This window comes from Kribbella sp. NPDC058245, assembly GCF_042882005.1.
GTDB lineage: Bacteria > Actinomycetota > Actinomycetes > Propionibacteriales > Kribbellaceae > Kribbella.
Genome location: NZ_JBHVWY010000001.1, coordinates 326,550 through 382,379, shown reverse-complemented (window position 1 = coordinate 382,379; position 55,830 = coordinate 326,550). Strand labels below are relative to the sequence as shown.

Sequence of the window (55,830 nt, the reverse complement as noted above, 5' to 3'; positions counted from 1 at the left end):
CCGCGAGCTGCTGACCTGGAATGTGCAGGAGTGGGCCAACATCAATCCGGGCTCGATCTACACCGGGCTGCGGACGCTGGCCAAGCACGATTTCCTCCAGGAGATCGAGGAAGGTCCACACCATCGGCCGGGGCGGACGTCGTACAAACTGACGCCGGAGGGCGAGGCGGAGTTCTTCTCGCTCCTGCGGCAGCATCTGTGGACTGTGGACGGCTTCCACCCGGATCGCATGCAGGCCGCCCTGAGCTTTCTGTGGACGCTGCAGCGCGACGAGGTGCTGACCGCGCTGGAGGCACGGATCGCGCAGCTCGACGCGCAACTGAAGGCGGTCCCGTTCAACGAGCGCGAGATCCTGGCGGATTCCGGTACGCCGAACCAGGTCGTCGAGATGCTCCGGATCGGCGCGTCCCGCAACCGGGGCGAGCTCGAGTGGACCCGGGAGTTCCGCGAACGCATCGTCGGCGGTGCCTACTCCTTCGCCGGCGAACCCCCGGACTGGTACCCGGACCCCACCCTCCTCACCCACTGGCGCGACCGCCCCACCCCGTAGCGTCCGAAAACACGCCGACCACGGCCGCCCCACCCCCTCCTGACCCCACCCCATTTGCCTGGCTAGCCACCCACATCAGGGGTTCTGCACCGTGGTTAAGGGTGCAGAACCCCCTATCTGCGTGCCTAGCCAGCGAAATGGGGTCAGGCCGAAGGGTGGGTATTCAACTTTGACTAATCAAGATTGAGTGCGCAGACTGAGGTCATGATGATCGAAGCTCGCGGACTCGTCCGCACGTTCAAGACCCGGCGGGGACCGGTCGAGGCGGTACAGGGGGTGGACCTGGCGGTCGCCGACGGCGAGATCGTAGGTTTCCTCGGGCCCAACGGGGCCGGCAAGACGACGACGATGCGGATGCTCGCGACGCTGATCCAGCCGACCAGCGGCTCCGCGACCGTGGCCGGGTGTGACCTGGCGAAGGACCCGGTCGGCGTACGGCGCCGGATCGGCTACGTGCCGCAGGGCGGGTCCACGCTGCCCGAGGCGATCGCCGGTGACGAGGTCGTCGACCACGCCCGGCTGTACGGCGTACCGAAGGCTGAGGCTGCTACTCGCGGTCAGGCGCTGTTCGAGGAGCTGGACCTGCCGGGGCTGTGGCGGCGGCAGTGCAAGACGCTGTCCGGTGGTCAGCGGCGGCGGCTCGACATCGTGATGGGGCTGATCCACGACCCCAAGCTGATCTTCCTGGACGAGCCGACGACCGGACTCGATCCGCAGGCCCGCGCCAACCTGTGGGAGCACATCCGCGGGCTGCGCGACCGGGGCGCGACGATCTTCCTCACCACGCACTACCTGGACGAGGCGGACGCGCTCTGCGACCGGATCCTGGTCATCGACCACGGCAAGATCGTCGGCTCGGGCCGTCCGGAGGAGCTGAAGCAGCAGGTCTCCGGTGACGGCGTCCGGCTCGATCTGGCCGACGCTGCCCAGGCACCTGCGGTCGCCAAGATCGTCGCGGAGCTGGACGGCGCAGTGGCGATCGAGACCGACGGAGTGACGGTGAACTTCCGCGTCCCGCGTGGCGGCTCGGTGCTGCCCGGACTGCTGCGGTCGATCGACGCACAGGGCATCGAACTGGAGGGGGTCGAGGTGCACCGGCCAACGCTGGACGACGTGTTCCTCACGATGACCGGACGGTCACTGCGCGACGAGGGGGCGGCAGCATGACGGTACTGCGGGAGACGTGGATCGTATTCAACCGGGCGATGCGGCTGTCGCTCCGGAACCCGATGTGGTCGATCCTGATGCTCAGCCAGCCGCTGATGTACCTGTTCCTGTTCGGCCCGCTCCTGAAGCCGATCACCGCGCAGATCAGCCAGGGCGCGACCACCAACGCCTACCAGGTCTTCATCCCCGGTCTGATCGTTCAGCTCGGCATGTTCGGCGCCATGTTCGTCGGCTTCGGTCTGATCGCCGAGTACCGCGCCGGCGTGATCGAGGCCGACCGGGTCACTCCGGCATCCCGGATAGCCCTGATGGCAGGCCGGGTACTGCGGGACGTCGTCGTACTGGTTGTGCAGTCGGTGTTGTTGCTCGTGGCAGCACTACCGCTCGGGCTGCGTGCACCCTGGAAGGGCGTGCTGCTGTCACTGGTGATCGTGGCGCTGCTCGGCGCGACCTTCGCCTCGCTGTCGTACTCGGTGGCGCTCATCACCAAGAGCGAGGACGCACTGGCTCCGCTGCTCAACGGGATCGCCATGCCGTTGCTGCTGCTGTCCGGCATCCTGCTGCCGATGCAGATCGGCCCCACCTGGCTGCAGCGGCTCTCCGACATCAGTCCGCTGAAGCACGTGGTCAACGGCGTCCGCGCAATGTTCCGAGGCGAGATCGCCAGCAGTGCAGCACTCTGGGGCCTGTTCTGGGTCGTGCTGCTGACAGTCGTCGGACTGGCCGTCGGTGCTCGTACCTTCAGGAAAGAATCCGCTTAGCTTTTTGTTCATCAGGGCGTCGCACGGGCGGAGTAACGTCCGCCTGTGCGCTCGCCGGTGGTTCGTGGAGTGGTCGGCTCTGTCGTTGTCGCCGTGACCAGTCTGGTGACCTCGACGGTGCCTCCGTCGTCGTGGGTGGCGACGTTCCCGATCACTGGTGACCTGCGCACCACACTGGCCGGGCGGATGATCGCACTGGCCTTCATGGTGGCCGGGCTCGGTCTGATGGCGTGGGCGTGGCTGGAGATCGGCCGCAACGTCATGGCCGGCCAACGACCCCGGCTGGTGCGAGTGGCGACGTACTGGAGTCTGCCGCTGTTGCTGATCCCGCCACTGTTCAGCCGGGACGCGTGGAGCTATGCGGCCCAGGGTGCACTGGTCGCCAAGGGGTTCGACCCCTATGCGGTCGGACCGGCTGCACTGTCCGGCCACATCGTGGAGGCGGTCGATCCGCGATGGATGGAGACGCCAGCGCCGTACGGGCCCTTGCCGCTCGCGTACGGCGGTCTGATGGCGCACCTGACCATGGACCCGTATGTCCTGATGCTCGCGCATCGTCTGCTGGCCGTGATCGGCATCGCGCTGATCGCCTGGACCGTACCGCGGCTCGCTACTGCTTGCCGGGTCGATCCGGTGTTCGCCACCTGGCTGGTGGTCGCCAACCCGATGCTGCTCATGCATGGGATCGGCGCGGCCCACAATGACATCCTGATGCTCGGTCTGGCCTGCGCTGCCTTCGCACTCGCCCTGACTGGCCACTGGGGTACGGCGGCTGTCGTGGCTGGCATCTCTGCCGCTGTGAAGCTCCCTGGTGGGCTGGTGGTGATAGCCATCGCCGCAGTGATGAGTCCAATGGGCGGGCGGCTCTCCCGGTTCGCCAGTCTCGCTCTGGCGGGAGCGGTCTCCGTACTGTCGCTGGTGACGGTCGGTGCGCTCACCGGTGTCGGATCCGGCTGGCTGAACGCGCTCGACGTACCAGGGCTGGTGCGGTCGCCGTTCTCGATCGCCAACCTGGTCGGCGATGCCGCTCACGGCATCCTCGGGCTGTTCGGTCAGGACACTGCGGCAGAGCAGTCGCTAGAGGTAGTGAAACTCGCCGGCATGCTCATCGCGATCACTCTGATCGCCGTACTGAGTCTGCGGTCGTCGATCCACCATGCGGCCCGTGCGGTCGGCATTGCGCTGCTGGCGATCGTCCTACTCGGTCCGACCGCCCATGACTGGTACTTCCTGTGGTGCCTGCCGTTCCTGGCCGTGGCGCGACCCGGTCGGCGGCTGGTCACCACCATCACGGCAGTCAGCCTGATCTTCACGATCGCTGCGCCACTGAACTCCTCACTGCGCGGTGCGACGATTCCGATCCTCACCACGACCGCACTGGTGATCGCGGCCGTCGCTCCGCTGCTCAACCGGCTGCGGACTCTCCACCCAGTGCGCGCAAGGCCTCAACGAGCTCCTCAGCCAACGGTCGGTGCGTAGACCGCGGTACGCGGGCCTCCACCACGTCGATACCGGCCACAGTCGCCGCCAGCGCAGCCTGCAGGTCCGCTGCGTTCTCCACCAACTGGTACGGCGTTCTGGTCGCCGCGCAGAGTGCACCGAGGTCGGTGTTGTGCGGCGTACCGAAGACGCGCTCGAAGTGCGACGCGTGGGTCGGGTCGCCCTGCTCCAGCGTGGAGAAGATCCCGCCACCGTTGTCGTTGACCACCACGATCCGCAGGTCGGGCCGCGCCTCGTCCGGGCCGATGACCAGCCCGTTGGAATCGTGCAGGAAGGCGAGGTCACCAATCAGCGCGTACGTCGGTCCTGCGTTCGCGAGCGCGGCGCCGACAGCGGTGGAGATCGTGCCGTCGATACCGGCCAGACCGCGGTTGGCGATGGTGCGGATCGGGACGATCGGAGCCAGGTCGAGATCGCGGACCGCGTTCGAGGAGGCGACGACGAGCATGCCGTCGGCACCAGCCGCGGCACCGACCAGCGCAGCGACACCCGGTCCGGTGAGGCTGTCCGCGAGCAGCTTGTCGATCGCCGGGCGAGCCGTCTGGTCGGCGTGCTGCCAGCGCTCCAGCCAGTCCGTGGTGTCCGGCCCAGCGACCTCGAGCCCGGTGACCACGGCCGCAGCCCGGCGAGCCGGGTCCGGCCACAGACCGGTCGGCGCAACCACGATCACCTCGACGTCAGCCCGGGCCAGCAGCTTCGAGATCGGCCGGGACAGCGTCGGGTGCCCGAACACGATCACCCGCTCGATCTCAGTCGTGAGATCGCTTGCCTGGAGCAACAACCGGTACGCCGAGATGACGGCGGGCCCGGTCCTGGCCCGGCTGGACGGCTCCGCGAACAGGGGCCACCGACCGCCCTCCGCCGCCAGCCGCGCGGCCTGTGAGGCACCGTCGCCTGCGACGACGACAGTCTTCGGTCCGGGCGCGACAGTCGAGGGCTGACCAGCTGCAGCATGTATGGCGGTCCACGGGCCGGTGCTGCGACCGCCCAACGGCTCCGGCCAGTCCTCACCGGCAGTCGGTACCAGGGGCTCGGCCAGCGGGCAGTTGAGCTGCACCGGCCCTGGGTCTGCCGACCGGGCACCAGTCGCGTTGGCCACGGCGCGTGCGACCTGTGAGCGCCAGTAGGCGACCTGACCGACCTCTCGGACCGGAGTGCCCAGCTCGTGGAACAGGCGCACGGCTGAGCCAAACACCTTGAGCTGATCGGTGGTCTGGTTCGCACCGGCACCACGTAGCGCGGGCGGTCGGTCTGCGCTCAGCACGATCAACGGCAGCCCGCTGTGTGAGGCCTCCAGGACAGCCGGGTGCAGGTTGGCGACCGCCGTACCGGACGTTGTCAGCACGGGCACCGGCAGACCGGTTCCCCGGATCAGTCCGATGGCCAGGAAGCCCGCCGTACGCTCGTCGATCCGGACGTGCAGCCGCAGCCGGCCGGCGCGGTCTGCCTCAGCGAAGGCGAGTGCCAGTGGGGCGCTGCGCGAGCCCGGGGAGACCACGGCCTCCCGGACGCCGCAGCGGATCAGCTCGTCGACCACCACGGTGGCGAACGCAGTGGACGGGTTCATCCGGCACTCCTCTGTTGCACTCTGGACAGGCGCTGTTCCCACACTGCAGTCCGCTCCGCATCAGCCCGGTTGGCTTCAAGCTGGTCCGGCTGTACCCGCTCGACCGGCAGGAAACCGTCCACCGGCAGCAGGGGCTCGCTGACGACCTCGCTGGTGAACATGGAGACGGTGGCGAGACCGCATGCATACGGCAGCTCTGGAAGAGCCGCTGCGAGTGCGACGCCGGCGGCGATACCGACTGAGGTCTCCAGTGCGGAGGAGACGACGACTGGGAGACCGATCTGTTCCGCGATCTCCAGGCAGGCGCGGACCCCGCCGATCGGCTGCACCTTGAGCACTGCGATGTCAGCCGCTTCGAGCTTCTTGACCAGCAAGGGGTCCTCGGCCCGGCGGATCGACTCGTCCGCTGCGATCAGAACGTCGGTACGACGTCGCACCGCGGCCAGATCCTCGACCGCGGCACACGGCTGCTCGACGTACTCGAGATCGAAGCGGGCAAGCTCTTTCAAGCTGTGCAGTGCCTGATCGACAGACCAGAGGCCGTTGGCGTCGATGCGCACCTGACCGTCGCCGATCGCGTCACGGACGGCCTCTATCCGCGCTATGTCGTCAGCCAGCGTCTGGCCGGGTTCTGCGACCTTCACCTTGGCTGTGCGACAGCCCGATGCTCTGACGATCGCTGCGGCCTTCTCCGGACCGACTGCGGGGACAGTGCAGTTCACCGGTACGACGTCGCGCAGTGGCGCCGGCCAACCGTCGTACGCGGCCTCATGTGCGGCGCGCAGCCAGGAGACCGAGGTGGCGTCGTCGTAGTCGAGGAACGGGCTCCACTCGGCCCAGCCGGCAGGGCCTTCGAAGAGCATGCCTTCGCGGACGGTGATCCCACGGAACTTGTTCTTGAGCCCGATCGAGTAGGTAATCACAGCAGCGCCTGCCGATCGACCTTGCCGGAGGCAAGCATCGGCAGCGCGTCCAGCCGGTGCACGTCACGCGGTGCCCAGGTTCGGGGCAGCACCTCAGCCACGAAGTCCCGCAGCTCGTCCCGGCTCGGCTCCCCCACGACGTAGGCGATCACCCGGGTCCCCCACTCCGCATCGGGTACTCCGAGCACCACAGCATCTTTCACATCCGGGTGCTCGAGCAGGCGAGCCTGCACTGTCGGCAGGGTGATGTTCACTCCCCCGGAGATCACCACGTCGTCGATGCGGCCGATGACTCGCAGCCGACCGTCGACGAGCTCACCGCGGTCCTGCGTGCGGAACCAACCGTTCTGCAGTACCTCTGCCGTCAGCTCAGGCCGCAGACGGTAGCCGGAGAACAGCGTGCTGCCCTTGATCAGGATGCGGCCGTCCTCGAGTGCTACCTCAGTGCCGGTTAGTGGTTGACCGGCGTACACGCAGCCGCTGCCGGTCTCAGTCATCCCGTACGCCGGAATCGCGGTGACGCCGGCTTCGACCGCCCGGGCCTTCAGCGGGGCCGGAGTGGCCGCACCACCGATGATGATCGCGTCGAACGCTCGCAGCGCGTCCACGTCAGTGTCGAGGTAGCGGGCCAGCTGGGTCGGCACCATCGCGGTATAGCGACGGGAGCCGGTCATGGTGGCGGTGGACTCACTGAAGCTGTCGCCGAGCAGCACTGGCGTCTGACCAGCCAGGACCGACCGGGTGAGGATCTGCAGACCGCCGACGAAGTAGGGCTTCATCGGGAGCAACCACTGGCCCGGTCCGCCGAGCCTCTCGTGGGTTGCCTCCGCTGACGCGACCAGCGCGGCCCGGGAGAGCAGGACACCCTTGGGCTCGCCGGACGACCCCGAGGTGGTCAGCACCACAGCGCAGTCGTCCTCCAACGGCTGGTCCGGTGCAGCAGCACGCCGTACTCGCTCCGCAGCGGCTGGATCGTCCGGAACCGGGGCAAATGGGGGCCCGCTGCCATCCAGTACGGCGGTCACGGCCGACAGCACGGCGTCCGCCGTACCGGGGACCAGATGGAGGGTAGCCATAACAGTCCGAGCGTACGGCTGAAAGAATCCCTGTCCATGGCCACCCCTGCGCAGTGGATCGAAGGCGCGCGACCCCGCACACTCCCCGCCGCCGTCGCCCCCGTCCTGGTCGGAACGGGCGCTGCGGCGTACCTGGACTCCTTCGTCTGGTGGAAGGCTCTGCTGGCCCTGGGCGTCGCCCTGGCCCTGCAGATCGGAGTCAACTACGCCAACGACTACAGCGACGGCATCCGCGGCACGGACGAGGTCCGGGTCGGGCCGCTGCGCCTGGTGGGCTCCAAGGTCGCCACTCCGGGACAGGTGAAGACCGCAGCGTTCACCTGCTTCGGTGTCGGCGCCGTACTGGGCATTGTGTTGTCCGCCACCTCCAGCTGGTGGCTGCTGGTCGCCGGTGCAGCCTCACTGCTCGGAGCGTGGTTCTACACCGGCGGCAAGCGCCCCTACGGGTACCGCGCACTGGGTGAGGTCAGCGTCTTCCTGTTCTTCGGACTGGTCGCAGTGCTCGGTACGACGTTCGTCCAGGCCGAGAAGCTGAGTTGGGTTGCAGTGGCCGGCGCAGTGTCGGTCGGCGCGATCGCCTGCGCCCTGCTGGTCGCCAACAACCTGCGCGACATCCCCACCGACACCGTCACCGGCAAGCGCACCCTGGCCGTCGTACTGGGCGCTGCGAACTCACGGAAGCTGTACGCCGGACTGATCGCGCTGGCGTTCGTCCTGGCCGCTGTCTCGGCGCTGGCGACCCCGTGGACGCTGGTCGCGTTCATCGCCGTACCGCTGGCGATCAAAGCGACCCGCACTGTGCTCAGCGACGCGGTCGGCCCGGCCCTCATCCCAGTGCTGCAGGGCACTGGTCTGACGGAGCTCGTCTACGCCGTCGGACTCACCATCGGGCTCTTCATCGCCTCGTAGTCCGGGAGCTCCAGCGCACCCTTGGCCTCGGCCAGCTCGTCGTTCGACATCGCACCACTGCGAAGGGCCGCGTTGCGAGCGTCGATCAGCTCCTGAGTCCCTGGGGTCAGCCCACTGCGCCCCTTCTCGACCAGAGCCTGGTTCTGCTCGACGAAGCCCCGGATGCGCCGCTCGAACGCCGCGAAAGCCTCGGCGTGATCAGCGTGCGTCGCCAGCTCACCAGCCAGGACGTACGCCCCGACCAGCGCGACACTCGACCCCTGCCCCGACATGAACGAGGTCGCGTACGCCGCGTCTCCGACCAGCGCGACCCTGCCCTTCGACCACGTTGGCATGTGGATCTGGCTGACCACGTCGAAGAACAGGTCATCCGCTTCCTGCATGGCGGTCACGAGCTGTGGCACGTACCAGTCCGTCTCCGGAAAGGTCGACGCCACCAGCTCCCGCTGCGCCTCCGGATCGCGGAAGGCGTCGTACGGCGGCTCCTCCAGCTGGAAGTTGAGGAACCCGTGCACGGGTTGGTCGGGGTTGTAGGCATACAGCACGGCCGCGCGACCGGGCTTGTTCCAGATCACGCCTTCGTGGCTGAGGCCGAAGGTGTTGGGCAGAGTGAAACCGGCGAAGGCGTAACCGATGTAGCGGTGGAACTGCTCCTCCGGGCCGAAGACCAACCTGCGGGTATTCGAGTGCAGGCCGTCGGCACCGATGACCAGATCGAAACTCTGCTCGTCACCACTGGCGAAGACCACGTCGACGCGGTCGCCACGGTCGTCCAGCTGGGCGATCGAGTCCCCGAAACGGAACTCCACCCGATCGCGGATCGGTCCGTAGAGCGCGTCGGTCAGGTCGCCCCGCCGTACCTCCAGGTCGACCCCCTCGGTGCTGCCGGTCAGCGTTTCCGGCTGGATCGTGGCGATCGGTCCACCGTCCGGCTCCACAAAGCTGATCGCCTGAGTTCCGACATGCGCCTTGGTCAGCTCGGGCAACAGCCCCATCCGGTCGACCACCTCCCGCGCCGTACCGCGAATGTCGATCGCGTAGCCGCCGCCCCGGACGGCGTCGTTCTTCTCCACCACGGTGACGTCGAAGCCGTAGCGGTCGAGCCAGTAGGCGAGGGCCGGGCCGGCGATGCTGGCACCGGAGATGAGCACGCTGCGAGTCATGATGCATCCTCCGAGAAAGATAGGTACTTTAGGTATCGATCTCCCTCAGCATATACATACCTAAGTTAGGTAATCAATGCCCGATGACGACGACCTGCTCGACGTACTCCCCCGGCTCGGCCAAATCGGCACCGCGCTCGGCCGCGGCCGTCTGGTCCAGGAGGCCACCGAAGCGACCGGCCTCAACCTGGACCGCCCGGCCATGACGATCCTGATGACGCTCGCCACCGCCGACGCCCCGATGCGCATCGGCGAGATCGCCGACCGCATGCAGGTCGTCGGCCCCCACGTCACCCGCCAGGTTCAGGCCCTCGAACAACGCGGCCTGGTCCAACGCGTCGCCGACCCCAACGACAAACGCGTCAGCCTGATCGAACCCACCCCCACCGGCGCCGAAGCCGCCCGCGCCTACACAGCCACCATCTTCGGCTGGTTCCGCGAAGTCATCGCCGACTGGCCCGACCAGGACCGCAAGAACCTGGGCCGTCTCCTCAACAAACTGGTCGACGACATCACCACCCGGCTGACATAAAGGACACCGCCTTCGGCGCGTTCTCGTGTGGTCCGCCCTCGGCGGTCGCGTGACCTGGTGCGGCGCGGGGAGTGGCCGCCTTTGCGGAGAGTTACTGCCACTAAATGGCAGCAGATGCACACAAAGCGCGGAGGTGGATCGAACCACGAACCTCGAGTTGTGATGGCCTTGGGGGTCCGCAAACCAGCCGACGACGTCACCGCCAAAGTGACCTGAGATCAGCCAGCCATCGACCGGAAGTGAGCAGCAAGCGAGGCGACGACCTCGCGCGCCGCATCACCATGCAGGCAAGCGGCATCCAGTACGTCGTAGATCTGGCGGTAGTACTGAATGTCCGACGGAGAGGTGATGTCGACTGCGCCGCTCTCCAGTTCGATCTGCACCAGGTGATCGTCGAAGATGGAGAACCCGTGAATCGGCGCGAGCGGCAGTCGCCGGTCAGCCGCAAGGATTCCCACCTCAACCGTTGGAAGCGTTGACAACTGGGCGATCCGGTCCATCTGTACGGCGAGGACATCCGGCTCGGCGACCAGCCGCCGGAGCGCATCCTCCAGAAGCACATAGGTAAAGCGCTGCGAACCGGTATAAAGCTTCTCCTGGCGACGCAGCCGAGCCTCCACGCCACCACTGACATCAGCCGTCGCGTCCGGGCCACCGGACAGCATCACTCGCGCATACTCCGCCGTCTGCAGCAATCCCGGCACGATGCTCGGATCCAGCCGCCGGATCACCGCCGACCGAGCCTCAAGCTCCGAGAGATCCTGCTGCCCGCCGGCGATGCCGCTGCGCTGGAGCGTTCGCCATCCGCTGACCGTGATCGTCAGCGACTCGATTCGGGCGATCAGCCGACCGGTCTCGCGTGAGTCAGCGCCCGCCGTCTCCGCGAACGCCCGCACCTCCGCGACGGTCGGCAACTGATGACCGTTCTCGATCTTCGACACCTTCGGCTGGGTCCGCCCAAGGCGGTCGGCAACGACTCCCCCGGTGAGACCAGCGCGCCGCCGGAGCGCGCGGAGCTCCTGCCCGAACGCCCGGCGCGCCTCCACCGGATCCGTCACCGCACCGCCCTGCGCCAGTTCCCCAACCACTTCCCGAACGGAACAGCCGAGGCCCACAGCTGGTTGCGCAGGGCAACATATCGGGCGACCGTCGCTGGCTCTTCAACGACGTCCGCACGGTCGAACCGCCCATCGGGGGCGTAGCGCATCAACGCCACAGCGGTGTCATCGAAGAGCCAGAAGTCGCCAGTCACCGACGCGTTTCCGGCGAGCTCCGATCCAGGTTCGAGGATCGCGATCTCACGGCCGGCGACCGCGTGATGCGGGTAGACCCAGTCGATGCTCAGACGCTGGTCGATCGTCAGCGGCCGTTCGACGAGGCGAACCAGCGTCGTACGGCGTCCCGACTCGACCAGTCCCTTGACGAACTCCACCCCCGGGATCGGCGACCCGAGGACGTAGGCGCCGGCCGCGTAGTCGGCCAAGCGCTCAGCATCCTGCCCGACGGCGTAGCCGGGCAGTGTCTCCAGCCGGAACGCCTCACCCCTGAACTCGTCGAACAGTTCGTCGAACCGCGCCACGTTCCTCCTGTCGTCAGAGTTCACCAAGCTGAGTGGCCAACGAACGTAGCAGTGCCTTCGGCACGGCAACCAACCCCTCACCCAACGGCGGCGTCAGCGGCGCATCCGGCACGAGATATCCCTGCACCAGAACGAGATCTCCATCGGTCACATGGACCGCAGGGCAGGTCTTCCCGTCGTTGCACTGACCATCCGACGGAACCAAAGTCTTGATCTTCATCCACACTCCCATCCGAGGCGAGTCTCGACCGTACCGCCAGAATATTCTCAACACAAGAATCTATTCTCTTGCCACAGGAATATTCTTCGAGTAAGAATATTCCTGTGCTGCCCGCCCTTGGATACGCCAACACCCAGTTCGCGTTCGAGCCCGCAGAGATGCGCCTCTCGCTGACCGAATATGCGCAACTGCGCGGACGGCGGTTGTGTGCCATCTACCTGGAAGAGCCGTCCGATCTGCCGGACACGTTCCGGAGACTCGTCGAGCATGCGGACCGACTGAGGATCCGGATGATCGTCGTACCGAGCCTTCATCACCTGGCGGCTCTCGGAGATCCGTCGGCAGTGAGGCGACACCTGGAGTACCTGATCGGTGGCGAGGTAGCCGTCGCCGCCGATCGTCCCCCGAACGACGGGGCCGACGTGCTGATCCCTGCATCCGCGTCGGCCCTGTCCTCCACCTCTGGGCTCGCCCCCGATGTGACCGGATCTCGACCACGGCTGTCACCACCATGACCACCCGCATCGCGTGCGCGGCAGCGCACAGGACCGGGCGGTGGCCCGGGAAGGTCTACTGGGGTTCGCGCCACTCACCAGTAGTGGCGAAGGTTTCGAGCGTGGCCAGGTAGGGGGTGATGTCGATGTTGCTGGTGCGGAGCCAGGCTTCGTCGTAGTAGGTGTTGCCGTAGCGCTCGCCGCTGTCACAGAGCAGGGTGACGACGCTTCCGCGGACTCCGGTACGGCGCATTTCGGCGGCCAGGCGGAGGGAGCCCCAGAGGTTGGTCCCGGTGGAGCCGCCGACGAGGCGGCCGGTGACCCGGGAGCAGAACTGCATGGCGGCGATCGAGGCGGCGTCGGGGATGGCGATCATCCGGTCGACGACGCCGAGGATGAAGGAGGGTTCGACGCGGGGGCGGCCGATGCCTTCGATGCGGGAGGGGCGGCCGGTGGCGAAGTCGTTGTCGCCGGACTCGAAGGCGGGGAAGAACGAGGAGTTCTCCGGGTCGACGACGGCGATCGAGGTGTCGTGGCGCTGGTAGCGGACGTAGCGGCCGATGGTGGCCGACGTACCGCCGGTGCCGGCGCCGACGACGATCCAGGTCGGGACCGGGTGCTGTTCGAGTGCGAGCTGGCTGAAGATCGACTCGGCGATGTTGTTGTTGCCGCGCCAGTCGGTGGCGCGCTCGGCGTAGGTGAACTGGTCCATGTAGTGGCCACCGGTCTCCTCGGCGAGCCGCTTGGCCTCGGCGTAGATCTGGCCGGAGCGCTCCACGAAGTGGCAGCGGCCGCCGTAGAACTCGATCAGCTCGATCTTCTCGGGGCTGGTCGACGCCGGCATCACCGCGACGAACGGGAGCCCGAGCAGCCGCGCGAAGTACGCCTCACTGACCGCGGTGGACCCGCTGGACGCCTCGATCACCGGCGTCCCCTCGCTGATCCACCCGTTGCACAGCGCATACAGGAACAGCGACCGCGCCAACCGGTGCTTGAGCGAACCGGTCGGGTGGACGGACTCGTCCTTCAGATACAGGTCCACACCGGTAACAGCCGGCATCGGGAACACATGCAGGTGCGTGTCCGCACTGCGGTTCGCATCCGCCTCGACGATACGAATCGCCTCGGACACCCAGGCGCGGGCCTTCTCGTCCCGACGATCCACCTCACGACACATACCGCTGTCACTCATGCGCAGCAGGTTAGGTGCTCCGTCAAGAAATGGGTATTCCGCGCCTGCCGGACATCAGCTATCGGCCCGCTCCGGGGGCTGATCGATGTTCTGCTCACGCTTGCGCTGCTCGGCCCGCAGCCGCTCGACCTCCTCGACCAGCTCGACCAACGCCTCCTGCTCGGGCTTCCCCTTGTACCGTCCGATCCCCAGGTTGAAGCAGTTCCGCTCGTACTCGACCGCGTCAGCCGTCTGCTGCAGGTAGAAGCTCCGTTCGCGGAACTTGAAGTACCCGGTGAACCCAGCCGCCAGGCCCACCGCGAACGTCGTACCGACACCGGCCCATCGCAGCGCCTCGTCAGCCAGCGAAAGACTCGTCACAGCGGTCGCAGCCAGCGAACCGACGATCACGGTCGACTGGAGGTAGTTGTTGATTCGGCGGTAGTACGCCGCGCTCCTGCGCAATGTCTCGAGCTCACCGCCGAGCTCGTCCCAGTACGCGTACTGGCGTGGCAGAGTCTGCCCGGCCAGCCCAGCCAGCAGATGGACCTTCTGCTCACGCGCCACAGCCAGTTCGAGCTCCAGGTCTTCCGGGAGCGGGGGAGCATTCCCATCCGACCGCCCGAACCCGTACGCGGCCAGCCCTATCACCATGGCCGCGATGGCCACTCCGAGCGGCCAACCGATGAGCCGCTTGTCAACGCCGAACTGCGGAGAGATCCCGAGTGCCAGTGCGGCAAAAGTTGCGAAGGGGAGTCCGACCAGCGCCAGCCGGACTCCGCGCCGAACTGCCCGAGCTTCACGCAGTTGTCGTTCGAGGGTCAGCAGAGTGCGGTTGAGCTCCAAGAGGTTGTCGACGCCGCTTGCCACCAGTTCTCCCTGTTCGACCGTCCACGCCGGCCCGTCAGACTAACCGGGCGCTGCGGTCACTGCGAGCCAGGGCACGGCGGCGTCGGAGCTGCCACCGCGCCCCGATCTCTGCTCAGCAGTCGCGGATTCGGCTGTACGTCGCCGGGCCGGGGTAGGCGACCCAGGTGCTGGTGCCGAACAGGGCGGCGACCACAACACCGTCCTTGATCTGTTCGTAGTGCAGGTGGGGTGCGGTGACGTTGCCCGTACCACCCACGTGGCCGATCTGCGTGGTGGCGGCGACCTGGTCGTTGACCGCGACCGCACGGTCCTGCAGGTGCGCGTAGAGGGTGTGCCAGCCGTCGCCGTGGGCGATCTCGATGTAGTTGCCATAGCCACCAGCGTCGTACGCCGAACGCACCACCGTGCCGGCGTCACTCGCCTTGACCGGCTTGCCGAGGTCGTCAGACCCGGAACCCCAGTTGAGGTCGACGGCGTAGTACGACGGGCTGTGACCGGTGCGGCTCGCGCCGGACCAGTTCTCGCCACACCGGAACGGCACTCGCAGCAGGGGTCGCGCGGTCGGCGACATCGTGACCGCGGCTCGGACGGCAGCAGCCTTCTCAGGCGTTACGGCGGCCGCTCGCTGAGCCTCGTAGCTCTGCGGAGCGGGTGCGACCTCCTCCGGTACGGCGGCGCCGACGGAGACCGCCGGCGTCAGAGTCAGGGCAGCCAGAGCGACTACCGCAGTGAGGGCAGGACGGATCATCAGGTCCTCCAGGGGCGGTTGGAGAGTTTGTCGCACCAAGCGTGAGCGCCAACGGCCGTCCACGCGAGCAAATCGGCCGAATTCGGTCAGCCCGGCAGGCTGCCGCTATTGGCATAACGGGCGACCCCGGCGAGCGGCTAAGTTGGGTGGGACATCGACGTCAAGGGGCAGGGGGCAGGATGACTGAGAACGGCGAGCGGCCGACGCGACCGAGGGTGACGCTGACCGACATCAGTTCGCGCGCGTGGGAGCACCCGGCGGACCGTGGTGCGCTGGTGGCGCTGCGGCAGCTCAAGGGGTTCGACTTCGTCCTGCGGAAGATCTCCGGGCTGATCGACGAGCGCGCCGTCCGGCTGCAGTTCCTCGGTTCGGCGATCCGGGTCGACGAACGGCAGTTCCCGACCGTGCACCGGCTCTACACCGAGGCCGGCACCACCCTCGACGTCCGGCAACTGCCCGAGCTCTACATCACCAACAGCCCGATCTGGAACGCGTTCACGATCGGCATGGACAAGCCGATCATCGTGGTCAACAGCGCTCTGCTGCAGGGGCTCGACGAGGAAGAGCTGCGGTTCGTCCTCGGGCACGAGCTCGGTCACGCCCAGAGCGGGCATGCTCTCTACCAGTCGCTGCTGTTCTGGCTGATGCGCCTGACCGGCGCCCTGAACTGGATGCCGATCGGCGCCCTGGGCATCCGGGCGATCATCGCCGCGCTCCACGAGTGGTCCCGCAAGGCCGAGCTGTCCGGTGACCGCGCCGGGCTCCTCGCCGTACAGGATCCTGCTGTTGCCCTCCGCGTAGAGATGAAGCTGGCCAGCGGTGGACAGCTCGGCGAGCTCGACACCACCACCTTCCTCGCGCAGGGCACGGAGTACGAGAGCTCCGGCGACCTGCGCGACAGCGTGCTGAAGCTGCTGCTCCTCGAGGCGCAGTCGCACCCGCTGGCTGTCATTCGCGCGCACGAGCTGCGCCGCTGGGTCGACGAGGGCGAGTACACGACGATCGTCTCCGGCGACTACCCCAAGCGTCAGGACGACGACAGCGCCTCGATGTCGCAGGAGGCCAAGAACGCCGCCAAGTCGTACGGCGACGCCTTCGCCCGCTCGCAAGACCCGCTCGCCAAGCTCCTCCGCGACCTGGGCGACGGCCTCGGCGGCGTCCGCGACTGGGTCTCCGACAAGCTGCGCCCGCCGCGCTGAACCGGGACGCCGACGGGTTGATGAAGACCAGCCGCCTCGAGGCGTTCAGCGACGGGGTGTTCGTGATCGCGATCACCCCGTTCTACCGGCTCCCCCACTCGCCACCCGTCGCCCCAAACCCGCCTGACCCGCCCACCCCGGACCACCCGAACCGTCTCGCCCCCGGCGGCAATATGAACGGATATCCCTCCACCTTGCCGGTTCTCCCCTCGTTTTTTGAACGGAGAACCGACAACTTGAGGGGAGATCCCCTGAAATTGCGCGAGCGGGTGCGGGGCTGCGCAGTGGGAGGGGCTCGGTTGTGGGAGGGGCTCGGTTGTGGGAGGGGCTCGGTTGGGGGAGGGGCTCGGTTGGGGGAGGGGCCGGCGGTGGGAAATGGGGTGCGGTGCGGGGGATGGCGGGAGAGGCTGGGGTCATGATCGAGATTCAGGAGCTCAGCTCCGACGACTGGAAGGTTTGGCGGGAGCTGCGGTTGGCGGCGCTGGCCGAGGCGCCGTACGCGTTCGGGTCGCAACTGGCGGACTGGGTGGATGCGCCGGAGGAGAAGTGGCGCGCCCGCCTCGACCTGCCTGGCTCACGCAACGCGGTCGCCGTCATGGACGGTACGCCGGTTGGGATGGCGAGCGGTGTTCCCGCGGAGGCAGAGGGCATCGTCGGGTTGATCTCGATGTGGGTGGCCCCGGCCGGTCGTGGGAAGGGTGTGGGCGACCTGTTGATGAGCTGGGTCGAGCAAGGCGCTCGGGCGACCGGCGCGCACACGCTCGAGCTGGCGGTTGCTGAGGGCAACGAGAAGGCGATCGGCCTCTACGAACGGCACGGGTACGTCGCGACCGGCAGCCAGGAAGAGGTCGACGGCGACCGCATCCTCAGAGAAACGATCATGCAGAAGTCTCTGTAGACCAAGAGAAAGGCCCGCTTCCCCCCTCCCGGGTAGCGGGCCTTTCAGCTTGCGGCGATCAGCCGATGTGCACCGGCGCGCTGCTGTCGGTGGCGAGGTCCTTGTGCTTGACCGACAGGCCGATCAGGGTAATGATCGCCGATCCGAGGGCCAGGAAGGTCGACCAGAGGAACGCCCGGGTGAATCCGTGCGTGGTGGCCACCGCGGTGAACTGGTCCTTCAGCTGGCCGAGCTGCTCCGGCGACTGCCCGGCCTCGGCGGCCTTCTGCAGGCCCGGGGCCAGCTCGGTGAACTTGTCCTTGATCGCGTTGGTGGAGACCGTGCCGAGCAGGGCCAGGCCGATCGCACCACCGATCTGCTGGACGGTGTTCAGTACGGCGGAGCCCACGCCCGAGTCCTCGTTCGCGACACCGCTGACCGCGGTCAGTGTGAGCGGGACGAAGATCAGGCCCATCCCGAAGGACAGCAGCAGGATGTAGGGCAGCAGATCCGGCGCGTACGACGAGGTCACCTCGAGCCGGCTGAATCCGAACATGCCGGCCGCGACGAACAGGCCACCGGCACCGGAGATCCAGCGCGGGTCCATCCGGGCGATCAGCACCGAGGCGAGCTGGGCCGCGGCGACGATCCCGACGCTGAAGGGCAGGAAGGCGAGACCGGTCACGATCGCGCTGTAGCCCATGATCATCTGCACGAAGATGCCCAGGAAGTAGAACATCGAGAACATCGCCGCACCGACGATCAGCATCACGAAGAAGCTGACGCCACGGGTCCGGTTCGCGAGGATCCGGAACGGCATCAGGGCGTGCCGTGAACGGGCCTCGATGACCAGGAACAGTGCGAGCAGCAGCACGCCGGCGCCGATGAAGATCAGCGTCCAGGTGTCGCCCCAGCCCTTGGAACCGGCGCGGGTCAGACCGTAGACGAGCGAGGTCAGACCGACGGTCCCGGTGATCGCACCCGGCAGGTCGAACTTGCCCTTCTGGCGTGCCGACTCCCCCAGGTAGCGGAAGGCCAGTACGGCGACGATCAGGCCGATCGGCGTGTTGATGAAGAAGGTCCAGCGCCACGACAGCTCGGTCAGCGCGCCACCGAGGATCAGGCCGACGGCCGCACCGGCCCCGGACATCGCGGCGTACACGGCCATGGCGCGGTTGCGCTCTTTTCCGGCCGGGAAGGTCGTGGTGATGAGTGCCAGTGCATTCGGTGAGGCAGCAGCCGCCGCAACACCCTGCAGGATCCGGCTCGCGAGCAGTACGCCCTCGCTCTGCGCGATACCGCCGACGAACGAGGCCACCCCGAACAGGACGACACCGAACACGAACACCTTGCGGCGGCCGAGGATGTCACCCATCCGGCCACCGAGCAGCAGCAGACCACCGAAGGCCAGCGCGTACGCGTTGACGACCCAGGTGAGCGTGGCGTCGGTGAAGCCCAGTGCGTCCTTGATGTGCGGCAGTGCGATGTTGACGACGGTGCCGTCCAGCACCACCATCAGCTGCGCCATGCTGATCAACGCCAGCGCGATGCCTAGATTGCGGTGACCGTGCCCAGCCGGCTCGGCCACTGTGTCGACCGGGCGATCGCCCTTCACGACGTCTTCGGACATGAATATTCCCCTTTTGCGCATTGCCTGACGGATGCGCCGACCAGCCCCTCGCCGGTCAGCTTGCCTGTGACCCCCGCGCCGCAGGCAGGATGATGTTGTCGATCACTCGGAGGATCAGTTCTTCGGTCGGCTGTTCGCCGAGGATGTAGGCCTGGTGCACGATCACGGCCGGCAGCGTCATCGAGAGCATCTCGATGTCGACACCGGGCGCGATCTCGCCGCGGGCGACGGCCCGGTGGTACACGCCGGCGGTGATGTCCTGCCGCGGGGCCAGGAACCGCTCCCGGAACGCCTTCTGCAGGTCGGCGTCGCGGTGCAGCGCCGTCACCAGCCCGGCGATCACCGACATCGGCAGCTCGTCGGTGAACCCGCCATCGCCGCACGACATGGCGATCAGGTCACCCCGCAGACTGCCGGTGTCGATGTCCTCCGGCATCGGGCAGCCCTTGGCCCGGCTGATCGCGTCGACGACCAGATCGGCCTTCGTCGACCAGCGCCGGTACAGCGTCGCCTTGCTGGCCTTCGCCGCCGTCGCCACCGCGTCCATGGTCAGCCGGTCGTAGCCGAGCTCGGCCACCACCGCCACGGTCGCCTCGAGGATCTCCTCCTCGCGGCCACCCTCGACCCGCGGCCGCTGCCGTGCTCCGACTGCATCGATCATGATCACCCTGCGTAAGCGTTTGGTTGCTGATGGAACGAAACGGTTTCGTTTCATCACCCAAGTTACGCCTTATGTGAATGGATGCACAAAGGATTTTCTGACAATTCCTCACGTGAGCTAGGTCACTCTGCGTACCAGTCGGCCAGCTGGTACGACGAAAAACCCCGCCCCGAACGGATCGGTCGGAGCGGGGCTGAAGGCAGCTCGAAGGGTCAGTCGTCCTCGGCGGTCCGGGCCTGCTCGATGCGCTGGGTGATCTTGCCGGCGCGGTGCTCGATCTTCCCGGCCAGCCGGTCCCGCCAGGCCCGCAGGACGAAGATCGACAGGATCGAGGAGATGATCAGCGCGACCAGCAGCAGCGGGAAGACGCCCAGCTGGCTCTGCAGCGGGAAGTAGAGGATCGCGAAGCAGATCGCGAACAGCCCGGCCCGCAGACCGGTGTAGATGGCGAACTCTTTCATCTCACAGCCCCGAGTAGGCGTGGAAGCCGGACAGCAGCAGGTTCACGCCGATGAAGTTGAACAGGAACACGAACCAGCCGACGATCGCGACCCACGCGGCCCGGCGACCCCGCCAGCCCGCCGTGGCGCGCGCGTGCAGATAACCGGCGTACACGACCCAGGTCACCAGCGACCAGACCTCCTTGGGGTCCCAGCCCCAGGCGCGACCCCAGGCGTAGTACGCCCAGATCGGCCCGGCGACGAGGACGCCGAAGGTCCAGAGCGGGAAGGCGAAGGCGTGCACCTTGTAGGCGACCGCGTCGATCGCCGAAGCGGACGGGACCCGGCGGAGTGCGGCCGGCATCGGCTTGTCCTCGGTCGCGCGACGCTCGGCCCGGGCCTTGATCAGGTAGAGCGCGGATGCCAAGCCGCCAATGGTGAATCCACCACCGGCGATCGCCGCGGCAGACACGTGAATGACCAGCCAGTACGAGTGCAGCGACGGCAGCAGATCACCAGCAGGAACATAGAAAGCCAGTACGGCGAGGCCGAGCGTGCCGGCGATCACGAAGGTGACCCCGAGCCCCAGCCACTGCAGCCGCTGCCGCTTGAGCAGCACCAGATAGACCGTGGCAACGGCCAGTGAGGCCGTGATCGAGAACTCGTACATGTTGCCCCACGGCACCCGCCCAGCGGCGAGACCACGAGTCAGTACGCCGGCCGCGTGCAGCGCGAAGGCGAGAATCGTCAGCAGGACACCGACCCGGCTGGCCTGCTCGGCCCGCACCGACGGAGTCTCCTCGACCTCGGGCTCGACCGGAACCTCGGGACCACCGGCTCCGACCAGGACCTTCTGGTCGGCCTGGCGGGTCACCTTCAACCCCGCGGCCCACTCGACCGTGTGCGCCAGCAGGGCGATGGTGTAGACGACGGTCGCGGTCGGGATCAAGAGATTCGACACCGACGCCAGCGTGGACGAATTCATACCTGCTCCTGCTTCTTGAGGACCTTGCCGATCGCTTCGAGTTCGTCGCCGAGGGCACGCTCCGGCCCCCGGTCCAGGCCGGCGACCTCGACCACGGTACGCCCGTCCTCGGTGCGGACCCGAACCCAGGTACGCCGCGGGTGGATGAACAGCGAGGCCATCAGGCCCAGGATCATCAGGAGCACCCCGGCCAGGGCGACGTACAGGCCGGGAGTGTGGCTGACCTGCAGCTTCACCCATTGGGTGTAGCCGTCGAAGGTGATCGAGCCGGCCTTGTCGGGCAGCGTCAGGCTGTCACCGGGTTTGAGCTGGAAGCGCAGCTTGTCGCCGTCCTTCTCGAACTGGGTCAGCTTCGACTTGTCCAGCTGGTAGACCGACTCCGGCTTCCCGGTCTCCGGCTGCGGGCGGCCGTAGTACGCCGTCATCACCAGTGCCGGGTTCAGGACGTCGGGAAAGATCGAGCGCGGACCGAGGTCGTCGATCACCGCGCTCGGCAGGAAGAACCCTTCGAAGCCGAGCGTCACCGGCCGCGCGTCCGGGGCCTTGACCACGCCGAACGACGAGAAGTTGGCGTCCTGCGGCAGGAACGGCGCCGGGCCGGAGAACGCGACCTGACCGGTCCCGTCCTTCACCGTGATCTTCGGCGCGTAGCCGTGACCGAGCAGGTAGACCGTGCTGCCGTCGAGCTTGAGCGGGTGGTTGACCTGCAGGTCGTAGGACTTCTCCGGACCGTCGGGCGTCGCCTGGTAGGTGAGGGCGGCGTTGAACTCCCGCGCCGCGCCCTTCTGCGGTCCGTCCTGCTGGTAGGTCGCCTTGAAGTCGTTCACGGTGAGCGCGAACGGCGGCAGGTCGTTCTCGGTGTCGAACGCCGCGCCGGAGGTGAAGTCGTCGTACTGGGCGATCGAGTTCGCGAAGCCGTCGCCGCCGACGATGACCAGAACGCTGCCCTTGTAGCCGAACAGCGAACCCCAGGCGACGCCGATCAGCGCGACGATCAGGGAGAAGTGGAAGAGCAGGTTGCCGGCCTCGCGGAGGTAACCACGCTCGGCGCCGATCGCACCGTCGTACGACTCGATCCGGAAGCGACGGCGGCGCAGCTCGGCAGTCGCAGCCTCCAGTACGGCGGGGGCGTCGTCCTCGACGGTGAACTTCTCGTAGCCCTGCAGGCGGTTCAGGTTGCGCGGCGGCTTCGGCGGGCGGGACCGGACGGCCCTCAGGTACACGCCGAGGCGCGGCACCACACAACCGATCAGCGAGATGAACAGCAACAGGTAGATGGCCGAGAACCACGCCGACTTGTAGACGTCGAAGAGGCCGAGCTTGTCGTAGAGCGGGCCCAGTTTCTTGTGGGCCTCGAGGAAGTCGGCCACCTTGATCGGGTCGACCCCGGTCTGCGGGACCAGCGAGCCGGGGACCGCGCCGAGCGCGAGCATGAAGAGCAGCACCAGCGCGGTCTTCATCGAGGTGAGCTGTCGCCAGGCCCAGCGCAGCCAGCCCTTCACGCCGAGCGCCGGCAGCTCCGGGCGCCCGTCCGGGCTGGAGCCGGCCGCGATCCGTTCCTCGACCTCGGTCACCTCAGACCGCCGATCCGAAGTTGGCGACCCACTGCCGCAGATCCGCGGTCATCGCATCCCACACTCCTGTCAACAGCAGCAGACCGACGGCGATCATCAGGACGCCGCCGATCCGGATCACCAGCAACTGGTGTTTGCGCACCCACGCGACCGCGCCGAGCATCCGCCGGAACGCCAGCGCAGCAACGATGAACGGGATACCGAGCCCGAGGCTGAAGACGAGCGCCAGCGTCGCGCCCCGCGCGGCGCTGCCCTCGGTCGCCGCCAGCGTCATCACGGTGCCGAGCGTCGGCCCGATGCACGGAGTCCAGCCGAAGCCGAACAGTACGCCGAGCAGTGGCGCGGCCGCGATCCCGACAGCCGGAACCCGGTGCACCCGCAGATCCTTCTGCAGGAAGCCGAATCCGCCGAGGAAGATCAGCCCCAGTACGACGGTCAGCGCGCCGAGCACCTTGGTGATCAAGCCCTGGTGGTCGATGAGCAGGTCACCGGCCTTGCCGAACACCACGCCGGTCAGGATGAACACGGCCGAGAACCCGGCCACGAAGAGCGCCGTACCGGCCAGCATCCGGCCGCGCTGCTTCGAGCCCAGCTCGGCCGCGGACAGCCCGGTCACGTAGGACAGGTAGCCCGGTAGCAGTGGGACAACACACGGTGAGAAGAACGAGATCGCGCCGGCCAGCACCGCGATCGGCAGTGCCACCAGCATCGAGCCCGTCATCGACTCGGCGAACCACTGACCCATCAGCTCAACCAGCGTCCTTGACCATGCCGAGCAACGTGTCCTTGGTGATCGGCGCGATCGCGCGGGCCGCGACCTTGCCGTCCTTGTCGATCACGAGCGTGGTCGGGATCGCGTTCGGCGAGATCTGGCCACGGAACCGCAGCAGCGCCTTGCCTGCCGGGTCGTACACACTCGGGTACGGAACCTTGAACTCCTGCTGGAACCGCTTCGCCGGCGCCGGGTCGTTGTCGCGGGTGTTCAGTCCGATGAACTGGACCGACGACCCGAGCTCGTTGGCGGCCTTGACGAAGTCCGGCGCCTCCTGCCGGCACGGCGGGCACCACGAGCCCCAGACATTCAGTACGACGACCTTGCCGAGCTGGTCGGACAGCGTCCACTTCTTGCCGTCGAGGGTGTTGCCGCTCAGCGGCGGGGCCGGCTTGCGGTCGGCCTTGGCGAACACGGAGACGTTGCCGGTGCCGCTGACGAAGCCGGACTGACCCTTCCGGTTCTGCGCCGAGTCCTGGCCGGTCGAGCACCCGGTGATGGCGAGCACACCGGCCACGACTAACGCCGTACGGGCAAAATTTTTCGGTAGGTGACGCAGCATCAGGCGCCGCCGACGAACTTCTTCGGGTTCTTCACCGGCAGCAGATCCTTGGCCGGTTCGGAGTAGCCGACCGAGACGATCGACTCACCGTGGAAGGTGAACGAGGTCAGGCTCGCCAGGCTGCACTGCCGCTTGCGCGGGTCATGCCACAGGCGGCGTCCCTCGATCGCGGACCGGACGATCCAGATCGGCAGCTGGTGCGACACGATCAGGGCCTCGTGCCCGGCGGCCTTCTGCCGGGCGGTCTCGATCGCGTCCCGCATCCGCCGGACGATCTGCTGGTACGGCTCACCCCAGGACGGCTTCACCGGGTTGCGCAGCAGCCACCAGGCGCTGGGGTTCTTCAGGGCGCCGTCGCCGACCCCGAACTTCTTGCCCTCGAACAGGTTGGCCGCCTCGATCACCCGCTCGTCGATCTCCGGGGTGATGCCGAACGCCGAGGCGATCGGCTCCATCGTCTCCTGGGCCCGCTCCATCGGCGAGCTGACCAGGTGCACGATGTCGCGGTTCTTGACGTGCTCGGCGACCCGGTCGGCCATCGCGCGGCCGAGCTCGGACAGGTGGAAGTCGGGTATCCGGCCGTAGAGCACACCGGTCGGGTTGTGCACCTCGCCGTGACGCATCAGGTGCACGACCGTCGTTTCGGTCACCGGGACGTTCCCTTCAGTTCTGTACGGCGGCTGCTGCGGCGGCCGCGGGTGCGAGAGCGGACTCGAGTTCGGCCAGCCCGTCGTCGTCGATGGCGCTGCTCACGAACCACGCCTCGAACGCGCTCGGCGGCAGGTACACACCGCCGTCCAGCATTGCATGGAAGAACGCCGCGAACCTCGGCAGGACCTGTGCACCGGCGTCACCGAAGTTCACGATGCCGGCATTCTCCTCAGACTCCACGAAGAAGACACTGAAGAGGTTCCCGGCCGACTGGATGACGTGCGGCACACCTTCCTTGTCCAGCGCGGCACTCACCAGGCCCTGGATGGTCAGCGAGGTGCGGTCGAGCTTGGCGTAGACCTCGTCGGTTGCCAGCCGCAACGTGGTCAGGCCGGCGGTGGTCGCGATCGGGTTCCCGGACAGGGTTCCGGCCTGGTAGACCGAGCCCTCGGGCGCCAGGTGGGCCATGACGTCGGCCCGGCCACCGAAGGCCGCGGCCGGGAAGCCACCGCCCATCACCTTGCCGAACGTCATCAGGTCGGGCCGGACGCCGTCGACGCCGTACCAGCCGGACTTGGTGATCCGGAATCCGGTCATCACCTCGTCGGAGATGAACAGGGCGCCGTTGTCGGTGCAGGTCTTGGCGAGGAACGCGTTGAAGTTGTCGCGCGGCGGTACGACGCCCATGTTGCCGGGCGAGGCCTCGGTGATCACGGCCGCGATCTGGTCGCCGTACTGGGCAAAGGCCTCGGTGACAGCGGCCTGGTCGTTGTACGGCAGCACGATCGTGTCGGCGGTGGTCGCCTCGGTGACTCCCGGCGTACCGGGGATACCGAGCGTGATCACGCCGGAGCCGGCCTGGGCCAGCAGCGCGTCGACGTGACCGTGGTAGCAGCCGGCGAACTTCACGATCTTCGCCCGGCCGGTGAACCCGCGCGCCAGCCGGAGCGCGGACATCGTCGCCTCGGTCCCGGACGAGACCAGCCGCACCTTGTCGACCGGCGTCCGCGCGACGATCTCCTCACCGAGCAGCACCTCCGGCTCGGTCGGAGTCCCGTACGACGTCCCGCGGGCGACCGCGGCCTGGACGGCGGCCGTCACCTCCGGGTGCGCGTGGCCGAGCAGCATCGGTCCCCAGGAGCAGACCAGGTCGAGGTAGCGGTTGCCGTCGACGTCGGTGATGTGACTTCCGTCACCGCTGGTCATGAAGCGCGGCACGCCGCCTACGGCGCGGAACGCCCGGACGGGAGAGTTGACGCCACCGGGGGTAACGGCGGAAGCCCTGTCGAAAAGCGCGGCGGACTGTTCTGTGTGGTCGGGCACGGCCGCCATTCTTCCCGACAGACCAGTGCGCTTGGTGGGCGGGCGGCAGGATTACGGCACTCAGGGGGTTCACAGGCGCGTTGTTACGGGCCAGTATGGGTACCCGGTAACTGCACGTACATGGTCGAGGTCCGGCGCGTAACCCACGCAGCGGGGCGGACGTTGTACCTAGTGCGACGGTTGACCGGCACCGACGAAGGACCTGTTCGCAGCGTGGGGCTGAGCAGGTCGATGAGTCACGGAGGGGATCATCGATGGCGAAGGGCAAGCGCCGCGCCACGGGAAACGGCTGGCGGTCAGTTGCGCCGCTCATCCCACTGGCGTTGTTCGCGAGCGCGTTCACCGTCAGCGCGACCGACGATCCGGCGGTCGCCACGGCGTCGCTGGAGCAAGGACTGTCAGGTAAGGATTCGGTCGTCGTACCGGCCACACCGATCGCGGGTCCGGCCAACGTGCCGGTGCCGGGAGTGGTGGGGCACGGTGTCGATCCGGGTGAGCCGGCCAACCAGGTGGTGTCCGGCTTGTCCCGCAACGGCATTCCGAAGGCGGCCCTGAAGGCCTACTCACGGACCCAGCAACTGGTGGGCGAAGCCGATCCGACCTGTCACCTGCCGTGGACGCTGGTGGCCGCGATCGGCCGGGTCGAGTCGAACCACGGCCGCTTCGGCGGCAGCATGCTGAACAGCAAGGGCGTCGCCGTGCCAGGGATCTTCGGGCCCCGGCTGGACGGCACCAAGACGGCCAAGATCAACGACACCGACGCCGGTGCGTACGACGGCGACAGCGCCTTCGACCGTGCGGTCGGCCCGATGCAGTTCATCCCGGGCACCTGGCGTGCGATGGGGGTCGACGGTGACGGCGACGGTGTGCGGAACCCGCAGGACATCGACGACGCCGCGATGTCGACCGGTGTGTACCTCTGCGCCGGCAAGACCGACATGGCCAAGTCCGATGACCTGACCAAGGCCCTGCTGCGCTACAACCACTCGACCGACTACGCCAACCTGGTGATGAACATCGCCAAGGCGTACGCGACCGGCAGCTGGATCGCCGTCGGCAACGGCACCGAGGACGGCGACCAGGGCATCGACCGCGCCGGCGACCAGGTCAACGACCCGACCATCGACGCGCCGGCCGACAACAACCTGCCGCAGGCGAGCGACCAGGAGACCTACCCCGTGGTCACCCCGACCACCGGACCCGTCCAGCAGCCGGGCAGGCCGGGCACCAACCCGACCAAGACCCCGCCGGGCACCACGAAGCCGCCGACCAGCAAGCCGACAGCTTCGAAGCCCCCGACCTCCAAGCCGACCCAGCCCGGTACGCCGTCACCCAAGCCGCCGACGACTTCCCCGAAGCCGCCGCCGCCTGGAGTGGCCACCCTGCAGACGGCAGTCGGCCTGATCGTCGGAACCGTCGGCAGCACCGTCACCGAGCTGTCCAAGGCAACGACCTACTGCCAGTCGGAGATGAAGAAGGTCACCATCACCAAACCGACCCAGTCCCAACTGCAGAAGTGCGTCACGGCCTACCAGACCGGCGGCACCAAAGCGGTCGACCAGGTCATCCGCAACCTGCTCTCCCTCCTCGGCCTCCTCGGAGTGCTAGGCACCGGAATCCTCGGCGGCTGACCCCCGCCACCCCAGACGGCGCGCCTGCCCCCACCCCTCCCTAGGCGCGCCTGGCGACGCCACGGAGCTACTCCCCCCCCAGCTCCGTGGCGTCGCCCTTTTCAGGTCTTTTAAGGTTCGGCCATGGGGCTTGTCGAAACATGCTTGTGCTACCTGGTCACGCGCGATCCCGACGGGGCGGTCACCAGTGTGCTTCTCGGTCGGAAGAAGGACGGGTTCGGCGCCGGATACGTCGTCGGCCTTGGCGGTCATGTCGAGCCTGGTGAGACTCCCCTGGCTGCCACTGTGCGAGAGGTGGCTGAGGAGTCATCCCTGACCGTCGCCGAGTCAGACCTCACCGAGTGCGCGTCTGTCACCTTCCGCTTTCCAATCCGTCCTCAGTGGGACCAACACATGACGGTCTTCATCGGCGACTCATGGGAAGGTCAGCCGCAGGAGTCCGATGAGATCGCTCCCGAATGGCACCCCGCCGACGCCCTGCCCCTCGACCTGATGTGGGACGACGCACGCTACTGGCTGCACCGCATCCTCAACGGCGAACACCTGGACGCCGAAATCGTCTTCAACGACGACTGCCGCACAGTCCGCCAAGCCGACCTGACCCCCCGCACCCGGACCGCAACCACAGCCCGTCAGCCATAAGCAAGGGTGAACCCGATCGCGGCCTCGCCATCCCCCTCAGCCACCTGCGTGCTCAGCCACCCCGTCTTTAATCGGCCGCAGACATGCCCCGCCACAGGCCGCCGTCTCCGGCCGAGTGGCCGCCTGCCTGGCCGACCGCCTGCGACTCGGCCGCCTCTCGGCGGACGACTGAAAACTTCGGGCGCGCCATACAGATGGCTGAGGGGGATGGTGCGGTCAGCGACCGAGGCGCACGTTGCCTGGGGCTGACGGGCTGTGGCTTGGGTACGAGATGCCCGACATTTGCGCTACCGGTGACTTTTCGGGCCGAGGCGACGAAAAACTCACCACTAACCCCAACCACTAACGACGCCAAGGTCGTGGGTCACCTTGTGCACCCGTCAACCACATCACGCCCGCCAAAACGGTTGAACCGTGCTCAAGGTCGGGTTGCCGGTTCACCTTGTGCACCCGCCAACCACTTTGCGGCCCGAGAAATGGCTGAGCCGTGCACAACGTCGTACCGGCTGATCTGGTCGCCCCACCAATCAGCCACGCAACGCGCGCCGAAACGGTTGAACCGTGCTCAAGGTCAGATCACCGACCCACCTTGAGCACCCGCCAACCATCGCCCCGGATGGATCGCCCGGCGGATCGATCGTTGGCCATGTATCGGGGGTGTGCACCCCTTGTGGGGGGCGTGAACAAGCGATGACGTGTCCACACCCCCCATTTCTTGTTCAAGCCCTCAGCTGGGGGCGCGCGGCAGGTGTGGGCAGGTTGAAGCGGGCAACCAGCCCACATCCCTTGTAAATAAGGTGGACGCGGTCGGCCTCAGGCCGCTGTCAGGCGAAGCGCTTGGCTACTTGCTCTACGCGGTCTACCAGGTTCAGGTCGTAGGCGACGCCGGGGATGTAGAAGATGACGTAGTCGGCGCCGGCTTCGAGGGCGGCCTCGACGCGGAGGGCGATCTCGTCTTCGGTCTCGATCTTGTTCTCGGTGGAGAAGCGGTCCCAGTTGATCGGGCCGCGGGCCTTGTCGGTGGCGAGTTTGGGGTCGTCGCCCTTGTCGATCGGGAAGACGTTGATGCCGGTCGACTTGATGATCGAGTCGTAGTCGCGGTCGAGCTTGTTGCAGTGCTCCTTCAGTACGGCGACCTTCTCGCGGATCACCTCGGGGTTGCCACCACCGATGTTCGCGGCGTCGCCGTACTGGGCCACGAGCTTGAGCGTGACCTGGGGGCCACCGCCACCGATCCAGAGGCTGGGCTTCTTGTTGCCGGCGCCCTTGGGGAGGTTGATCGGGCCGTCGATCGAGTGGTACTTGCCGTTGACGACCGGGCGGTCCTCGGTCCACATCCGGTGGATGATCTCGGTGGCTTCGCGGAAGGCCGCCATCCGCGGCTTCACGTCCGGCCACTCGTAGCCGTAGGCCTTCCACTCGTGTTCGTACCAGCCGGCGCCGATTCCGGCGTACAGGCGGCCGTGACTGGCGACGTCGACGGTGGAGGCGATCTTCGCGTAGAGGGCCGGGTTGCGGTAGCCGTTGCAGCCGACCATCTGGCCGATGTTGACCCGCTGGGTGTCGCGGGCGAGGGCGGCGGTCGCCGTCCAGCACTCGAACGTCGTGTTGTCACTCGGCTCGGGCACGGTGTGGAAGTGGTCGAACAGCCAGATCGAGTCCCAGGACTGCTCGTCGGCCCGCTTCGCCACCGCGGTCATCGCTTCCCACTGCTCCACCGGATCGGCGATCTGCGCCAGATCCATTTTCCAGCCCTGCGGCACGAACAATCCGAAACGTGTAGTCATGGTCTCCATCCTTTCCACGCCCGGGCCCTGCGGTCCATGAAGCGGGATGTCTAATTCGTTCTCAATCGGAGCACCAGAACTTCTGAATCACTGGTGGCGTCGTATCTGCCGGCATCCGATCCGAGGAGGAAACACCATCAAGTTCGACGAGCTCTTCGACCAGGCCGCGCCACTGATCGCCGCCGGTGAGCATGCCCGCGACGTTCCACCATCCGAGGGCGGCCGCTGGCCGGTGTCGGTGATACTTCCAGCCAGTACGGCGTTCCTCGACGAACTGACCGTGGAGACCGCCGAACTGGCCGGGCCTGGACACTGGCAGACCGGTCAACTCGGCTCGGCGCACTTCACTGTGCGTGCGCTTGAGGGGTATCGCGCCGAGATCCCCGCTGACGATCTCGCCGTACAGCGCTATCTGAGCGCGATGCGACGTGCCGGGACTGGCCCCTTCCGGATGCGGGTGACCGGCCTGACGCTCACGCCCGGTTCGGTGATGGCCTCGGTGGAGGCGGTGGACTCGGCGGCTGACGAGTACCTGGACCGGCTCGCGGAGGAGTTGGGTCCGGACGCGTGGTTCGAGCGGCCGCATGGACGGCGTGACATCTGGTACTCGAACCTGCTGCATTTCACGGGCGATATCCCCGCGCCCGCGAAGCTGATCGACTGGGTCGCGGAACGGCGGTCGCTGGCGGGTGACGAGCTGGTGATTCCGGCAGCTGAGCTGGTCCGGTTCCGGCTGGTCGGCGGTGATCGCCCACACATGCGGCCGGTGACGTTGTGAGCGAACGGTTAGCCGATGGTGAGCGGGCTCGGCGAGCCTGTGCGCGTCATCCCGTTCCGTCGCCCCCGGCACGGACCTGAAGAAGGAGCCACGATGTCAAAGTTCCGTAAGTCTGCGGCGCTGACCGGTGCACTCGCCGCCGGCGTCCTGGCGGTATCCGTCGCCACGACCGGCATTGCGTCGGCCACGACGGTGAGCGGCGGCTGGTACAGCACCAGCGGCGCCTGCAACCAGGCCGGAAAGAACATCACCAGCAACCCGTCCAGCCCGTACGAGGGCTGGTCCTGGAGCTGCCCCTACGTCAGCTCGCACACCCCGCACTACCACCTGGTCCTCAGCAGCTGAGCACCACCCACTGAGCTCCCACGCTCCTGACTAACCCCCAGTTGTCGGGGGCGTGGGTATACGTGCGCCCGATCTTGTCCGAGAATGCGATGTGTACTTTCGCGTTCTCGGACCGGTCGAGGTGGTTGCCGAGCCCATCGCTCTCGGCGGCCGGGAGCGGCTCGTGTTGTCGATGCTGCTCATCAACGCCGACCGGGTCACGCCGTCCGACCGGCTGATCGACACGGTCTGGTCGCGACCGCCGCAGTCCGCCCGGCAGCAACTGCACAACCTCATCGCCCGGCTGCGCCGCAAGCTGGACGCGACCGGGGCACTCATCGTGACCCGTCCGCTGGGTTATCAGCTCGCTCTCACCGACCACGGACTCGACCTGCACGCCTTCCGGCTGTCCGTCCTCCGTGGGCGCGAGCATCTGCAGGACGAGCGGTACGACGACGCCCGGACCGAGTTGGACACAGCGTTATCGCTGTGGCGCGGGGACGCCCTCGCCGACCTGTCCGGTGACTGGGCCGCGGCGACCCGCGAGTCGCTCCACCGCGAGCGGGTCGCGGCCGGGGAAGCACTCGCCCAGGCGCAGCTCGCCACGCACGATCACGCCGGCGTCCTCGAGACCGTGCAGGTCCTGCTGACCGCCGATCCACTCCACGAAGGCCTGCATGACCTTCGGTTGCGCGCCTTGGCCCGGAGCGGCCGCCGTACCGAGGCTCTCGGCGCCTACCAGGAGCTGCGACGCCGGCTCGTCGCCGAGTTCGGTGTCGAGCCCGGGCAGGATCTCCAGGAGACCCACTCCAGCCTTCTGCGGGATGTCGACCCGCCGTCGGCGTCTCCTCGCCACGTGCCCCGTCAGCTGCCCCGCCCTATCTCTCTGGCCGGGCGCGACGAGATCCTCGTCCAGCTGACCGATGTTCTGCGGACGCCTGAACCACGTCCGGGCACGGTGCTTCTCGTCGGAGCGGGCGGCATCGGCAAGACCTCGCTCGCTGTCGTTCTCGCCGACCGCGTCCAGGACGGGTACCCCGACGGCACCCTGTACGCCGAGCTGGACGGCACCTCGCATGAACCACGTGACCCCGACGAGATCATCGACCGGTTCCTCCGCGCGCTCGGCACCACCGCTCCCCCGGCCCACGTTCGACGTGCGGAACGGCTGGCGCTCTACCGCAGTGCGATCGCGAACCGCCGTGTGCTGGTGGTACTGGACGACGCCCTCGACGAACGACAGGTCCGCGACCTGCTCCCACCGTCGCCGCGTTCGGCCGCGATCGTCACCTCACGTCACCGGCTCGCCGGTCTTGATGACGTGCTCCGCCGCAACGTACCGACCCTGTCAACCGAGGTCGCCGTCGATCTGCTGCAGGCAGGTCGAGACGTCACCGATCCGGCGCCCGGACTCGCCCAGTCTGCCGTGCAGCTGTGCGGGCACCTCCCGCTCGCGTTGATGGTCGTCGCGGCCCGGCTGGCGTCCGGCGTCGTCGATCTGTCCGAGGTGGTCGACCATCTCAGCGAGGAGCGCATCCGTTTGGACGAGCTCGCGATCGGGGACGTCGACGTTCGGGCCAGCATCGCGCTGTCGTACGACGGGCACTTGTCCGGACCGGCTCAACGACTGCTCCGACGAGTCGCCGCCGTCTCGGTGACGACCTGGCCGGCGTGGTTCGCCGGCGTGGTGCTGGAGGACGACGTACTGGGCTGGCGGGCACTGGACGAGCTTGTCGACGTCCATCTCGTCGAGCCGTGCGGTCGTGATGCCGCGGGACAGCTCCGGTTCACCCTGCACCCCCTGGTGGCGGCATTCGCCGCCGAGCGCGCTGCCCGCGAGGAGGACGCGAGCGCTGTCGCATCTTGTCGCCGTGCCGCCGCCATGGCCTGGCTGGGGCTGGCTTCGCAGGCCGACGACGGCTTCGGCCACGGACTGCGCCCGGTGGTCGGTCCGGACGGCGCCACGATCCCAGCGGGTCTCCCGCCTCGTCGGGTCTCGGTCGCCGCGGAGCAACCCGCGGCCTGGTTCGACGCGGAGATCGACAGCATCCGCGACCTCGTCCACGCGCTGAGCCGCACCGGTGAGCTCGATCTGGCGGCTGCGCTCGTACTGCGCTCGGACGGCTACCTCGTGGTCCGCGGCGAGACGCAGGTCCGTGCGGGCCTGCTGCGGCGGGCCGTCGACTGCTCAGACCTGGTACTGCGCTGGGGCGTGCTGCGGTCGTTGTTCCACACCGCTGCCGAGGCCGGACGGTTCTCCGAGCTGGCTGAGCTGGCTGAGTCGCAGCTCGCCGTCGCCCACAAGCTCGATGCCGGTGCGATGGAGCAGAACGCCTTGGTGCAGCTCGGCTGTGCACTGCGCGAGATCGGTCGCTTCGAGGAGGCGACGGCACGGTTCGAAGAAGCCGCGTCCGGCGCGATGGCACGCGACGACACCATGATGGTGGCCCTGGCACACGGGCACCTCGGCACGCTGCTCGCCCGCACCGGACACCCCGTCCGTGGCGCGGAGCTGATCGCTGAGAACCTGCGGGCTGAACGGGTGCGTGGGCCGTCTCGGCGACTGAGCATCTGGCTCACCACCTACGCTGACTGCCTCGCCCTGACCGGTGACCTGGCGGCGGCCGAGCAGGCGCTGGACGAGGCCGAGCAGGTCGCGAAGAGCTTGGAGGACCGCAACGTCCTTCTCGACGTTGCTCAGACCAGGGCGGTGATCGCGCTTCGCGCCGATGACATCGATCGGGCCGAACACCTCCTCAACGACAGCTCAGCGTCGGGCGGCCCGAGCACACTGGACTCGGAGCCGACAGATACGGAGCTGCGCCTGCGCGCCGACATCCTGCTCGCCCGTGGGCGAGCAGTTGAGGCGGCCCCGTTGGTCGAGCAGGCCTTGCTGCGACATCGGCGCGAGGGCGTCCGACTCGAGCTCGCCCACGACCTGACCCGGCTCGCTGCGGTCCACGCGGCTCTGGGCGAGCAGGATCGAGCCAGGCAACAGCGCTCGGAACTTGTCGTCCTGCTGCGAGATCTCGGGATCGGCGTCGACGGTCTGCAGCTACCCTCGATCGTCGCGCACTTGTTGGAGATTTCTTCGGAATAACGAAACGTGGAGGTCGGCATGCTGGCAGTGGTGGTCGGGGCCGGCGGGGGGATCGGCGGGGCCTGCGCCCGCACCTTGGCCCAGCAGTACGACGCTGTCCTGTGCGTAGACCGCGACCTAGCCGCCGCCCGACGTACCGCGGCAGAGATTGACCGTGCCGTGGCTTTGGCAGCGGATGCTGGTGAGGTGGGGTTCGGGCGGTTGGTCGGGGACGCGGCTGCGGCGATCGGCCCGGTGGGCTGCGCGGTGTACGCGGTGGCTTATGAGGAGCACGCGCCTGCCGTCGACTTGAGCCGGGAGTCGTTGCTGCGGAGTCTGCTCATCGGGCCGGTTGGGGCGTTCGAGTTTTTCCGCGGACTGACGCCGGCACCGGGAGCGTCGTACATCGCAATTGGGTCTTTGCACGAGACGCAGCCGTTCGCGAACTGCCTTGGGTACAACGCGGCCCACGGCGCGCTCGGTCAGGTTGTACGAACGCTCGCCCATGAATGGGCCGACCGCGGGATCCGCGTGAACGCCGTCGTACCGGGCTGGATCGCAACGCCAGGCGAAGAGGACCTGTACGGCGCGGAGCAGCTCGCGGCCGCGGGTCGGCTGCTGCCGCTCGGTCGCCATGGTCGGCCGGAGGAGGTTGCGGCGGCGGTTGGCTTCCTGGCGTCGGAGGCGGCCGGCTACATCTCCGGATCGTTCTTGACCGTCGACGGCGCCTTGTCCTCTTCGCTCGCGCAGCTCCGAGGAGTCTGATCGTGAAGTATGTCTGCGTTTTTGCGCACCCCGATGACGAGATGCGCTGTCTGGGCACGCTGTTGCGGTTGCGTGCGGCCGGGCATGAGTTCGCCTTCGTGACGATCACCACCGGCGACAAAGGGCTGCCGTATCACCCGCCGGCGGAGCAGGCACGCGCGGCCGAGATCCGGACCGCGGAGATGCAGGAGGTCGCGGCGTACTTCGATGCCGAGTACGTCAGCCTGGCGCGCGAGGACGGTTTCGTCTTTGAGGACAAGGATCTGCGGGCCGATCTGATCCGCACCTTGCGCCGACTCGGAGCCGAAGTCGTCTTCACCCATTGGACGACCGACTACAACCCGGACCACGTCCTCACCGCAAAGCTCGTCACCGACAGCGCCCTGCTCGCACCCCTCTCGTCGTTCGCCCCGAGCCCCGACGTCCTCCCCCACGCCCCCAGGATCTGGTACGTCGATCCCGGGCCGGGCCACGGTTTCGAGGCCACCCACTTCGTTGCCTTCAGCCCCCAACACGCGACCCGCAAGGCCGAGCTGATCCGCCTGCACCGCAGCCAGATGGACGTGCTGCGGGAACTCAGTGGCGGCACGGACTACGCCGACCAGCTGACGGCGTACGACCAAGTCACCGCTCAACGCCTCCTCGTCGAGCACGCTGAGTCCTTCCGCCCCTGCCTCACCGACCGCCGCATCCCCTGGCCCTCCGACCTCCCCGGCCAACTCTGACCCACCCCTCCCCAACCGCCATCTCATGGGTTCCCCCATGAGGTTGCGGGTTCTGCACTCTCATGCGGGTGCAGAACCCACAAGCCGATGGGTTGACCCATCAGATGGGGACGGGATCTCGCTCGTCCCGGGTCGCCAGGCGCTGGCGGGAGGGTGTTAGGCGATGCGGTACTTGGTGATGACGTCCGGATTGACCTGTACGCCGATGCCTGGGCTGGTGGGGACCTGGATGTGACCGTCGATCAGGGGCAAGGCGTTGGCGAGGTCTCGGCTGATGGGGGCTGTGGAGACGTTGTACTCGACCATGACGGGGTCCGGGAGCCAGGCGGCGGCTTGGACGGTACCGGCAGTGAGGAGCGGGGACGTCCAGGCGTGGGGGACGATGTGGCGGCCGGCTTGAGAGACCTGTGTGGACAGGGTTTGCAGGGTGGTGAAGCCGCCGCAGCGGGAGAGGTCGGGCTGGATGATGGTGACGCCGGGTTCGGCCAGGAGTTCGTTGAACTCGTCGCCGCCCAGTTGTTCACCGGAGGCGATGGTGAGACCCGTTTCGCGACCCAATCGAGCTAGGTCCCGAGGGCGGTCGGCCGGGAACGGCTCCTCGATCCAGTACGGGTTCAGGTCCTCGAGACTCGCGACAAATCGCCGTACGGCGGCGTAGTCACCCGGCAGATGACCGTCGACCATCAGCCGGATGTCGGGGCCGGCCTCGGCGCGGGCGGCGGCCAACAGCGAGCGGGACTGGTCGGATCCCCACGGCCCCCAACCGAACTTGATCGCGCGGAACCCGCGGTCCAGATAGGCGCGGGTCGCGGCCCGCATCTCGTCCGGCGTCTCACGGAACAGTGTGCTCGCGTACGCCAGCACCCGGTCCCGTTGAGCACCACCGAGCAACGAGGCAACAGACTGACCGGACAGCCGCCCGCAGATGTCCCACACGGCCAGGTCGATGCCGCTGAGCGCGTGCAGCACCGGGCCGCGGCGGCCGTGGTACCAAGAGTGCTGGTAGAGCCGGTCCCACAGCGCAGTCCGATCCCACACGCTCTGACCGATGGCCGCCTCGCGCAGCCCCGTGCAGAACGCCGGGATGTGCGAGACCGCTTCCACGATCGACTTCACCACCCACGGGTGCGAGTCCACATCGCCGTACCCGTCGATCCCGGCGTCCGTCGCCACCCGGATCAGGCAGGTGTGCCGGGGACCGGCTCGCTCGTCGTCGCCGAGCCTGGTCCCGTACTCGATCCCGTTGTCCAGCACGATCACCTCGACGTCGGTGATCCGCGCGTCAGTCACTGTCGTCATCCCTCAGAGAACACCACATCGGCGAAGTAGTTCCGGTTCTGATACGACAATGTCGGCAACTGACTCGCCTGCAGCGCATAGATCCCCGGACCGCTGGTGATCAACGAACCGTTCTGCCGCGCTGAGGCCAACCCGTTCTCGGTGGCGCTGAAACCACCCGCCGAGCTGTAAGAGATCACGTACGACGTCCCGGCCGTGATCGCGACGGGTTGAGCGAACTGCATCTCCTGCCACCCGGAGGCGGTCTCGCCGCTAAAGGTGCCGACAGCAAGCTTCTGCCCATCGGAAGTCCACAACGTGCCGGTGTGAGTTCCCGTGTTGTGCGTCCCCTTGAAGAACCGCACCCCGTGCACCTTCCCAGCCGTTGAGCTGCTGAACTTCACCCCCATCTCCAGCGAGGTCGACTCCGTCGCTCCGAACACAGGCGCGTCCCCGACATTCCACAACGTGTAGGTGTCCGGCTGGAAGATGACATCCGCGTAGTAGTTCGTCGTAGAAGTCTGCGTCGGCACAGCACTAGTGCCGTACCCGAAGACACCGGTCGGGGCATGCAGAACCCCGTTGTCCTGCTGGTGATTGGTGAAGAAGTCCCGGCTGAAGCCGTACTTCGCCTGCGGTGAGTGGTACGACGCCGTGTAGACCGCGCCGGTCGTCAACCGCACCGGCTGGTCGAACAGCAAGGTCTGCCAGCCCATCGAGCTGTCGTTCACGAAAGTCCCGGTTGCGAGCCTGGAACCAGAAGCCGACCACAGCGAACCAGTGTGCGCACCATCATCGCCAGCAGTCTTGTAGTACTTCACCCCCAGTACGACGCCCGCCCGGTCCACCTGGAATCGCACTCCGAGCTCGACTTCGGTGCCGTCCTGCCACTTCTCGACCCCCGGACCGTCCTCCTCGTTGAACAGCGTCCGCGGATACGCGAGGCTCGGTGCCTTCGCCACCGTGAAGCTCCACTGCCCGCTGACGGACTGACCCGAAACGGTCATCGCCTGGAAGCTCATCGCGCACTTCTGCCCGTACCGCCACGGGTTGGTCGGCGCGAAGGTGACGGTCTTGGTCGCGGCATCCCACGTCGAGCGACCCGGCGTCCCCGCCTCGCTCCCGCCCTCACGCAGCGAGACAGTCTCCGGCCGGATGTCGTCGTAGAACGTCACCTGCGGCTTCCGCTGCGGCCAGACGGTGGTGGCGCCGTCCGGCGGCGAGATCGTGTGCCGGCCGACCGGGAACAACGGCGGACGGCCGACGACCGCGATCAGGTTCGAGAACCCACCGTCGTACGTCGCGAACGGCTTCGGCGATCCCCAGAGCACCTGCGCCAGCGCCCGGTACGGCTCCATCAGCCGGTCCGACTGGAACTCCTCGGCCTCACTGGCCGGCAGCGTCCACAGGTGCAGCTTGGCGCCACGCAGTCCGGGCAGATCCGGGCTGACCGTCTCGCCGGAGAACTTGCCCGGGTGGAAGTCGTCGTAGATCGGCTTCGGCTCCGGCCTGCGGACCGTCGGGTCGTAGTACAGGTAGTCGCCGTTGGAGTTGGCCACTTGGTAGCCCTCGGCAAGCAATTGGCTCGGCAGCTTGCGGTTCGGCCAGCCGACCCAGTGCTCGACGATGATGTTCTTGTTCAGTGGGGCGGCCGTGATGCTGTTCAGCAGGCCGTCGTTCCAGATCCGCAACTGCTTGCCGCTGGCCCGCACTGTGGTGTTCATGTCGTTCACGAACCCCGTGAACGCATCGACCGGCTGTGCGTTGCCGCCGTACCGCTGCTTGGCCTTGGCACCGATCTGCGGGAACAGGTCGTACCGCACCGGGAGGTCGTCGCGGAAGTCGACCAGGTACTCGTCCGACCCCAGATGCCAGTACGGCGTCTCGAACTCGCTCAGGTACGGCGAGAACAGGCCGCGCGCGTAGGTGAACGCCTCGTCCTTGCTGAGATCCAGATCCCCACCGCGACCCGGCAGACCAAACTCCGGCCGGGGCGCCAGCAGCCGCTCCATGTGCCCCGGCATGTTGACCTGCGGGACGACCGCGATGTTGTACTTCTTCGCGTACGCCGCGATCTCCTTCAGCTGCGACAACGGCGTGGTGTCCTCGTAGCCGACGTACACCCAGAGCAGGTTCAGCTTCAGGTACGCCATCTCGTTGATCTGCCCCTGCCACCAGGTCATGGTGTAGAAGCGCGCCGAGTTGGCGACCAGGAACCCACGCTCCGGGTACTTCGGCCAGTCCCGTGCCACCCCGGCCGGCAAGGTCGTTGCCTGGCGCAACCACTGGATGATGGTCTGCGCACCGTGGAACACCCCGGCTCGCTGTCCACTGAGCTCGAGGATGGCGCCGACCTTGATCTCGTACCCCTCGTCGGTACCGACCGGGGCCGCGGTCAGGCTGAGCACGATGTCGCCCGCGACCGGCGCCGGGGCGGCCTGCACCTCGACCTGGACCGACCGGCCGAGGACCTTGGTCAGGTCCGCCTTGAGCACCTCCCCCACCGGCTGCAGCGTGGCCGCGTCGGCCCCGCGGATGATGACCCGATACGGCTGGCTCGGCCCCGGTACGACGTACTGGGCGCCGGAGCCCGCGGACCACTCACGCAGCGCCGGGATGGTCAGGGGAGGGACGGCCGTCGTACCGGCTCGGGCGGGGAGGGTCAGACCGGTCTCGAGGGCGGTACCACCGGCGAGGGCGAGGAACTGTCGTCTGGGCAGGTTCGGCATGCGGACGCTCCAGGGGCGGAAGGAAGGTCTAAAGCTTCGATATCTCGAAGATTGATCTCTATATCGGAGCATAAAAGCAGAGCCCGGGGAGGACAAGGAAACGGTCCGCCTTTACACCCAGGTCGAAAGGTGCTCCATGAGAGCGCTCTAGTTCCGGAACCGCCCACCTCTTGATCTGAGCGGCGGCAGCGCCCAGAGTCGGGCGCGACGCGGGCGCGCGCCCGCGCTGGAGCTCAGGAGAGTCGCCCATGCCCAGGTGGCCAGTTGCCCGCCTTGTCAGACCTTTATCGGCCCGACGACGAACGGCCGTGATCACTGCCGCCGCGTTGCTGGCCGGCTCGCTGGTGGCGAGCCCGGCCGTCGCCGACGACCCGCCGCCCATCACGCTGGCCGCCTTCGAGGGGGCCGAGCCGTTCGCGTCCCCGCCGAACGCCGGCATCTTCGGCTGGGGCAGTGACGCCGACGACCCGCCCACGATGGAACTGCAGACCCGCGCAGACGCTCCGGCAGGTGGCTCAGTCCTGCACGGCACGTACAACATCAGCGGGTACGGCGGATTCAGCCACGACATCACGTATGACCAGAACCCCGGGAACTGGTCGGCGTCCAAGGGCATCCGGTTCTGGTGGTACGGCCAGAACACCGCCCAGACCGAGCCCGGCACCGGGAAGCGGATCTTCCTCGAGATCAAGGACGGCGGCGCGAACGCCGAGGCGTCGGAGCTGTGGAACACCAGCTTCACCGACGACTGGCAGGGCTGGCAGCAGGTCGAGATCCCGTTCAGCGACTTCGTCTACCGCGGTGACTACCAACCGGTTGGCGGCATCGACCACGTCCTGGGCCTGACCCAGATGTGGGGCTACGCGTTCACGATGCCCGTGGGTTCGCCCGGCGCGTTCGAGATCGACCAGGTCGAGACCTACGGCAAGGCCGACCCCGCCCTCAAGGCGAGCGTCAGCACGGACGCGGAGGTCTACCCGGTCAAGGAGGGCGGCAGCGCCCAGGTGAAGGTCGCCGTCGCGACCACCGGCAGCACTCCGCTCGAGGAGCCGGTCACTGTCGCCTACACCGCCGGGGGCGGAACAGCCGGCGCCGACGACTACACACCGGCCTCCGGCACGCTCACCTTCCCCGCCGGTACGGCGTCCGGCACGAGCCAGACCGTGACCGTGGTGACCAAGAAGGACCGGACCGCCGAGGTCGCCGAGACGATCCCGGTGAACCTGACCGTCACCGGGGCCAAGTCGCCCGTGACCCAGCCGGTCGTCGTGATCGACGCGCACGACCTGCCGTACCTGAACCCGAAGCTTCCGGTGCAGAAGCGGGTCGACGATCTCCTCTCCCGGATGACGCTCGCGGAGAAGATCGGCCAGATGACCCAGGCCGAGCGGAACGCACTCAAGTCCCGCAGCGACATCTCGACGTACGCGCTCGGTTCGCTGCTGTCCGGTGGCGGCTCGGTGCCGTCGCCGAACACCCCGGCCTCCTGGGCCGCGATGATCGACACCTTCCAGCGGAGCGCGCAGGCCACCCGGCTGCAGATCCCGCTGATCTACGGGGTCGACGCCGTGCACGGACACAACAACGTGGTCGGCGCGACGATCCTCCCGCACAACATCGGCCTGGGCGCGACTCGTGACCCGGACCTGGCCCGCCGTACCGGTGAAGTAACCGCGACCGAGGTGCGCGCGACCGGCATCCCGTGGGACTTCGCGCCGTGCCTGTGTGTGGTCCGCGACGACCGCTGGGGCCGTGCGTACGAAGGCTTCGGCGAGGACCCGGCGTTGGTGAACTCGATGGCAACCGTCATCACCGGCATGCAGGGCAAGGCCGACGGCAGCCAGTTGAAGAACAAGGACCGCGTCCTGGCCTCGGCGAAGCACTACGCCGGCGACGGCGGTACGACGTACGGGTCGTCGACGACGGGTGGATACAAGCTCGATCAGGGCATCACCCAGGTCACCCGCGAGGAGCTGGAGCGGCTGCACCTGTCCCAGTTCCAGACCGCGGTCGACCTCGGTGTCGGCACGGTGATGCCGTCGTTCTCGAGCGTCTCGATCGACGGCGCACCGCCGGTGAAGATGCACGGGAACGACGAGCTGATCAACGGGGTCCTCAAGAAGCGGATGGGCTTCGACGGGTTCGTGATCAGTGACTGGCAGGCGATCGACCAACTGCCGGGCGACTACCCGAGCGACATCCGGACCTCGATCAACGCCGGTCTGGACATGATCATGGTGCCGTCGCGGTACCAGGAGTTCACCGAGGGGCTGACCGCCGAGGTCGGTGCCGGATGGGTGGCGCTCAGCCGGATCGACGACGCGAACCGGCGGATCCTCGGGGAGAAGTTCAAGCTCGGCCTGTTCGAGCACCCGTACTCCGACCAGTCACAGCTCAGCACCGTCGGTTCGGCCGCGCATCGCGCAGTCGGCCGGGAGGCCGCGGCGAAGTCCCAGGTATTGCTGAAGAACGAGGGCAATCTGTTGCCGCTGGCATCGACCTCGAAGGTCTATGTTGCCGGCAGCAACGCGAACGACCTCGGCAACCAGCTCGGCGGGTGGAGCATCACCTGGCAGGGCAAGTCCGGTGCCACCACCACCGGTACGACGATTCTGGACGGCATCAAGCAGGTGGTGCCGACGGCAACCTTCTCCGCCGACGCCTCGGCACCGCTCGAGGGGCATGACGTGGGAGTCGTCGTGGTCGGCGAACGCCCGTACGCCGAAGGAGTCGGTGATGTGGGCAACGGGCACGACCAGCTGCTCACGGCCGCCGACAAGGCCGCGGTGGACAAGGTCTGCGGTGCGATGAATTGCGTCGTACTGACTGTCTCCGGTCGGCCTGAGGTCGTGTCCGACCAGCTCGGCAAGATCAACGCGCTGGTCGCGTCGTGGCTGCCGGGAACCGAGGGCGCGGGCGTGGCCGACGTACTGTTCGGCAAGAAGCCGTTCAGTGGCCGGTTGCCGGTCAGCTGGCCGCGGACCGAGGCGCAGCAGCCGATTAACGTCGGTGACGCGTCGTACGACCCGCAGTACCCGTTCGGGTGGGGTCTGACCACGCAGGCGGCGGCTCGGCAGAAGCTGACCGACGCCCGGAACACCTTGCTCCGCAAGCACGATGTCTACGCCCTCGCGGCCGCGGTCGCGGCCGAGGTCGCGCTCCAGACCAAGGACTGGTCGGGACCGAAGGCAACCATCGCGCTGGCTGCCCTCGAGCAGTCCGCGAAGCTCCTGGATCGCACGAAGGTGGACAGCTTCGCCGAGGGTGATGCAGTCGTCGGCGCAGCCCGGTGGATCGCCCAGAACAAGATCGGCCAGAACATCACCGAGCCGACCTCCAAGCTGACCTCCGACGCCGAGCACGAGGCCCTCTCCGGTCACCTCGGTACGGCGGTCGCCAAGCTAACGGCCGCCTACAAAACGAAGTAGTTCATAACGTCCGAAGACTCGCCGGCGCTGGTCGGCGAGTCTTCGGACGTTGCAGCCAACCCAGAGCTAACGTCCGAACGATCGGAGGGCCCGCCTCCGGTTTTTCGGACGTTAGGTGCGAGAGCGGAGGCGACGGAGCATGCGGGCGTCTTCGAAACCGACGGCGCGGGCCGCAGCTTCGATCGTGCTGCCGTGGCCGATCAGGTGCTCGGCTCGCTCCAGCCTCAACAGCTGCTGGTAGCGCAGCGGGGTGAGGCCCGTGGCGGTGGCGAACATCCGGGTCAGTGTGCGTTCGCTGACACCGGCTTGGCCGGCGAGATCTGCGAGCAGCAGGCGTTCGGCGTACCGGGCATCGATCACGTCCTGGACCCGATGAGCGAGGTCGCTCAAGTGACCGCGGTGCCGCAGCATCGCGCTCTCCTGCAGTTCGTCGCCATTGCGACGGGCGTAGACCACCATCTCGCGCGCGACCCGCGCCGCCGCCTCGGCACCCCGAGCGACCGCGATCAGATGCAGGGCGAGGTCGATCCCGCTGGCGATGCCGGCGGAGGTGATGATGCGGTCGTCGACGACGTACAGGACATCCCGGACGATGGTCGCCCGCGGGTAGCGAGCGGCCATCATCTCGGTCAGATCATGGTGGGTCGTGTAGCGGCGGCCGTCGAGTAACCCGGCCGCGCCAAGCGCATCAGCCCCCGAGCACACGCTCGCGACTGATCCGCCGGCCGCGTGATGATCACGCAGCCGCTGCTGTGTCGCGGCGCCGATCGGCGGTACCGGAAGCAGCCGCGGCGACCGCCAGCCCGGTACGACGATCAGGTCGTCCGGGCCGAGCTCCGGCCACTCGGATTGCGTCTTCAGCGGCACGCCCTGCGCGGTCATCACCTCGTCGGCCTCGGCCACATAGGTCAGCTCGTAGCCGTAGCCGAGGGTCTCGGCGGTCGAGAAGGCCTGCGCCGGCCCGGCCAGGTCCAGCAGGTGCAGCTTCGGCACCAGGACGAAGACGACCCGGATGCTCCCCATTCGGTCAGGATGACACGGGTACGGCGGCGATGTCGTCGATGGTCCGGATGGTGGCGAACCGGCCCGCGAGCGCGTACTCGGTACGTTCGGTGACGGCCTCCGCGGACAGCGTCCGGGGGTCGGCCAGGATCTCCTCGATGCTGGCATCCGCGGGCAGCGTCCAGTGCGGTAGCGGCATCGTCGCCGTGGCCTCGGTGACGAACACGACGTCGTACCCGAGATCGGACGCGACGCGGGCGGTAGTCTCTGCGCATTGCTCGGTGCGGATGCCGGAGATGACGACCTGATCGACGCCCTGCAGGGTCAGCAACTGCTGCAGATTCGTGGTGGTGAAGGCGTTGTGCGCGGTCTTGGCGATGACCGGCTCGCCGTCGATCGGCTCCAGACCCTCGATCAGCCGGACGTGTCCGCTGGCCGGGTCGAACGCCGTACCGGTGCCTGGTTCGGTATGCAGCACCCAGACGACCAGGTCGCCGGCGGCGCGGGCTGCGGTCACCAGGCGACCGACGCGGTCGGCGATATCGGGGTGGTTCACGATCTGCCAGCTCGGGCGGACCCGGAAGGATTCCTGGACGTCGACGACGAGAAGTGCGGTTCGGCTCATGGCTCCATCGTCACGGACCGTGGCCGTCCCGGGTAGGCCCGATCGCGGCGGACAGCGGACCGATCCGGTCACGCCGGACCGGGGATCTTCACAACGTTGGAGAGGTCGGACGAATTCACACCGTTCCGAACTATTCCAAACACTGGACCGGAGTGCCTACAGTGCGCGGGGTGGCGTGGAAACGCTCCCGCTGCCCATCAAAGACGCAGCCGACTTTCAGTGAGGGGAATGCGATGCCCGATCACCTGCCTCGCCGTCAGGTACTCCGGACGGCCGGAGCCCTCGGCCTGGGCGCTGCCGCCGCGGGTGCCTTGAGCACCACCGCGACGGCCGCGACCGCAACGCCGGATAAGTTGGCGGCCATGGGTGCACACCACGGCAAGCTGGAGATCCGCAAGGACCCGTTCGGTACCACGCCGGACGGCAAGAAGGTGGACGTCTACACGTTCTCCAACGGCCGGGTCACCATCTCGATGCTGACCTGGGGTGCGACGATCCAGCGGGTCGAGACGCCGGACCGGCGCGGCCGGGTGAAGAACATCAGCCTCGGCTTCGACAACCTGCCCGACTACGCGGCGCTCAGCCCGTACTTCGGTGCGACCATCGGCCGGTACGGCAACCGGATCGCGAAGGGCAAGTTCTCGATCGACGGGACGTCGTACCAGATCCCGATCAACAACGGCGAGAACGCACTGCACGGCGGTACGACGGGCTTCGACAAGCGGGTCTGGTCGGCCAAGACCGTGCAGACCTCCAAGGCCGTCGGCGTGGCGTTCAGCTACGTCAGCCCGGACGGCGAGATGGGCTTCCCTGGTGAACTCACCACGACCGTCGCCTACACGCTCGACCGCGAGGACAACCTGCGGATCGACTACCACGCGACGGTCAAGGGCAAGCCGACCATCGTGAACCTGACGAACCACGTGTACTTCAACCTGGCCGGTGAGGGCAGCGGCCCGATCGACCGCCACGTGCTTGAACTGGCCGCATCCAAGTACACCCCGGTCGACGCCGGCCTGATCCCGACCGGCGAGCTCGCCCCGGTCGCCGGGACGCCGTTCGACTTCACCAAGCCGACCGCGATCGGTGCCCGGCTGCGCGGCGACCACCCGCAGCTCGTCGTCGGCCGCGGGTACGACCACAACTTCGTGCTCAGCAGCAAGGTCGGCTCGGACGGACTGCGGTTCGCCGCCCGATTCTGGGAGCCCGAGGACGGCCGCACGGTGACCGTGCACACCGACCAGCCGGGAGCGCAGTTCTACAGCGGCAACTTCCTCGACGGCACCTTCCGGGGAATCGGCCACAAGGCCTACCGCCAGGGCGACGCCTTCGCGTTCGAGACCCAGCACTTCCCCGACTCCCCCAACCAGCCCAACTTCCCCTCCACGGTCCTGCGCCCCGGCCAGACCTACAAGACTTCGACCGTCTACACCTTCGGCGCGAAATAGCCCGTCGCCGCGGCCCAATTTGGCTGGCTAGGCACTCACAGTAGGGGTTCTGCACTCATAACCAGGGTGCTGAACCCCCAACGGGAGTGCTTACCCAGCCAAATGCGCTCACGCGGTTCACGCGGTTCACGCGGTCTTGGTTCCGCCGGCGTCGATCAGGATGTCGGCGCCGATGATGCTGGCCGACAGCGGCGAGCACAGTTGGGTGACGAGGGCCGCCACCTCGGTCGGCTCGACCAGGCGACCGGTGAGCATCCCGGTCTGCTCGGGCAGCGCGGCCAGCAGGTGCTCCTGCGGGATCCCGAGCTGGCGCGAGAGCCTACCGCCGTACCCATCCGGCGAGGTCCAGAGCGCCGTCCGCACCGCGCCGGGTGACACCGTGTTCACGCGCACACCCTGCGGACCGAACTCCTCGGCCAGTGCCTTGCCCAACGCCGTCACCGCCGCCTTCGCCGTCGAGTAGGGAGACGGGCCGGCCGACGGCACGCGCGCCGAGTTCGATGAGACGTTGACGATCGCACCCTGCTGACGGATCAGGCTCGGCAGGGCAGCGCGGGTGGCACGAACCAGCGCGAAGAGGTTCAGCTCGTACATCGTCTGCCAGGTCGCGTCGTCGATGTCCAGGAATCCGGCGCCGACCTCACCATCCCCACCGCCGACGTTGTTCACCAGCAGATCGAGCTCGCCGACCTCCGCGAGCGCTGCCGCAACCGCCTGCTCGGGCCCACCGGCCACCCCGAGATCAGCCTGTACGACGAATGCCCCGGTCGCCCGCAGTTCCGGCGTACTGGTGCGGGCAACCGCGACCACGCGGACCCCTTCGGCGGTGAACTGCTCGACCACGGCCAGCCCGATCCCCCGGCTCGCACCGGTGACGAGCGCTGTCTTGTCCTTCAACTGCAGATCCATCACAAACTCCTTAAGCGCATCTCGGTTGACTCACTCAAGGTACTACTTGCATCACACATGACGCAAGTAGCTCGTTAATCGCATCCTCACGGTAGTCTGGACGCATGACCGAGACCAGGCTGCGCGCTGACAGCGCCCGCACCGTGCTGACGATCCTCGAGGCGGCCGAGCGCATCCTGAGCAGCAAGCCGACCGCCACCATGGAGGAGATCGCCGCCGCCGCCGGCGTCGCGCGCACCACCGTGCACCGCCGCTTCGCCACCCGCGAAGCCCTGATCGCCGCCCTCGCCACCTGGGCCGCGCAGCAACTGTCCGACGCCGTCGACGCGGCCCGCCCGGACTCCACCCCACCCCTGGTCGCCCTCTACCAGGCGACCACGAACGTCCTGGCCGTCAAGCTCTCCTGGGGCTTCGCCATGGACGCATCAGTTGCCCCCGGCAACGAAGCCGACCGGATCAAGGCGAACGTCGTCGACCGCTGCGACCAGCTCTTCGCCCGCCTCGCCGACGTCGGCATCCTCCGCCCCGACGTCACCCCCCTCTGGGCCCGCCGCGTCTACTACGCCCTCCTCCACGAGGTCTGCCAAGACGCCGCCGCCCACCCCGACACCGAGTTGGACACCGACGCCGTCGCCACCCAACTAGTCGAAACCCTCCTCCACGGCGTCGGCACCCCCGGCACAAGCCTCTAGCCGCTCCACTACTAGGCGGCGCCGAGCAGGCGGAGGCGCAGTGCGGCGGCGCCGCCCTCGGAGAGCCAGTCCGCCAGGGTGCGTAGACCGGGGTGAATGACCCGTAGCGCTTCGATGTCGGCGTGCCAGCGCTGGCCGGAGATCCAGAGTTCGCGGGTCTTGGCGATCTCCGGGTTCAGCGCGGCCGCCTCGTCGTGGCTGAGCTGCTCGTAGCGCAAGGCGACTCCGGTCGCCGCACTGATCGCAGCGACAGCCTCAGCCGGGCTCGGGCTGTCACCCGCCAGCTCCAGAGTCCGTCCAGCGAACCGATCCGGTTGCTCGAAGGCCAGAGCGGCGAACTCGGCGATGTCTTCGAGGGCGATGATCTGGACGGGCTCGTTCGGCGGAAAGATGTGCCGGTGGACGCCGTCGACGAAGCCGTCGAGTCCGATGCCGAAGTCCGCCAGGTAGTTCGTCATGAACCGGACCGGGCGCAGTACGGTCACCAGCGGGATCTGTTCGCGCAGGTACTGCTCGATGCGCCACTTTCCGCTGCCCGCGAAAGTGTCCCCGGAGGTCGAAGCGATACCGGTGAACACCACCTGCCGGACACCTGCGGCGGCTGCTGCGTCGGCCAGGTTGCGGCCGCGAGTGAATTCCAGTTCTGGGTTGCTGCCCGCCGGCCCGTACGCAACCGGCGGCACGGCGAACAGAGCGGTGGCGCCATCCAGTGCCGGCGCCAGGCTCGACGGCTCGTCGAAGTCCGCAAGTGCCAACTCGGCTCCCGCGTCCGCGAGCGCTACGGCGGCCGGTGTCGTCTCGTCTCGGACCAGCGCGCGCACCGGTCGACCGCCGGCCAGCAGCCGTCGTACTGTCGCGCCGCCCTGCTTGCCGGTCGCGCCGGTCACAGCGACCGGGCCGGTGCCGGAATGGATGGGTGCGTCGGTCATGTCATCCTCCTCGTTTCTCCGGGGTCAGTTGCTCTGGACAGAGGCGGACCCGGGGGATATCTGGAATAATCCAACCCGGTTGAGTCGGGCACACAAAGGGTTTCGTGACATGACTGAAGTGATCGGCGGCGACCGGGCCGACGCCCGCCGCAATCGGGCCAAGATGCTGTCTGCCGCCGGAGATGCCTTCGCCGAGCAGGGACTCGACGTCCCGCTCGTCGAGATCGCGCGCCGGGCCGGTCTCGGCGCGGGCACCGTGTACCGGCATTTTCCGACCAAGCAGGCGCTCCTCGAAGCGGTGTTCACCCAGCACCTCGACGAGCTGATCGCCTCTGGCGAGCGGCGGGCGGCGCAATCCGCAGCTACTGAGGCGTTCTTCGGATTCCTGCTGGACGTCGTCGAGAAGTCCAAGCGGCGCGAGCACCTTTGCGATGTGGTGGCCGCCGACGCGAGCTGGCCGCGGCCGATGCTCACGGCGTCCGTGCTTCGATTCCGCCAGGTCCTGACCGCCCTGCTCCACGCAGCACAGCGGGCAGGAAGTGTCCGTGCCGACATCGGCCCTGACGATGTTGTCGCACTCACCGTCGGATGCGTCTCGATGCTCGCGTCCCGCCGCGATCGAGCTGCCGGCCACAGGCTCGTCCAGCTCACCCTCGACAGTCTGCGCCCTTCCGCTGTCGTCACGGAAGGACAGTACTTTCGTGACAGCCCCGATATCCGCCGGGACACTGTCACGTTCTGCGCGGAATGCAAAGCTCCACTCATGGTCCGACCCACCGGTCGACCAGTCCGCTACTGCGGGGCCGCATGCCGGCAACGGGCCCGCCGTCGACGCCTCGCCAGCTAGCCTCCGGGACATGACAGTGCTGACACCACGCTCTAGCCGCGCCAGACCGTCCCCTGGCGATCCCGCCCGATCCACTGCTCCAGCGCGACCACTTCGGCCACGGCACCCAGCTCGCGTTCGAGCAGCCAGCAGGCGAGGTCCACTCCGGCGAACCAGCCGCTGCCACAGGTGACCAGGTCCCCATCGTCGACGACCCGGGCATCGATCACCTCGGCGTACGGCCTCAGGAGGTCGTAGCCCGGTCGATGCGTCGTGGCCGGTCGCCCCGCGATCAGTCCGGCCGCCCCGAGCAAGATCGCACCGGAGTCGATCCCCGCCAGGATCAGCCCGGGACCGCCGGCCTCCTTGGCAGCGGCGAGCTGCGCCGGGATGACCCCGCGCGCGATCTCCTCCTCGATCCAGCCACCTGACACGGCGAGCACCCCAGCCGTCTCCGGTGACCACGGCTCCAGTCGGCTGATCGTCGTTCCGTAACAGCCCTTCACCGACGTCGCGCCGTCCGCGGTGACCAGCCGCGGATCCACCGCGACACCGCGCCCCTTCGCGTTGGCGAAGACCGCGTACACCGCCAGCGCGTCCACCTCGGCGACTCCCTCGAACATCAGTACGTCGATTCGCATCCACCCACCCTGCGTCGTGCGGCGCTCCGTGGAGAGTGGCTGGAAAGACATGACCGAGTAGATTCGCGCCATGCTCACCGTGGCCGCGCTCGTCCTTGAGGGCAGCGTCGGAATCGAGTTGGCCGGCGCATGCCAGGTGTTCGCGACCGCGGCCGACCCGCTCACCGGTGCTGACCTGTACGACGTGCGCGTCTGCGGATCCCGTCGTACGACGGTAATGGCGCATCGACGGCCGATCTTCCACGCCGACCCGCCGTACCCGCTGCATGCGGCATTGGAGGCGCACACGGTGATCGTCCCGGCAGCGTTCGAGGCCGCGCCCGAGGTAGTCGAGGTCGTGCGTGAGGCACACCGACGCGGCATCCGGGTGGCGTCGATCTGCACCGGCGCGTTCGTGCTGGCCGAGGCCGGGCTGCTCGACGGACGCCAGGCAACCACCCATTGGGCGCACGCGGCCGACCTGGCTCGCCGCTACCCGGCAATCGACGTGGTCACCGACGCGCTCTACCTGGACGACGGTGACGTCCTGACCTCGGCCGGCGTGACCGCCGGGCTGGATCTCTGTCTGCATCTGGTCCGCCGCGACCACGGTTCGGCAGTCGCGGCGACCGTCGCTCGGCGGTTGGTGATGGCACCTCATCGGGCCGGCGGGCAGGCCCAGTTCATCACCACACCCGTTGCTGCAGGCAACGATTCGCTGGAACCCGCGCAGCGCTGGATGCGCGAGCACCTCGCCGACCCGCTCACCCTCGACACGATCGCGGCCCACGCTTCGATGAGCACCCGGACGCTGAGCCGGCAGTTCCGCGCCCAGACCGGGACAACCCCGCTGCAGTGGCTGATCCGCCAGCGCCTGATGCGGGCGCAGGAGCTCCTCGAGACCACGAAGCTCACGGTCGATCAGATCGCCACCGCCACCGGCTTCGGTACCGCCGTCCTGCTCCGGCAGCACTTCACCAAGGCTTTCGCCATCACTCCGACCGGCTACCGACGCACCTTCGGCGGGTCGGTCGGGGAAAGGTAAAGCCCGCGCCGGGATCGGCGCGGGCTCTGGGGACGATCGGTTCAGTTCGGCGAGGTGGTGGCCAGGCCGTGCTCGACGTCGTACTGCTGGATGAAGCGGGCGGCCATCGGCTCGCTGGAGGCGATGGCGGCGGCGAGGGACTGGGCGGTGCGCTCGCGGTCCTCGGGCCAGTCGGCCAGCAGGGCCCAGGCGCGCATGCGCTTCTTCTCGAGGGCGGTCGGCTCCGGCTCGTCGTCGCCCTTGGGGGACTCGTCCTTGGCCTTCGACTCGGTCGCGGTGGTGATCAGGGCCGGGGGCTCGTTGTCGGTCGGCTCGGCGAACGGCGACGGCGCGGCCGGCTTCTGCACGACCGGCTCGACCTTCTCCTTGGGAGCGGTCGCCTTGAGCTTGCCGTTGGCCTTGCCGTTCTGTACGACGTGCTTCTGCTCGCTCTGGTCCTCGACCACGACCGCCTCGGCGACCGACTCGTCGGTACTGCGGTCGTACGGCAGGTAGTCGACCGCCATCAGTTCGCCGGTCATCGCGTCGCCCCAGGCGCCTTCGTCGCGCAGGGAGACGCCGGTGTCGGAGGCACGGATCTGGCGCGCCCGCGGCGCCTCGCCCTCGACGACCCAGACGGCCGCGCGCAGGTCGGGGTCGGGAGTCTCTTCCGGCTCCGGCGGCGGGGAGATCGCCTTGGTCAGCTTGTTGGTGATGACCTCGTAGTTGATCCGGTCTTCGAGCATGCCGGCCAGCCGGTCCGGGTCGTAGGTCGTCTCGGCGATCTTCGCCAGCCGCTCGTCCTGGTGCTCGGAGCGGATGTACTCCGCGACCGTGCTCGCGATCGCGTCGCGACGGGTCTTGTTCCGGATCTGGTGCCGGGCCGCGTGCAGGCTCTCGTAGAGACCGTAGCCGTGCTCGATCGCCAGCGACCGCGCCTGCCAGGTCACCTTCGGCTCACGCGCCCACTGCACCACGCCGTACACGGGTGAGGTGGTCATCATCTGCCCGGCGCGACGCAGCGCGTCGCGGCGGCGGGCCGAACTGTGGATCAGCCACAGCACATAGGCGAACGCCGACAGGCCGCCGAAGCCGAACGCCAGGAAGCGCTCCTCCGGCCGCCAGTGACCGATCACGTTGAAGACGACCGCGACGACCGCGGCGAACAACGACATCGCCCGGTACGCGTAGGCCGTCTCACCCTTGCGCCGCCGCAGGTCGGCGAGCGCGGCGGTGGCGACACCACCGAGCTCGAGGACCGCCACCGCCGGAGTGACGAGGACGATCTTGAGGAACGGCGAGAAGCCACTGTCCGGCCACGGGATGTGGGTGACACCGGCCCACACCTGACCGACGAGGGCGGCCGCGGCCGCCGTGGCGTAGAAGGCGTAGGCGACCTTGTCCGCCCCGGTGAGGGGTACGTTCGCCAGTTCGCCAGTACTGGTGTTGCTGGTGTTCTCCTGCAAGACGTGGTCTCCTGACCGGTTTGGGCACTCCGGCAGTTCCGTCGCGGACGGCGGGGCTGACTGGTACGGCGGCACGAGGCTACCGGTTCCCGGCCCCGAACGGGGAGGCGAATCCGGAAACGTCTCGAACCTGCCCACCCACCCTGACCTTTACACGTCCGAAAGGCAAACTCGACAAAGTCACGGAAGTACGCGGAGGAAAACCTGCTCGACCCCGGATGGGTGGTGTACGGAACAACGTCGCCCAGTACTAAAGCCCAGTACTACGCCCAGGGTGCGCCGACCTCGCTGAACAATGCCAATTCGTCGGCGGCGCGGTCGATCCACTGCTCGACATCGGCGACAACCGGATGCCGGTCGGGACCCTCGCCTTCCCAGCGCACCAAGGCTTCTGGGATCACGACAGGCTCCGGCGCGAGCCGGATCGCCTCGACGACACGGGTGAATCCGCCGGTCGCGTCGAACGGGCAATACAGCGGTACGGCGGGATCTGCGCGATGGTCGAGAAGATTGCTCAGAAGGTCGGTTCGCTCGAGGGTCTTCGAGGTCATGCAAGAGCCTTGATGGAGCTCGAGAGTGTCGGTCGAGTAGTGCAGTACGGCGCGACCTTCAGAGCCGTGGACTATCACCGTGGGGTCGAGGTGTTCCGTCGCGCACAACGTCACTGCGACGACGATCGGCGTACCGCGCGTCGTCGTGATGCGCACCGTCGAGGTGTCGTCGGACTCGATGCCATTGGCCCGGAACAACTCGGTCTCAACCGAGCGGATGTCGTCCACGCCGGTCGACCCGTCGAGCAGCAGGGCCGCGGCAGTTGAGTGAGCCAACGGATTGGTGACCGCGCCGTCGACCACCGCGACGCCGTTCAGGGTCCGGCGACCGGCCCAGGGCGCACGATCGAAGTACCGGGCTGTGCGCAGCCACTTGCCGACGGCACTGATCCCGCGGATCTCCCCGAGCTTGCCCTCGGCCATGATCTTCGCGAGGTGCAGCGTCGCCTCCGACGCCTGTGCCTGGAAACCGACCTGACACGCACGGCCGGTCTCCGCGATCACCGCGGACAGTTGCTCGAACTCGGCCAGCGACGCGGTCGGCGGTTTCTCCAGCAGTACGTCGGCTCCCGCGCGCAGCGCCATCGCCGCCAACGGCACATGTGTCTGGATCGGTGTACTGATGACCACGACATCGACAATAGTTGCCGTGAGCAACTTATCGAGTGAGTCGAAAACCTCAACCCCAGAAGGAAGATCGGCCGGCGGCCGCGGATCGGCGATCGCCACCAGCCGTGCCCGATCGGGCAGCCTCAGCACGTTCTGGACATGGGTAGCGCCGTGACCGTGCACACCAGCCACTGCGACGCGGGTCAGCACGCTCTCACCCTACACTTGGGGGTGTGAGCTTTCATGTGGCGGTTTTCATCGCGACCAGCCTCGACGGCTACATCGCGCGGTCCGACGGTTCGATCGAGTGGCTGACCGAGCGTGGCGAGCAGGCCGGTGACACCGGCTACGACGAGTTCATGGCGTCGATCGACACCGTCGTGATGGGCCGCAACACCTTCGAGCAGGTCCTCAGCTTCGACTTCTGGCCCTACGAAGGCAAACACGTCGAGGTCCTCAGTACGACGCTCGCTCCCGACGTCGACGAGCGCGTCATCGTCCACCGCACCCTGGACGGCCTGGTCGAGACTCTCGCCGACCGCGGCGCGCAGCGCATCTACGCCGACGGCGGCAAGCTCATCCAGACCTTCCTCCGGGCCGGCCTGCTCAACGAGCTCACGATCACCACAGCGCCGGTCCTGATCGGCTCCGGCCTCCGCCTGTTCGGTGACCTCGACCACGACGTCACCCTGGTCCACAACGCCACCCGAACCCTGAAGGCCGGCTTCGTCCAGTCCGACTACACCGTCATCTGATCCCGACCGCGGCGAAGCAGACACCACCAGAGCACAGCCAGCCCTCTCGCTCGCCCTGCTCCAGCTCCTCCCAGAACGCAGCCGCCCGCGCTTCGTCGGCCAGCGCGGCCACCCGGTTTCCGAACAGGATGCGGAGGAAGGCGACCGTGTTCTGAACGACGGTCGGCTCCAACCGCACATCGCTCAGCCCAGCCGCAACCAGCATCCGCTGCAGGCCCCGCCCGGCATCCGGCGTCGCCAGGTCCGTCGCGAATCCCTGTTCGAGCGCCAACACCAACTCGCGGTCAGAGCTGTTGAGGAAGATCGTCCCCGCATCCATCTCGGACAGCACGACCACCCCCCCGGCCGCGTCACCCGCACCATCTCCCGTACGGCGGTCTCCGGGTCGGCCATCGCCATCAGTACCCGTTCCGCCCGCAGCCGGTCGAAGCCGGCGTCGGCGAACTCCAGCCGGGTCGCGTCCCCCACGACGAACTCGGCCGGCACCCCCGCTTCCGCCGTACGCCGCCTCGCCTCGGTGACCATCGCCGTACTCACATCCACCCCGACGGCCCGGCCGCCCTCCCCCACCAGCGCGGCGATGCCGATCAGATCGTCCCCTGTTCCCGATCCAACATCCAGCACCGCCATCCCCACCTGGACATCCAGCAGGCCGGCGATCGCCCCCTTGACCACCAGCTCCGCCGGCACCTCCGCACGCGCGTCCAGAAACCGCACGAAGTAGTCGCCCGCTGCGGCATCCACCGCCCGGAACCCCGCCGGATCATCCATGCACCCACCATGCCCCCACGGCATATCACCACCGTTTCACGCCCCACCACCCCCTCCCCCGACCCCCTCCACCCCACCGCACCACCCCCGCCGGACCCCTCCACCGCACCACCGCCCCCTCCCCGCCGGACCCCTCCGCCCCACCGACCCCTGCCCCAACCCCACCGCACGCACCACCACAGCACCGCCCCTCCCCGCCGGATCCCTCCACCCCACCGACGGCAATTTCAGGGGATCTCCCCTCAAGTTGCCCCTTCTCCCCTCGAAATTTCAGGGGAGAACCAGCACATTGAGGGGATATCCGGTCAAATGCGCAGGGGCGGCGGCGAGGTCAGCGAGCGCGGAGGCGGTGAGCTGAGCCTGGCGGACGCGGCGGCGTCGAGCCCAACCCCACCCCACCGCACCGCACCACCGCAGCACCGCCCACCCCGCCGGGCCCCTCCACCCCACCGACGGCAATTTCAGGGGATCTCCCCTCAAGTTGCCCCTTCTCCCCTCGAAATTTCAGGGGAGAACCAGCACATTGAGGGGAG

Annotated in this window: 53 protein-coding genes (1 of these 53 cut by a window edge); 22 read left to right on the top strand and 31 right to left on the bottom strand. The window is 67.8% G+C overall.

Going from position 1 to position 55,830, the window contains the following annotated elements; translation table 11 throughout:
* The 4 genes from ACFVWG_RS01780 to mptB all read left to right on the top strand — a co-directional run.
* Positions 1–550, top strand: the 3' portion of a protein-coding gene (locus ACFVWG_RS01780; protein ID WP_391541213.1) for a PadR family transcriptional regulator. The gene continues 71 nt to the left of window position 1, outside the view; 550 of the gene's 621 nt are visible here — the last part of the coding sequence; the start codon falls outside the window, past its left edge; the stop codon is at positions 548–550.
* A 204-nt stretch (positions 551–754) separates the two neighbouring features.
* A complete protein-coding gene (locus tag ACFVWG_RS01775; RefSeq protein ID WP_391541212.1) occupies positions 755–1,717 on the top strand; it encodes an ATP-binding cassette domain-containing protein in 963 nt (320 codons plus the stop codon).
* Complete coding sequence (locus ACFVWG_RS01770; RefSeq protein WP_391541211.1) at positions 1,714–2,478, top strand: ABC transporter permease; 765 nt, start codon at positions 1,714–1,716, stop codon at positions 2,476–2,478. Before ACFVWG_RS01775 ends, ACFVWG_RS01770 begins: the two co-directional genes overlap by 4 nt.
* Before the next feature lie 45 nt (positions 2,479–2,523).
* On the top strand, positions 2,524–3,957 hold the full coding sequence (mptB, locus tag ACFVWG_RS01765; RefSeq protein WP_391541210.1) for a polyprenol phosphomannose-dependent alpha 1,6 mannosyltransferase MptB: 1,434 nt from the start codon (positions 2,524–2,526) through the stop codon (positions 3,955–3,957).
* Here mptB and menD read toward each other — a convergent pair.
* Genes menD through menE form a run of 3 tightly spaced genes read right to left on the bottom strand, consistent with a single transcriptional unit; the run spans position 3,884 to position 7,544 of the window.
* Positions 3,884–5,545, bottom strand: coding sequence for a 2-succinyl-5-enolpyruvyl-6-hydroxy-3-cyclohexene-1-carboxylic-acid synthase (menD, locus tag ACFVWG_RS01760; RefSeq protein ID WP_391541209.1), 1,662 nt, complete (start codon positions 5,543–5,545; stop codon positions 3,884–3,886). The genes mptB and menD overlap by 74 nt on opposite strands.
* A complete protein-coding gene (locus ACFVWG_RS01755; RefSeq protein ID WP_391541208.1) occupies positions 5,542–6,468 on the bottom strand; it encodes an o-succinylbenzoate synthase in 927 nt (308 codons plus the stop codon). The genes menD and ACFVWG_RS01755 overlap by 4 nt, the downstream gene beginning before the upstream one ends.
* On the bottom strand, positions 6,465–7,544 hold the full coding sequence (gene menE / locus ACFVWG_RS01750) for an o-succinylbenzoate--CoA ligase (RefSeq protein ID WP_391541207.1): 1,080 nt from the start codon (positions 7,542–7,544) through the stop codon (positions 6,465–6,467). The genes ACFVWG_RS01755 and menE overlap by 4 nt, the downstream gene beginning before the upstream one ends.
* 36 nt (positions 7,545–7,580) lie before the next feature.
* On the opposite strand from menE, the gene ACFVWG_RS01745 reads away from it, so the two are divergent.
* Positions 7,581–8,453, top strand: a complete 873-nt coding sequence (locus tag ACFVWG_RS01745) for a 1,4-dihydroxy-2-naphthoate polyprenyltransferase (RefSeq protein ID WP_391541206.1) — start codon at positions 7,581–7,583, stop codon at positions 8,451–8,453.
* Here the strand turns inward: ACFVWG_RS01745 and ACFVWG_RS01740 are convergent.
* Positions 8,411–9,616, bottom strand: a complete 1,206-nt coding sequence (locus ACFVWG_RS01740) for an FAD-dependent monooxygenase (RefSeq protein ID WP_391541205.1) — start codon at positions 9,614–9,616, stop codon at positions 8,411–8,413. The genes ACFVWG_RS01745 and ACFVWG_RS01740 overlap by 43 nt on opposite strands.
* 76 nt (positions 9,617–9,692) lie before the next feature.
* Between ACFVWG_RS01740 and ACFVWG_RS01735 the strand changes: the two genes are divergently transcribed.
* Positions 9,693–10,148, top strand: a complete 456-nt coding sequence (locus ACFVWG_RS01735; protein ID WP_391541204.1) for a MarR family winged helix-turn-helix transcriptional regulator — start codon at positions 9,693–9,695, stop codon at positions 10,146–10,148.
* Between the two features lie 218 nt (positions 10,149–10,366).
* Here the strand turns inward: ACFVWG_RS01735 and ACFVWG_RS01730 are convergent, their stop codons facing one another.
* From ACFVWG_RS01730 to ACFVWG_RS01720, 3 genes are read right to left on the bottom strand one after another with little or no spacing between them, the layout of a single operon-like run.
* A complete protein-coding gene (locus tag ACFVWG_RS01730; protein ID WP_391541203.1) occupies positions 10,367–11,236 on the bottom strand; it encodes a helix-turn-helix domain-containing protein in 870 nt (289 codons plus the stop codon).
* Complete coding sequence (locus tag ACFVWG_RS01725; protein ID WP_391541202.1) at positions 11,203–11,727, bottom strand: DUF6879 family protein; 525 nt, start codon at positions 11,725–11,727, stop codon at positions 11,203–11,205. Before ACFVWG_RS01725 ends, ACFVWG_RS01730 begins: the two co-directional genes overlap by 34 nt.
* A gap of 13 nt (positions 11,728–11,740) precedes the next feature.
* Entirely contained in the window at positions 11,741–11,947 is a 207-nt protein-coding gene (locus ACFVWG_RS01720; RefSeq protein ID WP_391541201.1) for a hypothetical protein, read from the bottom strand.
* A 104-nt stretch (positions 11,948–12,051) separates the two neighbouring features.
* On the opposite strand from ACFVWG_RS01720, the gene ACFVWG_RS01715 reads away from it, so the two are divergent.
* The gene (locus ACFVWG_RS01715; RefSeq protein ID WP_391541200.1) at positions 12,052–12,462 is read left to right on the top strand and encodes a hypothetical protein; all 411 of its coding nucleotides are present in this window, start codon (positions 12,052–12,054) and stop codon (positions 12,460–12,462) included.
* Positions 12,463–12,517: 55 nt separating this feature from the next.
* Here ACFVWG_RS01715 and ACFVWG_RS01710 read toward each other — a convergent pair whose 3' ends face one another.
* From ACFVWG_RS01710 to ACFVWG_RS01700, 3 genes are all read right to left on the bottom strand, one after another.
* Positions 12,518–13,633 carry a PLP-dependent cysteine synthase family protein gene (locus ACFVWG_RS01710; RefSeq protein ID WP_391541199.1) on the bottom strand — a complete coding sequence of 372 codons (1,116 nt, stop codon included), beginning with the start codon at positions 13,631–13,633 and terminating at the stop codon, positions 12,518–12,520.
* Between the two features lie 54 nt (positions 13,634–13,687).
* Positions 13,688–14,482, bottom strand: a complete 795-nt coding sequence (locus ACFVWG_RS01705) for an SLATT domain-containing protein (protein WP_391541198.1) — start codon at positions 14,480–14,482, stop codon at positions 13,688–13,690.
* 112 nt (positions 14,483–14,594) lie between these two features.
* The gene (locus ACFVWG_RS01700; protein ID WP_391541197.1) at positions 14,595–15,230 is read right to left on the bottom strand and encodes a M23 family metallopeptidase; all 636 of its coding nucleotides are present in this window, start codon (positions 15,228–15,230) and stop codon (positions 14,595–14,597) included.
* A 179-nt stretch (positions 15,231–15,409) separates the two neighbouring features.
* Between ACFVWG_RS01700 and ACFVWG_RS01695 the strand changes: the two genes are divergently transcribed.
* Together ACFVWG_RS01695 and ACFVWG_RS01690 are read left to right on the top strand one after the other, a co-directional pair.
* On the top strand, positions 15,410–16,429 hold the full coding sequence (locus ACFVWG_RS01695; protein WP_391541196.1) for a M48 family metallopeptidase: 1,020 nt from the start codon (positions 15,410–15,412) through the stop codon (positions 16,427–16,429).
* 415 nt (positions 16,430–16,844) lie between these two features.
* Entirely contained in the window at positions 16,845–17,327 is a 483-nt protein-coding gene (locus ACFVWG_RS01690; RefSeq protein ID WP_391541195.1) for a GNAT family N-acetyltransferase, read from the top strand.
* A 58-nt stretch (positions 17,328–17,385) separates the two neighbouring features.
* On the opposite strand, the gene ACFVWG_RS01685 is transcribed toward ACFVWG_RS01690, so the two are convergent.
* The 9 genes from ACFVWG_RS01685 to hemL all read right to left on the bottom strand — a co-directional run bounded on the left by ACFVWG_RS01685 (position 17,386) and on the right by hemL (position 25,913).
* The gene (locus ACFVWG_RS01685; protein ID WP_391541194.1) at positions 17,386–18,936 is read right to left on the bottom strand and encodes an MFS transporter; all 1,551 of its coding nucleotides are present in this window, start codon (positions 18,934–18,936) and stop codon (positions 17,386–17,388) included.
* A 55-nt stretch (positions 18,937–18,991) separates the two neighbouring features.
* Positions 18,992–19,597, bottom strand: coding sequence for a TetR-like C-terminal domain-containing protein (locus tag ACFVWG_RS01680; RefSeq protein WP_391541193.1), 606 nt, complete (start codon positions 19,595–19,597; stop codon positions 18,992–18,994).
* A 212-nt stretch (positions 19,598–19,809) separates the two neighbouring features.
* On the bottom strand, positions 19,810–20,058 hold the full coding sequence (locus ACFVWG_RS01675) for a DUF4229 domain-containing protein (RefSeq protein ID WP_391541192.1): 249 nt from the start codon (positions 20,056–20,058) through the stop codon (positions 19,810–19,812).
* A gap of 1 nt (position 20,059) precedes the next feature.
* Positions 20,060–21,022 carry a c-type cytochrome biogenesis protein CcsB gene (gene ccsB, locus ACFVWG_RS01670; protein WP_391541191.1) on the bottom strand — a complete coding sequence of 321 codons (963 nt, stop codon included), beginning with the start codon at positions 21,020–21,022 and terminating at the stop codon, positions 20,060–20,062.
* Complete coding sequence (locus ACFVWG_RS01665; RefSeq protein WP_391541190.1) at positions 21,019–22,596, bottom strand: cytochrome c biogenesis protein ResB; 1,578 nt, start codon at positions 22,594–22,596, stop codon at positions 21,019–21,021. The genes ccsB and ACFVWG_RS01665 overlap by 4 nt, the downstream gene beginning before the upstream one ends.
* A 1-nt stretch (position 22,597) precedes the next feature.
* Positions 22,598–23,341: a cytochrome c biogenesis CcdA family protein gene (locus tag ACFVWG_RS01660; protein ID WP_391541189.1), complete on the bottom strand. Its 744-nt coding sequence runs from the start codon at positions 23,339–23,341 to the stop codon at positions 22,598–22,600.
* A gap of 4 nt (positions 23,342–23,345) precedes the next feature.
* Positions 23,346–23,885: a TlpA family protein disulfide reductase gene (locus ACFVWG_RS01655; RefSeq protein WP_391541188.1), complete on the bottom strand. Its 540-nt coding sequence runs from the start codon at positions 23,883–23,885 to the stop codon at positions 23,346–23,348.
* 44 nt (positions 23,886–23,929) lie between these two features.
* Positions 23,930–24,553, bottom strand: a complete 624-nt coding sequence (locus tag ACFVWG_RS01650; RefSeq protein WP_391541532.1) for a histidine phosphatase family protein — start codon at positions 24,551–24,553, stop codon at positions 23,930–23,932.
* A gap of 40 nt (positions 24,554–24,593) precedes the next feature.
* A complete protein-coding gene (gene hemL, locus ACFVWG_RS01645) occupies positions 24,594–25,913 on the bottom strand; it encodes a glutamate-1-semialdehyde 2,1-aminomutase (protein ID WP_391541187.1) in 1,320 nt (439 codons plus the stop codon).
* A 245-nt stretch (positions 25,914–26,158) separates the two neighbouring features.
* Here hemL and ACFVWG_RS01640 point away from each other — a divergent pair, with 245 nt between their 5' ends.
* Together ACFVWG_RS01640 and ACFVWG_RS01635 are read left to right on the top strand one after the other, a co-directional pair.
* Positions 26,159–27,535, top strand: a complete 1,377-nt coding sequence (locus ACFVWG_RS01640; protein ID WP_391541186.1) for a lytic transglycosylase domain-containing protein — start codon at positions 26,159–26,161, stop codon at positions 27,533–27,535.
* A 123-nt stretch (positions 27,536–27,658) separates the two neighbouring features.
* On the top strand, positions 27,659–28,177 hold the full coding sequence (locus ACFVWG_RS01635) for an 8-oxo-dGTP diphosphatase (protein WP_391541185.1): 519 nt from the start codon (positions 27,659–27,661) through the stop codon (positions 28,175–28,177).
* A gap of 824 nt (positions 28,178–29,001) precedes the next feature.
* Here ACFVWG_RS01635 and ACFVWG_RS01630 read toward each other — a convergent pair.
* Positions 29,002–29,964, bottom strand: coding sequence for an LLM class F420-dependent oxidoreductase (locus ACFVWG_RS01630; RefSeq protein ID WP_391541184.1), 963 nt, complete (start codon positions 29,962–29,964; stop codon positions 29,002–29,004).
* Positions 29,965–30,010: 46 nt separating this feature from the next.
* Between ACFVWG_RS01630 and ACFVWG_RS01625 the strand changes: the two genes are divergently transcribed.
* The 5 genes from ACFVWG_RS01625 to ACFVWG_RS01605 all read left to right on the top strand — a co-directional run bounded on the left by ACFVWG_RS01625 (position 30,011) and on the right by ACFVWG_RS01605 (position 35,635).
* On the top strand, positions 30,011–30,742 hold the full coding sequence (locus ACFVWG_RS01625) for a hypothetical protein (RefSeq protein ID WP_391541183.1): 732 nt from the start codon (positions 30,011–30,013) through the stop codon (positions 30,740–30,742).
* 93 nt (positions 30,743–30,835) lie between these two features.
* Positions 30,836–31,087, top strand: a complete 252-nt coding sequence (locus ACFVWG_RS01620; protein WP_391541182.1) for a hypothetical protein — start codon at positions 30,836–30,838, stop codon at positions 31,085–31,087.
* 91 nt (positions 31,088–31,178) lie between these two features.
* Positions 31,179–34,166, top strand: coding sequence for a BTAD domain-containing putative transcriptional regulator (locus tag ACFVWG_RS01615; protein WP_391541181.1), 2,988 nt, complete (start codon positions 31,179–31,181; stop codon positions 34,164–34,166).
* Positions 34,167–34,184: 18 nt separating this feature from the next.
* Positions 34,185–34,910, top strand: coding sequence for an SDR family NAD(P)-dependent oxidoreductase (locus tag ACFVWG_RS01610; RefSeq protein WP_391541180.1), 726 nt, complete (start codon positions 34,185–34,187; stop codon positions 34,908–34,910).
* A 2-nt stretch (positions 34,911–34,912) separates the two neighbouring features.
* Positions 34,913–35,635 (top strand): PIG-L deacetylase family protein, encoded by a 723-nt coding sequence (locus tag ACFVWG_RS01605; RefSeq protein WP_391541179.1) that lies wholly within the window; start codon positions 34,913–34,915, stop codon positions 35,633–35,635.
* 156 nt (positions 35,636–35,791) lie between these two features.
* On the opposite strand, the gene ACFVWG_RS01600 is transcribed toward ACFVWG_RS01605, so the two are convergent.
* Positions 35,792–36,934 (bottom strand): mandelate racemase/muconate lactonizing enzyme family protein, encoded by a 1,143-nt coding sequence (locus tag ACFVWG_RS01600; protein WP_391541178.1) that lies wholly within the window; start codon positions 36,932–36,934, stop codon positions 35,792–35,794.
* The gene (locus tag ACFVWG_RS01595; protein ID WP_391541177.1) at positions 36,931–39,642 is read right to left on the bottom strand and encodes a DUF4082 domain-containing protein; all 2,712 of its coding nucleotides are present in this window, start codon (positions 39,640–39,642) and stop codon (positions 36,931–36,933) included. The genes ACFVWG_RS01600 and ACFVWG_RS01595 overlap by 4 nt, the downstream gene beginning before the upstream one ends.
* 308 nt (positions 39,643–39,950) lie before the next feature.
* On the opposite strand from ACFVWG_RS01595, the gene ACFVWG_RS01590 reads away from it, so the two are divergent.
* On the top strand, positions 39,951–43,070 hold the full coding sequence (locus ACFVWG_RS01590) for a glycoside hydrolase family 3 N-terminal domain-containing protein (protein WP_391541176.1): 3,120 nt from the start codon (positions 39,951–39,953) through the stop codon (positions 43,068–43,070).
* Between the two features lie 111 nt (positions 43,071–43,181).
* On the opposite strand, the gene ACFVWG_RS01585 is transcribed toward ACFVWG_RS01590, so the two are convergent.
* Together ACFVWG_RS01585 and ACFVWG_RS01580 are read right to left on the bottom strand one after the other, a co-directional pair.
* Positions 43,182–44,093 (bottom strand): GlxA family transcriptional regulator, encoded by a 912-nt coding sequence (locus tag ACFVWG_RS01585; RefSeq protein ID WP_391541175.1) that lies wholly within the window; start codon positions 44,091–44,093, stop codon positions 43,182–43,184.
* Between the two features lie 4 nt (positions 44,094–44,097).
* Positions 44,098–44,697 (bottom strand): isochorismatase family protein, encoded by a 600-nt coding sequence (locus ACFVWG_RS01580; RefSeq protein WP_391541174.1) that lies wholly within the window; start codon positions 44,695–44,697, stop codon positions 44,098–44,100.
* A 233-nt stretch (positions 44,698–44,930) separates the two neighbouring features.
* Here ACFVWG_RS01580 and ACFVWG_RS01575 point away from each other — a divergent pair, with 233 nt between their 5' ends.
* The gene (locus tag ACFVWG_RS01575) at positions 44,931–46,145 is read left to right on the top strand and encodes an aldose epimerase family protein (RefSeq protein ID WP_391541173.1); all 1,215 of its coding nucleotides are present in this window, start codon (positions 44,931–44,933) and stop codon (positions 46,143–46,145) included.
* 126 nt (positions 46,146–46,271) lie between these two features.
* Here ACFVWG_RS01575 and ACFVWG_RS01570 read toward each other — a convergent pair whose 3' ends face one another.
* The gene (locus ACFVWG_RS01570; protein ID WP_391541172.1) at positions 46,272–47,054 is read right to left on the bottom strand and encodes an SDR family NAD(P)-dependent oxidoreductase; all 783 of its coding nucleotides are present in this window, start codon (positions 47,052–47,054) and stop codon (positions 46,272–46,274) included.
* A 104-nt stretch (positions 47,055–47,158) separates the two neighbouring features.
* Here ACFVWG_RS01570 and ACFVWG_RS01565 point away from each other — a divergent pair, with 104 nt between their 5' ends.
* Positions 47,159–47,746: a TetR/AcrR family transcriptional regulator gene (locus ACFVWG_RS01565; protein ID WP_391541171.1), complete on the top strand. Its 588-nt coding sequence runs from the start codon at positions 47,159–47,161 to the stop codon at positions 47,744–47,746.
* A gap of 11 nt (positions 47,747–47,757) precedes the next feature.
* Here the strand turns inward: ACFVWG_RS01565 and ACFVWG_RS01560 are convergent, their stop codons facing one another.
* Complete coding sequence (locus ACFVWG_RS01560; protein WP_391541170.1) at positions 47,758–48,675, bottom strand: NmrA family NAD(P)-binding protein; 918 nt, start codon at positions 48,673–48,675, stop codon at positions 47,758–47,760.
* A 109-nt stretch (positions 48,676–48,784) separates the two neighbouring features.
* Here ACFVWG_RS01560 and ACFVWG_RS01555 point away from each other — a divergent pair, with 109 nt between their 5' ends.
* The gene (locus ACFVWG_RS01555) at positions 48,785–49,522 is read left to right on the top strand and encodes a TetR/AcrR family transcriptional regulator (protein ID WP_391541169.1); all 738 of its coding nucleotides are present in this window, start codon (positions 48,785–48,787) and stop codon (positions 49,520–49,522) included.
* 32 nt (positions 49,523–49,554) lie between these two features.
* Here ACFVWG_RS01555 and ACFVWG_RS01550 read toward each other — a convergent pair whose 3' ends face one another.
* A complete protein-coding gene (locus ACFVWG_RS01550; RefSeq protein ID WP_391541168.1) occupies positions 49,555–50,142 on the bottom strand; it encodes a DJ-1/PfpI family protein in 588 nt (195 codons plus the stop codon).
* 70 nt (positions 50,143–50,212) lie between these two features.
* Between ACFVWG_RS01550 and ACFVWG_RS01545 the strand changes: the two genes are divergently transcribed.
* A complete protein-coding gene (locus ACFVWG_RS01545; protein ID WP_391541167.1) occupies positions 50,213–51,166 on the top strand; it encodes a GlxA family transcriptional regulator in 954 nt (317 codons plus the stop codon).
* Positions 51,167–51,207: 41 nt separating this feature from the next.
* On the opposite strand, the gene ACFVWG_RS01540 is transcribed toward ACFVWG_RS01545, so the two are convergent.
* Together ACFVWG_RS01540 and ACFVWG_RS01535 are read right to left on the bottom strand one after the other, a co-directional pair.
* The gene (locus ACFVWG_RS01540) at positions 51,208–52,611 is read right to left on the bottom strand and encodes a hypothetical protein (RefSeq protein WP_391541166.1); all 1,404 of its coding nucleotides are present in this window, start codon (positions 52,609–52,611) and stop codon (positions 51,208–51,210) included.
* A 263-nt stretch (positions 52,612–52,874) separates the two neighbouring features.
* The gene (locus ACFVWG_RS01535) at positions 52,875–53,981 is read right to left on the bottom strand and encodes a Gfo/Idh/MocA family protein (RefSeq protein WP_391541165.1); all 1,107 of its coding nucleotides are present in this window, start codon (positions 53,979–53,981) and stop codon (positions 52,875–52,877) included.
* 23 nt (positions 53,982–54,004) lie between these two features.
* On the opposite strand from ACFVWG_RS01535, the gene ACFVWG_RS01530 reads away from it, so the two are divergent.
* A complete protein-coding gene (locus ACFVWG_RS01530; RefSeq protein ID WP_391541164.1) occupies positions 54,005–54,526 on the top strand; it encodes a dihydrofolate reductase family protein in 522 nt (173 codons plus the stop codon).
* Here the strand turns inward: ACFVWG_RS01530 and ACFVWG_RS01525 are convergent.
* On the bottom strand, positions 54,519–54,731 hold the full coding sequence (locus ACFVWG_RS01525; RefSeq protein ID WP_391541163.1) for a hypothetical protein: 213 nt from the start codon (positions 54,729–54,731) through the stop codon (positions 54,519–54,521). The two genes, ACFVWG_RS01530 and ACFVWG_RS01525, sit on opposite strands and share 8 nt — an antisense overlap.
* The gene (locus ACFVWG_RS01520) at positions 54,710–55,297 is read right to left on the bottom strand and encodes a methyltransferase domain-containing protein (protein ID WP_391541162.1); all 588 of its coding nucleotides are present in this window, start codon (positions 55,295–55,297) and stop codon (positions 54,710–54,712) included. Before ACFVWG_RS01520 ends, ACFVWG_RS01525 begins: the two co-directional genes overlap by 22 nt.
* Positions 55,298–55,830 lie beyond the last annotated feature (533 nt).

What these genes read in the sequence shown, in the direction of transcription:
- ACFVWG_RS01775 (WP_391541212.1), top strand. Translation starts at nt 755, where the DNA reads ATGATGATCGAAGCTCGCGGACTCGTCCGCACGTTCAAGACCCGGCGG.
- ACFVWG_RS01770 (WP_391541211.1), top strand. Translation starts at nt 1,714, where the DNA reads ATGACGGTACTGCGGGAGACGTGGATCGTATTCAACCGGGCGATGCGG.
- menD (WP_391541209.1), bottom strand. Translation starts at nt 5,545, where the DNA reads ATGAACCCGTCCACTGCGTTCGCCACCGTGGTGGTCGACGAGCTGATC.
- menE (WP_391541207.1), bottom strand. Translation starts at nt 7,544, where the DNA reads ATGGCTACCCTCCATCTGGTCCCCGGTACGGCGGACGCCGTGCTGTCG.
- ACFVWG_RS01745 (WP_391541206.1), top strand. Translation starts at nt 7,581, where the DNA reads ATGGCCACCCCTGCGCAGTGGATCGAAGGCGCGCGACCCCGCACACTC.
- ACFVWG_RS01740 (WP_391541205.1), bottom strand. Translation starts at nt 9,616, where the DNA reads ATGACTCGCAGCGTGCTCATCTCCGGTGCCAGCATCGCCGGCCCGGCC.
- ACFVWG_RS01735 (WP_391541204.1), top strand. Translation starts at nt 9,693, where the DNA reads ATGCCCGATGACGACGACCTGCTCGACGTACTCCCCCGGCTCGGCCAA.
- ACFVWG_RS01720 (WP_391541201.1), bottom strand. Translation starts at nt 11,947, where the DNA reads ATGAAGATCAAGACTTTGGTTCCGTCGGATGGTCAGTGCAACGACGGG.
- ACFVWG_RS01710 (WP_391541199.1), bottom strand. Translation starts at nt 13,633, where the DNA reads ATGAGTGACAGCGGTATGTGTCGTGAGGTGGATCGTCGGGACGAGAAG.
- ACFVWG_RS01700 (WP_391541197.1), bottom strand. Translation starts at nt 15,230, where the DNA reads ATGATCCGTCCTGCCCTCACTGCGGTAGTCGCTCTGGCTGCCCTGACT.
- ACFVWG_RS01695 (WP_391541196.1), top strand. Translation starts at nt 15,410, where the DNA reads ATGACTGAGAACGGCGAGCGGCCGACGCGACCGAGGGTGACGCTGACC.
- ACFVWG_RS01690 (WP_391541195.1), top strand. Translation starts at nt 16,845, where the DNA reads ATGATCGAGATTCAGGAGCTCAGCTCCGACGACTGGAAGGTTTGGCGG.
- ACFVWG_RS01685 (WP_391541194.1), bottom strand. Translation starts at nt 18,936, where the DNA reads ATGTCCGAAGACGTCGTGAAGGGCGATCGCCCGGTCGACACAGTGGCC.
- ACFVWG_RS01680 (WP_391541193.1), bottom strand. Translation starts at nt 19,597, where the DNA reads ATGATCGATGCAGTCGGAGCACGGCAGCGGCCGCGGGTCGAGGGTGGC.
- ACFVWG_RS01675 (WP_391541192.1), bottom strand. Translation starts at nt 20,058, where the DNA reads ATGAAAGAGTTCGCCATCTACACCGGTCTGCGGGCCGGGCTGTTCGCG.
- ccsB (WP_391541191.1), bottom strand. Translation starts at nt 21,022, where the DNA reads ATGAATTCGTCCACGCTGGCGTCGGTGTCGAATCTCTTGATCCCGACC.
- ACFVWG_RS01660 (WP_391541189.1), bottom strand. Translation starts at nt 23,341, where the DNA reads ATGGGTCAGTGGTTCGCCGAGTCGATGACGGGCTCGATGCTGGTGGCA.
- ACFVWG_RS01650 (WP_391541532.1), bottom strand. Translation starts at nt 24,553, where the DNA reads ATGCGTCACGGCGAGGTGCACAACCCGACCGGTGTGCTCTACGGCCGG.
- hemL (WP_391541187.1), bottom strand. Translation starts at nt 25,913, where the DNA reads ATGGCGGCCGTGCCCGACCACACAGAACAGTCCGCCGCGCTTTTCGAC.
- ACFVWG_RS01640 (WP_391541186.1), top strand. Translation starts at nt 26,159, where the DNA reads ATGGCGAAGGGCAAGCGCCGCGCCACGGGAAACGGCTGGCGGTCAGTT.
- ACFVWG_RS01635 (WP_391541185.1), top strand. Translation starts at nt 27,659, where the DNA reads ATGGGGCTTGTCGAAACATGCTTGTGCTACCTGGTCACGCGCGATCCC.
- ACFVWG_RS01630 (WP_391541184.1), bottom strand. Translation starts at nt 29,964, where the DNA reads ATGACTACACGTTTCGGATTGTTCGTGCCGCAGGGCTGGAAAATGGAT.
- ACFVWG_RS01625 (WP_391541183.1), top strand. Translation starts at nt 30,011, where the DNA reads ATGTCTAATTCGTTCTCAATCGGAGCACCAGAACTTCTGAATCACTGG.
- ACFVWG_RS01620 (WP_391541182.1), top strand. Translation starts at nt 30,836, where the DNA reads ATGTCAAAGTTCCGTAAGTCTGCGGCGCTGACCGGTGCACTCGCCGCC.
- ACFVWG_RS01610 (WP_391541180.1), top strand. Translation starts at nt 34,185, where the DNA reads ATGCTGGCAGTGGTGGTCGGGGCCGGCGGGGGGATCGGCGGGGCCTGC.
- ACFVWG_RS01600 (WP_391541178.1), bottom strand. Translation starts at nt 36,934, where the DNA reads ATGACGACAGTGACTGACGCGCGGATCACCGACGTCGAGGTGATCGTG.
- ACFVWG_RS01595 (WP_391541177.1), bottom strand. Translation starts at nt 39,642, where the DNA reads ATGCCGAACCTGCCCAGACGACAGTTCCTCGCCCTCGCCGGTGGTACC.
- ACFVWG_RS01585 (WP_391541175.1), bottom strand. Translation starts at nt 44,093, where the DNA reads ATGGGGAGCATCCGGGTCGTCTTCGTCCTGGTGCCGAAGCTGCACCTG.
- ACFVWG_RS01580 (WP_391541174.1), bottom strand. Translation starts at nt 44,697, where the DNA reads ATGAGCCGAACCGCACTTCTCGTCGTCGACGTCCAGGAATCCTTCCGG.
- ACFVWG_RS01575 (WP_391541173.1), top strand. Translation starts at nt 44,931, where the DNA reads ATGCCCGATCACCTGCCTCGCCGTCAGGTACTCCGGACGGCCGGAGCC.
- ACFVWG_RS01570 (WP_391541172.1), bottom strand. Translation starts at nt 47,054, where the DNA reads ATGGATCTGCAGTTGAAGGACAAGACAGCGCTCGTCACCGGTGCGAGC.
- ACFVWG_RS01565 (WP_391541171.1), top strand. Translation starts at nt 47,159, where the DNA reads ATGACCGAGACCAGGCTGCGCGCTGACAGCGCCCGCACCGTGCTGACG.
- ACFVWG_RS01560 (WP_391541170.1), bottom strand. Translation starts at nt 48,675, where the DNA reads ATGACCGACGCACCCATCCATTCCGGCACCGGCCCGGTCGCTGTGACC.
- ACFVWG_RS01555 (WP_391541169.1), top strand. Translation starts at nt 48,785, where the DNA reads ATGACTGAAGTGATCGGCGGCGACCGGGCCGACGCCCGCCGCAATCGG.
- ACFVWG_RS01550 (WP_391541168.1), bottom strand. Translation starts at nt 50,142, where the DNA reads ATGCGAATCGACGTACTGATGTTCGAGGGAGTCGCCGAGGTGGACGCG.
- ACFVWG_RS01545 (WP_391541167.1), top strand. Translation starts at nt 50,213, where the DNA reads ATGCTCACCGTGGCCGCGCTCGTCCTTGAGGGCAGCGTCGGAATCGAG.
- ACFVWG_RS01525 (WP_391541163.1), bottom strand. Translation starts at nt 54,731, where the DNA reads ATGCTGGTTGCGGCTGGGCTGAGCGATGTGCGGTTGGAGCCGACCGTC.
- ACFVWG_RS01520 (WP_391541162.1), bottom strand. Translation starts at nt 55,297, where the DNA reads ATGGATGATCCGGCGGGGTTCCGGGCGGTGGATGCCGCAGCGGGCGAC.